Here is a 57,370-nt window from a genome sequence, read left to right as displayed (position 1 = left end):
TGCGTAGGGATGATTGTAGAGATCCTACCCTCGCTTGGGCGTCCCCGGCCACGAAGCCATGGCCGGTCGCGCTGTCGTGCTGCGCATCGAGCCGCCTGCGGAGTCTCGCCCCATGCGGGCTTTCATCGTTCCCTCACTGCGCTCGGCTGACGCCTTCGGCCCGGCTCCCGGAACCGGGCCTGCGCGCTTCGCTTGCCTCGCTGTGTCTTGCTTGGAGGTGGCTGGGCGGTCTTGCTGTTCCCTTTACCGTATCACGGCGTGCTCGCTGTCAAGGGCTGCGCGCCGACGGCGCTGGCGCCCTGGCGGTCGGCTTCGCCCCCTGACTGCTTGCGCTGCGCCGTGCTGACGACGGTTCCGGGCAATTCCGCCCGTGCAACCGGAGATCGTCATGAACGACAAATCGCACGTTTCCCTCGAACAACACGTTTGCCTTGTATGCGGTGTTCGCTTCGACACCGGCAACATCCTGCTGGATCGCCGCCTGCACGCGAGCATGGAGCATCACACGGCCACCGGCTGGGGCCTATGCGCCGAACACCAGAAGCTGTCCGACGAGGGCTTTGTCGCGCTCATCGAGTGTGACCCGCAGCGCAGCCGCTCGCCGGCGCGCGGTACGTGTGTGAAGCCCGAACAGATCTATCGCACCGGTCGCGTGGCGCACCTGAAACGCGAGGTGTTCGCCCGCGTGTTCAACGTGCCGATCGCGGCCAACCAGCCGTGCGTGTTCGTCGAACCCGGCGTCATCGAGGAGTTGCAGTCGCTGAGCGCACGGGCGGCGAACTGATTGCGCGGCACCATCCGGCGCGTCGCCCTCCGGGGCGACGCGCTTTATTCTGCTGCGTTCGCTGCCGATGTCTTCGCGTGCTTGGCGCAGCGCGCTAATACTTGCCCTCCAGGGGAAAAGCCCTGCGGTCTATCCCTGCTGTGCCGGCGGCGCCCGCGCGGCCTTCGGCCCGGCTCTGAGATCCGGGCCTGCGCGCTTCGCTTGCGTGGGTCTGCGCCAACACAGCGGCCTTTGCCTGTCGATCCGCCCTTCCTGAGTTCATCACCTTGTCCGCGACTGTAGCCCGCGGCCGTGTGCCGTCAAGGCGCGCAGGGCCGTGTCCTCGGCTGCGCCTGCGGGCCGCACCACCCCTGCGCTTGTTTCCTTGACGGCACCCGTCCGCGCGCTCCTGACCGTCGCGGGCGATGAACTCAGGAAAGACGGTGGCAACGAGGCCGGCCCAGGTCTCCGCGCCGACCCACCGGAAGTCCAAAGCGGGCTCCGAATCTAGGAATCCGGTGGGGTTTGAACAGCAAACCTTGTCAGGAGAACGATCATGCAACTTGCCTCCCGTTTCGCTTCCCGTTCCCCGGTGCTGCGCTCGGACTATCCGTTGTCCGACGATCAAATCCGCGCGGTGGCCCCGTCCATCTTCGCGGATGCCCCGCACGAAAGCCGTTCGGAACGGTATAGCTACATCCCTACCGCCAGCGTGCTGCGGAAGCTGCGCGGTAACGGGTTTGAGCCTTTCATGGTGTGTCAGACCCGTGTGCGTCACGACGACCGCCGCGACTTCACCAAGCACATGATCCGGCTGCGCCATGCCAGCCAGATCAACGGGTGCGAAGCCAACGAAATCATCCTGCTGAACTCCCACGACGGGACGAGCAGCTATCAGATGCTCGCCGGCATGTTTCGCTTCGTGTGCCAGAACGGCCTTGTTTGCGGCGACACCGTGGCGGACGTGCGGGTCCCCCACAAGGGCGATGTGGCCGGGCAGGTGATCGAAGGCGCTTACGAAGTCTTGCACGGCTTCGACCGGGCACAGGCATCCCGCGATGCCATGCAGGCCATCACGCTGGACGGCGGGGAATCGGAGGTGTTCGCCCGCGCGGCGCTGGCGTTGAAGTACGACGAGGATCAACCCGCGCCTATCACGGCATCGCAAATCCTGATGCCGCGCCGCGACGACGACGACCGCCGCGACCTGTGGAGCGTGTTCAACCGTACGCAGGAAAACCTCGTGCACGGTGGCCTGATGGGTCGCAGCGCCAGCGGTCGCCGCCAACGCACCCGCCCCGTGCAGGGCATCGACAACGACATCCGCCTGAATCGTGCCCTGTGGTTGCTGGCCGATGGCTTGCGCCAATTGAAAGCCTGAATCCCACGCGGCAGGGGCGGGCAGCAGCCCTTGCCGCTTCTCTCGCTGCTGCACCCCAACTATAGGAGTCATCCCATGAATGCCGTTATCCAACCTGAAGCTCGTACCATCGAGAGCGCCGCGCCGCTGGAAGTGGCCGACCCGACCAAGAACCTGATCTTGGTGCCGCTCTCGCAATTATTGCCACGCCGCTCCAAGCGCAACGCACGCACCACCCCGCGCCAGTCCATTCCCGAGCTGGCTGCGAGCATTGCCCGCGTCGGCCTGCTGCAAAACCTCGTGGTCGTTCTCGCCGCCAACGACGAGCAGTACGAAGTGGTGGCCGGGGATCGCCGCCTCACGGCCCTGAAGCTGCTGGCGAAGAAAAAGCGCATCGCCGCTGACCATGACGTGCCGTGTCTGCTGGTGCCCGATGCCTCGGCCCGCACCGTCAGCCTCGCCGAGAACCTGCTGCGCGAGCAGATGCACCCTGCCGACCAGTTCGCGGCGTTCGCCGCGCTGGTCAAGGAAGGCCGTCCCATCGAGGACATTGCCGCCGACTTCGGTGTGACCCCGCTGGTCGTGCAGCGCCGCCTGAAGCTCGCTAACGTCTCGCCGCGCCTGCTGGCCGACTACCGCACCGGTGGCGTGACGCTGGAACAGTTGATGGCCCTGACCATCACTGACGACCACGCCGCGCAGGAAGCCGCGTTCTACGATGCGCCAGAGTGGCAGCGCGGGGCCGCGGCGCTGCGCGAGCGCCTGACCGAGCGCGAAATTGACGCCACCGATCCACTGGTGCGCTTCGCGGGGCTTTCCAACTACCTGAAGGCGGGCGGTGGCATTCGTCGCGACCTGTTCGCGGCAGGCGATGCGGGTACCTACCTCACCGATACCGCGCTGTTGGAGACACTGGTACGTGGCAGGCTGGACGCGATGGCGGAGGACGTGCGCCGCGAGGGTTGGGCGTGGGTCGAAGCCGTGCCCCACATGAGTCCTGCCGATCGACAGGCGTTCCAGAGCGCACCGCGTCAGCGGCGTGAGCCGAACACCCGCGAAGCCCGCCGCGTCGCCTCGCTGCAAAGCCGGCTCGACAAGATCGATGCCGAACTGGAAGACGCCTACGACGCCGAGGATGAGGGTCGGGTCGAGGCGCTGGAATCGCGGCGCGAACAGGTGGCCGGTGAACTGAAAGGCATCGAGGACGCCTTGCAGGACTATGCCCCGGACGTGCGCGCGGTGGCCGGCGCCATCGTCACACTTGGCCGCGAGGGTGAAGCCGTGATTCATCGCGGCTTCCTGCGCGAAGCCGAGGCGAAGGCCCTGCGTACGTTGGAGCGGCTACGGCAAGGATTCGCCGGAAGTAAGGCCGCGAATGACGATACATACGGGGACGCGGAACCGGTCAAGGTCGCCGCCAGCCTGTCCGACCGGCTGGCGCAGCGGTTGAGCGCGCACCGCACGGCGGCGCTGCAAATCGAAGTCGCGCGGCATCCGCACGTGGCACTGGCCGCGCTGGTGCATGGCATGGTGCAGACCGTCTTGCAGCCCGATGTCTACGGCGACGGCCTGCCGCTCGGCGTGCGCCTGGGCGTGCAGGACCGGCTGGAGGGCATGGCACCGGATGTATCGGAATCGCCTGCCGCCGTGGCACTGCGCGCATTGCAGGGGAGCGCGGGCGAGGCGTTGCCGCAGGACAGCGCGGACCTGTTCGCCGTGCTGCGGGCGAAGTCGCAAGACGAACTGGTGCGACTGCTGGCCGTTTGTGTGGCATCTACCGTGGATGTGGTGACGCCCCGTGCCACACCGCACCAGCCCGGCGTGGCGTTGGCGCAAGCCGTGGGGCTGGATATGGCCGCGTGGTGGAAGCCGACCGCCGAAGGCTATTTCCAGCACGTACCGAAGGCCGCGATTCTGGAAGCCGTCGGGCAGTACGCCCCGGCGCACGCCACCCGCCTGTCGAAGCTCAAAAAGGGCGATATTGCCAGCGAAGCCGAACGGCTGGCCGAGGGCACCGGCTGGATGCCTGCGGTGTTCCAGACCGAGCATCACACGGAGCCGGTGGGCGGCCCGGCTGAGACTGAGAAAGTCCACCCATCCGACGATGTGATCGAGGAGGGGAACACCCATCCGCAGACCGCATGATGGTGCAGCAGGACCCCGGCGCGTCGCGCCGGGGTCTTTTCCCAACCGGGCGCGGCAAGTGTGCCGCGCCCGGTTTCAACGTCCCCCGCAAAAACCGCCCCGTCGCCGCCTTCGACCAGGCGGCGACGGGGCGAGCGCACAAGTGCCTTGCGCGCGGCACGGCGATTGGTGCCCGCTGGCACGGGCAAGGTGTCGATGGCGCCCCGCCGCAATGGGCGGGCTTTATGGGCTACGCCATGGCTTGCCGCGGCAGGTTGCGCCAAAGCGTGCCGTCTCCGACGCTGGCGGTTCGTCGCTTTTACGTCACGAAGGACGATTCACGGACACGCTCACCGGCCTTGCTTTATGGAACGTCCACGCCACGCCTCACGTACGAGGTCGCAAGTTGCGGCAGCGGCATTTCCGCTGTCGCCCTTCTCGTTGCGGTGGGCCTTGCCCGCGTCAGGGTACAAGCCGGCGAAGCCGTCATGCGGAGATGCGGAGTCGGCCCTGTCTCCTTTCGGGGGGCGGTCGGCCCGTACGTCCTCGCTTTGTTGTGAATCCTGGCGGGGGCGCGGCTGCGCCTTGGGCTTCATGGCCGCAACCTTCCAGCGAAAACAATTTCCCCGCCGCTGCGCGGCTTCCTCGCGCGGCAAATTCTTTTCGCTTCGAGGTGCTCCACGTTGTTGCGCCCGCTACGCGGTGCGGCCAGCCCACCCTCCGCCGGCCGGATCACAACAAGGACGCACTGGCGCGACCTTGTTCAACCCGAAAGGAGAAAGCATCATGGCCAACATCGGCACATTCACCGCTCAGAACGACAGTATTGCTGGCACGGTTCGCACCCTGACGCTCAACGTCAAGGTCAAGTTTGTTCCCAACGACAAAACCAGCGAAAACGCGCCGGATTTCCGCATCCAGGCGGCCGGCGGCTACGACATCGGCGCGGCATGGAAAAAGACCAGCGAGGCCGGACGGCCCTACGTGTCCGTGACCCTCGACGATCCTTCGTTTCCGGCCACAGTCTATGCGCGCCTGATCGAGAACGAGGACGGCACGCACGACCTGATCTGGTCGCGCAGCAAGCCACAACCGGCGGACTGATCGCCGCCGACCGCGCCCCGCCCATTGCGGCGGGGCGCCTTCGAGAACGCTCGGCAAAACAAGGTACGCAAACGGTTGTGCTTCGCGCCGCTACGGGAGTGTGGCTAGAAGGTCGTCAAAGGTCATGAATCGGACGCCATAAGTTGCCGTCAACCATGCCCGATTTGTAGGGTCAAGAATGGAGTTTGTTGCATTGCTGTTGCCGACGTCTGCCGAGCAGAAAATATCAAGACCATAAGCGATGTGTGCAGCGATGGAGTCTCCATCGGCCCATTCGCTGAAGGCGCGCTCGACAGCGCGTTCTTGATGAACGTCTTTGGCGTTTTCGAGCGCACTGAACCACAGTTCGTCCGGACCGGAGGCCATAGTCCCGCCAAGTGCTTTTACTTGTGCAATGCCCAATCCTCGGTGTTCAACAGCTCTGGCTACTTCGTGGATTTTGTTTATCCAAGTACGCATTGCGTCGCCCTCTCCATTGGCAAGATAGAACTCTCCATCTGGATCCTTGATGTCGAATGCGCCCACTCGAGGAACAGCTTTAAGTACACCGACGCCTAGCGTTTTTGCGGCGTTTATCCGAGCAATGACTTCTGGATGTAGTGGCGTGCGAGGCTGATCGACTACGTAGTTAACCTTGACGGTCTCAATATCAGCCCCTCCTACTTTTTTCCGGATCGCTTCGGGAAGGTCCGCGTTCTTTGTAACAGAAATCTGCTCCGGTTCTTGTTTGAGTGTCGTGCCAGCAAAAACTCTGGCCCGATCTTTGCGCATGATCCCTTCTATAGTCAGCATCGTGACCGAATAGAAGCCTTGAATGCTTTTGGCTAGAAGTGCGTCGCGCACCTTCTGCAATTGAGGCTGTCGAGCGTCTTTGGGGAATCGCTCTGGCCGACACGCCAAGTCTAAAACATTGGTGTCGAAGGTCACTCGCAGGGCCATAGCAAGTTCTCCTGGATCTGAGTAGAAGTGGATGAGTGACGCCAATTATCAGCTTTTTGGCTAAGGGCGACTCATTTTTCAATGTACCCAAGGATCGCCACGAGTTCTTCTCATATCTGCGCCAGAAGCTGATCGGCTTTGCACGTGCTGTCGCCGGCATGGGCCAGCGTCACAAGCGTCAACGGACGCACTTCCATGACCTCGCAAAGCTTGGCCAGTTTGTGCATGGTCTGGCTTTTCTGGTCGCGCTTCACCGACCTCATATAGGTGTGGCAGGACACGTGGGCGATGGGGCCACTGCAACTATTGTTCTCAATTATCTTACGCATGTCTTGGAACGGCAGGCGCAGGTCAATCCGTCTCTTTCCTCCAAGAGCTTGACGCTTCCTGCCATTATTGTTCTCATCAGGATGACGCACCCGCCATGTCGGTGCGGGCAATGGACAGGGGGCAACGGAATGGTTATCAGTCGAGCAGCGTTTTTCGTTTGTTGCATGCTGGCACTCGTAACGAGCGGGTTGTTACACGCGCAGCAAATTGGCACGGTTACTTACGTATATACCGACCCCCAAGGTACGCCCTTGGCGGAAGCGGATGCCAAAGGCAACATCATCGCTACGTATGACTACACGCCATACGGAACAACTGCGTTAGGTACGCCACCAAATGGGCCTGGATACACCGGACATGTGGACGATCCTGAGACGAACCTTGTTTACATGCAGCACAGATACTATGACCCTGCAACGGGTCGCTTTTTAAGCGTGGATCCCGTTACGCCGACCGTAGCGAACACCTTTAACTTCAACCGCTATGATTACGTCAACAACAATCCAATTAACCATACCGATCCGGATGGGCGCTGCATATGGGATGGCTGCATCGCTGAGATTGCCTTGGCGGGGGCATTGGTCGGGGGTGGGATTGATATAGGCGTCCAAAAATATTTCCATCCGAACCAACCTATAAACAAAACAGAAGTTGCCATTTCAGCGGTGAGTGGAGCGATAACCGGAGGCAGCGGAGCAGCACTGACGGGTGCCGCGGCAGCCGGCACTATCACGGCCACACAGGCTGTATTGCGCCAGGCGGCGGTATCCGGCGCTGTTGGGTTCGCCTCATCTGCCGCAGGTGATGTTGCAAACGGAAAAAAACCATCAGGCCAAGCGGCGCTCAACGCCGCTGGCGCCAACATTGTTGGCAGTGTCCTTGGCTCAAGCATAAGTGCGGCCGCAGGTGACTTCGCGGGAGCGGCAGCCAATGGTGCCATGAACGATATGTCAAAAGCGGCGGTCAATACAGCGCCAGGAATCGGAACAACGATCGCCGACACTACCCGGGCAGTGGGCAGCACTGCATCGAAGCCGGGAATACTACAGGCGACAGCGTCGCAATTTAGCAGAGTCGGAGATGTAGCGGGTGCCGCCGGCACGGAAAAATTGAACGAGAAGCAAAATTAGTGCGTACAGCAATATATTTGACGCTAAAGCGGATTCTCTTCCTGGAAATGCTCGCGGTTCTTTGGACGGTGGGAGCCACCGCAACCATTGTTGTGATTTATGGTGAATATGACCAAGAGAGAAAGTTATTTGTATTCTGGCTGGTCGTGTCTCAGCTATTCGTGCTGCTGCATATCAGACGCATAAAAAAGACATAGCGTGCTAGGCCACCGGGCGACTCGTCCAGCGCAGAGCGCCGACCCATCAGGTAACCACTGTCAACGTCGGCGAGGGGGCCGACGTGGGTGAATCTGTCACGCCCAGAACCATAACGTCGCCGGCACGATTCGCACCCTGACGCTCCTCGTCAAGGTCGACTTTGTTTCCAATGGCAAAGCCAGCGAAAACGCGCCGGCGTTCCGCAGGGCGGCGGCTACGACATCGGCGCGGCATGGAAAAAGACTAGCCAGGCCGTGCGGCTTTCATCTGTCTGTGACCCTCGATCGGCGCTTTTGCGTCGGCCGAGATGACGTACGCGGCGGGGCCCCTGCTGTTGTCTGAATCCGTGGGTTTGTGCTGATCCGTTTGCGTGGATCGCCGCCGATCCGGGAAGCCGCTTTGGTGGCGTTACGGATTTCCACACGACCGCCTTTGCACGTGTGCGCTTTGACGGATACGTGGCCATGCGTATCTGGGCCTTTGCGCGGAAGCACGAAGCCGGATCGGTAGAGACGCGTATCCGTGCAAAAGCGTAGGCTCGCCGGAGGCTGCGGGTGGTGCCGTATCAGCCATGACACAAATGGCGGCGATCCTTCGAGGGAGCGATCTTTGCGGGGGGTCCAGACGATGAATGCGCTCATCACCGACGAGGAGCGCGCGGCGTTGCTGGCTAATGGTCGAGCCCGCGCCGTGACGGAGGGCTTTGATCCGATGCCCATCGTGCGCCTGTTCACCCCGGACGCGCATGCGACCTGGCTGCTGGCCGCGCTCGATCCCACAGACGGGGATACCGCCTGGGGCCTATGCGATGTCGGCATCGGCATGCCCGAGCTGGGCACCGTCCGGCTGTCGGATCTCGCCACGATCGTCGGCCCATCGAATCGCCCGGTGCTGCGGGACCAGTTCTTCCGCGCTGCGCGCCGCCTGTCGGATTACGCGCGACTGGCGAAACTCAACGGGTCCATCGTCGACTGATCGATGACGGCGCCGGCCAGTCACCACTAAGCCGGGCGCATGGTGGCGTTTTCGGTCTTACCTGAGACCGGGTCGGCATCAATCAGGATTGCTGCACGATCACGCGGCGTTCCTGGCTGAAAAAGTCGCGATCGCGTGGCCGATTCTGTGCACGCTACCGAGTGCCACGCACGCAACGCGGTGCGCGCGGCCGTCGTACCCGGACGCGTCAGGCCATAAGCCGGAGCCAAACGGTCTTGATCTTCCCAAGCAAATGGCCCATCGCCATGATGCCTGGTTGACCGCACGGCGGGCCGCTTGCGGCGATGTCCCGTCACCAAGGGAAGCCCGTGCGATGACCGATGCGCCTGAACCCTGGCACCCCAGCGCTGCCTACCTTTACGTACCGCACCTTGACGGACCGGCGCTCGCCTGGGAATACCTGCGCCGTAACCCGGACTACTGCCGCGACTGGTGGCACCATCGCCGCCGTGCCAGCGCCGCCGCCGCTGCCCACCGCTGGGGCCTATGCCGACTGGAGAACCCCAGGCTGGATGCACGCGATGCATATCCGGCCTGGTGTCCCGACCCGGCCGGCGCGATACAGCTCCACCCCGACTTGGCACCAGCGGCTGGCGCGGTGCGCTTCGATTTGTGGTGCATGCCCGGCCACAAGCACTTGTTCCATGATGGCCAGCATCTGTCACTGACCGTGTGGCTGCCGGGGGGCTGGCGACGCGTCGCACTCGCCCCGACCTTGGAACACGGTATGCCCTATGTTCACGCGCTCCACCATGGCCATCCACTGCCGCGGGTGGAGAGCTCGGCGTCGTCGTGGGCGTGGAGCCGGGCGCGGCTAGGCCGCGCGGCGCTCCTTGAGCTACATACGCTGCAAACGCTGGACGGCACGCTGGCGGGCGCCACGTTGCGTGCAGTGGCCGAGGCCCTGGTTGGGCGGGCGGCCGTCGCAGCCGACTGGCACGCCGACGGCGCGCTGCGCGCGCGTGTGCGCCGGCTTGCCCAGCGCGGCGTGCTGCTGATGCGTGGTGGCTACTGGCGCCTACTCCCGTACCCACCGATCGCACAGGGACGTTTGCGCCGGTCTGCGAAACGTCCCTGAGCAATCCCTCGGCCTTTTCCGAGACTGCCCCCATACGGCCGCGCCATGGCGGTCGGCGCTCTCAACCGATGGAGGCTCACCCCATGCGACCCGCTCCCGTGCGGCCCTCTGCCGCTCATGTGGTTACCCAGCAACCCGCCGCAACAGCTGCTCAGTCGCCGCGCTACCTGACCAACGACGAAGCCGCAGCGTATCTGCGACTCTCGCCGCGCACCCTGGAGAAGCAGCGTGTCATCGGTGGCGGCCCGCGCTTTCGCAAGTTCGGCCGGCGTGTCATGTACGCCGCCGTGGACCTCGATGCCTGGGCTGACCAGCACAGTTTCGAGGCCACGTCCGATCCGGAGTACACCGAGCGCCACGCGGCGGACAGCCGTGCGCGCTGACCGGCCACCCGCGGGCGGCCATCGCCATGTCTCGCCCATCGCTGCCGCCCCTGCGGCAATCCTCCCCAGTGGACGAGCAGCTTGCGCTGTTCCGCGCGCTGCCAGGCGACATGGCGCCACGCGACAGCCAGGACCTGATGGCCTTCCCGTTCTTCTCGCTGGCGAAGTCACGACGCACGACGCCGATCGACTTCCGCGCCGGTGGCGTGACGATTCGGGTGGAGGGTACGACCGAGCACGGCATCGCCACCATTTGGGATGCGGACATCCTGATCTGGGCCGCGAGTCAGATCGTCGAAGCCCGCGATGCAGGTATTCCGACCTCGCGGTTGATGCGAGCCACGCCCTACGAGATCCTGCGCTTCATCGGGCGCGGTACGTCGCGGCGCGACTACCAGCGCCTGAAGGCTGCACTGGATCGGTTGCAATCGACTACGGTGGCCACGTCCATCCGCGAGATGACCGGCCGGCGGCTGCATCGCTTCTCGTGGATCAACGAGTGGAAGGAGCGTGCCGATGCGTGCGGCTCGCCGCTGGGCATCGAACTGATCCTGCCCGACTGGTTCTACGCGGGCGTGCTCGATGCCGCGCTCGTGCTGACCATCGACCCGGCGTACTTTCGCCTCACCGGTGGGCTCGAACGTTGGCTCTATCGGCTGGTGCGCAAGCACGGCGGGCGCCAGGCCGGCGGCTGGCGGTTCGATTTCCGGCACCTGTATCGCAAATCCGGCAGCGCCACGCGCTACTCGGATTTTGCCTACGACCTGCGCGCCCTGGTGGCGCGGCAGTCGCTTCCAGGTTACGTGCTGCACATCGAACGCCTACCGGACGATGGCACCGAATGGCTCACTTTCCGGCCCGTGCCGGTCACGGCACGGGGATAACGCGTGGACAAGCGGTGCACAGTCTCGTGCTATCAGGCGCACCGCGACTCGTGCTATCGGGAGTACGACCCTCGTGCTATCAGGCGTACGCATCTGCTGCAAATCCAAGAGCGGCGCGGGTTTGCGCGCCCTCTAACGTCTCTAACTTAGAGGCACTAACTGGTAGTAGCGCCACGACGTCGCGGTGGACAACCGCTGACAGGTCAAAGCCACTGCTTTTTGCGCAGCAGAGGAAGGTCGGCTTTGCAGCAGGGCGGCCCGCGCCATGATCGTCGCCTTGCTCAACCAGAAAGGCGGCGTCGGGAAGACCACACTTGCCACGCACGTCGCCGGCGAGCTAGCGATGCGCGGTCAATCGGTCATCCTGCTTGATGCCGACCCGCAAGGTTCATCGCTGGACTGGACGCAACGCCGAAGTCAGCAGGGACTGCCACGACTGTTCAGCGCGGTCGGGCTCGCACGCGAGACGCTGCACCAGGAGGCGCCCGAACTCGCGCGACGCAGCGATCACGTCGTCATCGACGGCCCGCCACGCATCGCCGCGCTGGCGCGCTCGGCGCTGCTGGCGACCGACCGGGTGCTGGTCCCGGTGCAGCCCAGCCCCTACGACTTGTGGGCGTCGGCCGAGATGGTGGCACTGATCCGTGAAGCGCAAGTGTTTCGGCCAGCGCTACGCGCGGCCTTCGTCATCAACCGGCGCGTCAGCACGACGATCATTGGCCGCGAGGCGCGCAGCGCGCTCGCCGAACAACCGCTACCCGCACTGCGCTCGGAAGTGCATCAGCGCATCGTGTTCGCCGACAGCGTGGCCGCCGGGCGGCTCGCACGCGAGACGGCGCCTGACAGCGCCGCCGCGCGCGAGATCGCCGCACTCACCGATGAACTGCTGCGGTGGTCACCATGAGCACGACCCACGGCAAGCGCATCGCCATCGGCGCGCGTCCGCCGGCGAACCCGCACGCCGAGGCGTGGGTTCGCCAGGGCGACGGCGACGCGCTTCAGCGAGGCGACCTCTACACCGCACGCCTGACGCTCGACATCACGCCCGCGCTGCGCGCGCGCATCAAGGTTTCAGCCTTCACGCAAGGTGTCACCGTGGCCGAACTGTTGCGCGCGCTGCTGGAGCGAGAGTTCCCGGAGCACACGCCATGAACACGCACCGCACCGCTGCGACGGAACAGCCGTCTGCACCATCTTTCATTGCGCTCGCCAGCCGGTGCGGTGGCGACGTATTGACGCGTGTCTCGCTCGCCTACGTCGCGCATCGGATCAACCTCTACCTGCGCTTCGGTGAGCCGGCCTATTACGTGCAGCGCGATCGCTGGCGGCGCGTGGCCGCGTTCTGGCCGGCGTCGATCTTCTGCCGCATCCGCTGGGAGGCCAACGATTACGGCACGACGCGATGGCAACTCATGGTGATGCAAGCCTGTACGTCGATGGGTGCGGCGCAACGCATTCCCGGCGTGCATCCCGGCGCGCAACTGCTGCTGCACGCCGAAGGCGAACGACAAGTGCAGGCAACGCTGTCGTGCATTGACGCGATTGAGGCACTGGGCATCGCACCGAGCGCGGCATCACCGGCGTACTGGCGCACGCTGAACAACCGCCTCGCGACGCGGGGACCATTGCCGCTTTACAGCGTCGCGCGGCACGCGGCGTGGCTGGCGGGGAGGGCGTTGTCATGACAATCATGTCGGCGTCCCATGGTGGACTATCGCATCGCTCGCGTCGGCACGTTCGCCTCATGCTCGCCGGCTTGTCCGCCGGCGGCGTTGCTGCGCTGGCCTGGGCGTCCTGGGTGTCGCCCGTGCCGCGCTTCATTTACAACCCGTCCGGCAGCGTGGCGATCGGTTGGTATCGGGTCGATCCGCACAGACGCAGCAGCGACGCACCACACGTCGGTAGCCTTGTGTTGGTGTCATTGCCGGGTGATGCGGCGGCGCTGGCCGCGCGACGCGGTTACCTGCCGAGGGGCATTCCGCTGCTCAAGCCAGTCGCGGCCATCGCACCCCAGTGGGTGTGTGTGTCTGACGGTACGGTGCATATCGGCGGCACACCGGTGGCCGACGTGCTGCGTGCCGACGGCATGGGCCGACGCCTGCCATCTTGGCAGCAGTGTCGACGTCTGCGAGCGGGTGAACTGTTTCTGCTGAGCACCACCAACCCGGCGTCGTTCGACAGCCGCTATTTTGGGCCGGTCAAGGCATCCGCCGTATTAGGCATCGCGCATCCGGTGTGGCTGGAGCCACGCCGATGAAGGCTGACGATGTGCTGCGTATCGCCGTGCCATCCGGCGTGTGGTTCCGCAGTTCCGCATCGTGCCGTCATGCAGACCGTGCGGATGCCTTTGTGCCCTACGACGCGTGGCATGGGGTGGCGTCTTCCCTTGTGCAGACGGCTTGCCCCGAGCGCGCCATGCCAAGGGCATGGCCGGCGCTCGCCGGCGGTCATGCAGCGCGTTGCGCTGCGCCGCCGGTGCGCCGCAGACCGGAGCGACAGCGCAGGTCCAAGGCGCAGGGCAAGATAAAAGGTCGCGGCACTGCGTGGCGCGAAAAGTCAGTCTGCACATGGGGGTGGCGCGGCACGCGCCTGATGCCGCGGCGTGCCGCGAGCGCACGCTATGCCGCGTCGGCATGGGTGAAAGCGCGTGCTTCGCACGCCGGACTGCGCCCGTCTTCGATGGAGCGGCCTCATGCGTAGCGGCGACGACGATCGCTTCCGCGTCCGGCCAGGGGTTCCCCGGCATCGCGGCGACGCTTTCATCAACCGGGTGTTGCGCCAGAGCGGCAAGGCGGGCGTGGGGGCCGGCAACACGATCCGCAAGGCCGGCCAGCGGCCCGGCGCCCGGCTCGGGCGTGGCCATGTGGCGGCGCGCTTTGCCGGGCGCTCGCTCATACCGAACGCCCGGCGTGTCACGATCAAGGCGCGGCTGGTCAACCTGAAACAAGCCGGGCGACGCTCGACCGACGCGCACCTGCGCTACATCGAGCGTGAAGGCGTCGATCGCCATGGCGGGGCAGGGCACGCCTACGGACCTGCGACCGACACCGCTGACCTCGCTACGTTCAGGGAACGCGGCGCCGACGACCGTCACCAGTTTCGCTTCATCGTCTCACCCGAGGACGCCGAACAGCTCGACGACCTGCGCACCTATACCCGGCACCTGATGGCGCGCATGGAAGCAGATCTCGGCACACGGCTGGAATGGGTCGCAGTCGATCACTGGAACACCGATAACCCGCACACGCACGTCGTCCTGCGTGGCAAGGACGACACCGGCAAAGACCTCATCATCGCCCGCGATTACATCGCTCAGGGGATGCGCCTCCGGGCATCGGAACTGGCGACTGAGTGGCTGGGGCCGCGCACTGAGCTGGAGATGCAGCGCACTATGCAGCGCGAGGTTGATCAGGAGCGCTGGACGGGTCTGGATCGCACCTTGCAGCACGAGGCCGTGGACGGTCGGGTGCGACCGGAGACGTTGGCCGACCCCCGGTTGCAGCGCCGCCGGCAGATGCTGATCGGTCGCCTGCAACGCTTGCAGCAGATGGGCCTGGCGACCGAGCAACAGCCTGGCACGTGGGCTATCCATGCCGACGCGGAATCGACCTTGCGGGCGATGGGTGAACGCGGCGACATCATCCGCACCATGCAACGGGCTATGAGTGGCCGACAGCGCGAACTGGCCGTGTTCCAGGCCGGCGAGAATGACCGCGCCATCGTGGGCCGCGTCGTTGGCAAAGGGCTGGCCGACGAGCTGTACGACAAGGGCTACCTGATCGTCGATGGCACGGACGGTAAGGCACACTACGTCGCGCTGCCGTCACGGTCGGAACTGGAGCAGTATCCGACCGGCGCCGTGGTGGAAGTGAAGGGGTCGGCCGACGTGCGCGCCGCTGATCGGGCCATCGCCGCACTGGCCGTCGAAGGTGTGTACCGCACTGATCATCACCTGGCCGTGGCGCAGGGCCAGGCCACGCCCGATCGCGACCCGCGCGAGGTGGTGGCCGCCCACGTGCGTCGGTTGGAAGCCCTGCGCCGAGCCGGCATCGTGGAGCGTGTGGCCGAAGGCGTCTGGCAGGTGCCAGGCGACCTGGCCGAACGGGGCCGTCAGTACGACGCGCAGCGTCTGGGCGGCGGCGTGGCGGTGGCGCTGAAATCGCACCTACCTATTGAGCGGCAAACCCGTGTGATCGGCGCCACCTGGCTCGATCAGCAGTTGATCGGTGGCGGCAAGGGGTTGGGCGACCTGGGGTTTGGCGCGGAGGCCAAGCAGGCGATGCAGCAGCGCGCCGACTTCCTGGCCGAACAGGGATTGGCCGAGCGGCGTGGTCAGCGCATCGTCCTCGCGCGCAACCTGCTGGCAACGCTGCGCGGGCGCGAGCTGGAGAAGGCGGCGCAGGACATCACCGCCGAAACCGGCCTGGTGCATCGACCCGTGGCCGACGGACAACGCGTGTCAGGCATCTACCGACGCTCCGTCATGCTCGCCAGCGGGCGCTACGCGATGCTTGACGACGGCATGGGTTTCTCGCTGGTGCCGTGGAAGCCGGTGATCGAACAGCGGCTGGGACAGCCGCTCGCCGCGACGCTACGCGGCGGCGCGGTGTCTTGGGAGATGGGGCGGCAGCGTGTTCCCGGCGTTGGCTAGGTTGTCGCGCACGCAGTGCACATCGCGCAAGCACCTGCGCTGAAGCCTACTCAGCCAAGAGCGCGGGGGCGCAGCCGGCGTGTCGACGGTGTTCAGCGTCGCGCGCGGGAGGCCACCCGGCCGCGCAGACCATCGACCATCAACGCGAGTCCGAACTCGAAAGCAGCCTCGGGATCGACCCGCTCGCTCGCCGTGTTGCGGCCGGTAGGCGGCGGTGTAGCCGATGCGCGCGTGGCAAGCGAGCCGAACTTTTCGTCGCCATGAGCTTGCTCCTGCAGCACGCATCCGATCGTGAACTGACTGGCGGCAAATAAAGCCATACTGGCCTCGTCGTGTGTCAGGCCGGCCCCTACCAGATAGGCGATTTGGGGTCGGTTGCGCGTGAGGTCGTCGGAGCCTACCGGTGTGCTGGCATGCAGGCGTGCGCCGTCCCGATGCGCCAGCAACACGCGGCGGAAGTTGCGCGCGTTGTCGGTAAACCAGGTCGACCACTGCGACGGATCCGCGGGAACGCCGAGCGTCTGACGCGCTGCCAGCGCGGCGGCGGCCATCTCCGCCAGCAGCGTCGACTTGTCTCGGAAATACCAGTAGAGCGAGGCCGACTCGACCCCCAGTTTTTGTGCCAGGCGTCGGGTCGACAGCGCGTCCAGCCCCAACTCGTCAAGTAGCTCAAGGGCCGCGCTGACCACTTGGTCGCGTCGTATCTTCGTCATAATTGATTTTCTATCGGCGATAGATAAAACTAGCAGTGATAGAGTTGCCCGGATAGTGACTCCAATGCTTGTGTCTCACGTTGCCCCCCCAGGCGGGATCGCGGAGAGAAAGAGGGTCGGACTGCCCGCAGGTCGGTATTGCCAGCACGGAGGTGTTCCCGTCCTTTTTGTCGAAAAGCCAGGGGCGTCTCGCCACGGCCGCGCGCCCGCGGCATCCCCATGAGAACAACGAGGCTGGGCTCGGCAGGGGAGGGATCTGCGCCGTCGGAGCAGGGGCGACATTGTCTCCAAGCAGCGTGCGTTCGGCGGCGCCGACTGCAACACACACCGCCGGACGCGTTGCGATCGTCGATACAGCCGCCAGGCTTGCGAAGATGACGGCCGCCCATGCCTCGCCGTCGGCCTACCGCTATCGCGTGGTTCGATGGTTGGGGCAACACACTTCGGATTTCGCGAAACACTCGGTGCGAGGAAGCTGATGCTATGGGCTTCTTCTACCGAGTCACCGCCGAGGGACGTGCAGACGTAAGGGATTGAACGCTCGGCCATCGCGCCGGACGGGCGACCGCCCTGCGCCAAAACGCCGTGTGATACGGGGATCAAACGCCTGCAAATCAAGTCGGCTGCTCCTTTTGGATTCACGGGTAAGTGCGCCGTCTGAGAGGACGATGATGGACATCCGCCACCTACGATGCTTCCTCGCCGTTGCCGAAGAGTTACATTTCGCGCGTGCCGCCGAACGGCTGCATATCGAGCAATCGCCCCTCTCGCGGGCGATCAAGGAACTGGAAGAGAGCCTCGGCGTGCGGCTGTTCGAACGCACCACCCGCAGCACCCGGTTGACCTGGGCCGGGCAAGTCTTTCTCGAAGACACGCGACGCATTTTCGCCGCGCTCGATCAGGCCAAAGTCAATGTCAAGGCGGCGGCAAACGGTTATCGCGGGACGCTGCGCATTGCCGTTTCTGACGGCATCGTGCCGTCGCGTCTAGCGGCATTGCTGGCGCAGAGCCGTGCCGAGGAACCGGAGGTGGACATCCGTTTGTTCCAGATTCCCTTCGCACAACAGGTCAAGGGATTGCGCGGCGATCTGTACGACGTGGGCTTTGCTCAGTCGGCGAACGTCGGGAATGGCCTTCTTACCGAGCCTGTATGGCACGATCCCCTGGTGGCGGCGATACCCGCGCGTCATCCGTTACTGACCTACAAGCGTGTTCCGCTGGCGGATGTGCTGCGCTACCCGCTGGTGCTCTGCCACCCGGAAGTCTGCGAAGGGTGTGCGCGCCAGATCGAAAGCGTGTTGCGGAAGGTGGACGCGGAGCCGATCGTCGCCGACCATGTCAGCACGACCGACATGTTGCTGGCGCTGGTGGCAGCCGGCTACGGCATCGGCCTGATCAACGCGACACGCATTGAGGATTTTCGCCACCCCGATGTCGTGGCCCGCCCGCTCGCAGGGCGTGCGGTGATGTTGACCACGTATTTGCTGCGGCTCGACAGTGAGCCATCGGAGCCGTTGCGGCATTTCATCGAGCGAGTCAAGCCTGAACTGGAAACGAGTTCAGGCGACAAGCCTTGAGATTGTGCCCGTTGCTGGGCGCGTTGTGGCAGGAGGGTAGGTCATGAAAAAGTCTGCTTCCGTTGTGATGGCGTGCATGCTGTTGGTGGCGTGCGGCAAGGCGGCGCCGATCGATACGGTGGAGTCGCTGGCAGCACACCCTGATCACTTGCGCGAGGTCGAAAAGCAGTGCGCCGACGATTACGCCAAGATAGGGGCCGCGGAATGCAATAACGCGGCGGACGCGCGGCGGCGCCTCTTCTACGGCAACGGCCCTAAGTACACGCCACCGAAAAAGCCGCCGACGTTCTGAATCGTCGGTCGAACAACACGCCACGACATTGATTGCTTGCTACGTCCAGATGCGCGTGAATGCGACGTCACGCGCGGCGCTCTTTTCCTGCTTGAAATCTTGCGTTTTCAATCTTCATCCTCGCCATAACGGTCTTTGACCGGCACGGATTGCGGCCCTGATTCTCACGGCCATGCAGCGCGTAAAGGCTGCATGACGGACGTGAAAATCGGAGTCTGGCATGAACGGGACGAGTGTGCTGTTCGGCCAGGTGCTGGCGGTGTTCGGCATCGTGGTCGCGGGAACGTGGGCTGCCACCCAATGGACCGCCGCACACTTGGGCTACCAGCTACGCCTTGGCTTGCCCTGGTTCGATTGCCTTGGCCTTCCGGTTTATCGCCCGTGGCAACTGTTCCCCTGGTGGTACTGGTACGACGCCTACGCGCCGCGCCTGTTCCTCAAAGGCGGCGCCATCGCTGCAACCAGTGGCGTCATGGCCGCGGCCGTGGCCATCGGCATGTCGGTGTGGCGTGCGCGGCAATCGCGCCTGGTGACCACGTATGGGTCGGCGCGCTGGGCCGAGGCACGCGACATCCGCAAGGCCGGCCTGGACAAACCCGCCGGCATTTTCATCGGCCTGCATGATCGCCAGTACCTGCGCCATGACGGTCCGGAACACGTCCTGACCTTTGCGCCCACGCGCTCGGGCAAGGGCGTGGGCTTGGTGATTCCCACCTTGCTGACGTGGCCGGGTTCGGCGGTCATTCACGACATCAAGGGCGAGAACTGGCAGATCACCGCCGGTTGGCGCGCGCGCTTCTCGCACTGCCTGCTGTTCAACCCCACCGATCCGAAATCGGCCGCGTACAACCCGCTGCTCGAAGTTCGGCGCGGCGCGCAGGAAGTGCGCGACGTGCAGAACATCGCCGACATCCTGGTCGATCCCGAAGGCGCGCTGGAGCGACGTAATCATTGGGAGAAGACCAGTCACGCGCTGCTGGTCGGCGCCATCCTGCATGTGCTCTATGCGGGCGAGGACAAGACGCTGCGCGGCGTCGCCAATTTTCTTTCCGATCCGGCGTGCCCGTTCGAGCTGACGTTGCACCGGATGATGACGACGAAGCACCTGCGCGATGCACCGCATCCCGTGGTTGCCTCGGCTGCGCGTGAAGTGCTCAACAAGAGCGACAACGAGCGGTCGGGCGTGTTGTCCACCGCGATGAGTTTCCTGGGTTTGTATCGCGACCCCACGGTGGCCGACATTACGTCGCGCTGTGACTGGCGCATCGCCGACCTGATCGCCTCCAAACATCCCGTCTCGCTGTATCTGGTCGTGCCGCCCTCGGACATCAGCAGGACGAAACCGTTGATCCGGTTGATTCTCAACCAGATCGGCCGGCGCCTGACCGAATCGCTCGACGGCAGCGATGGCATTGCGCGTCGCCACACGCTGCTGTTGATGCTCGATGAGTTTCCCGCGCTGGGCCGTCTCGATTTCTTCGAGTCGGCGCTGGCGTTCATGGCCGGCTACGGCATCCGCAGCTTCCTGATCGCGCAGTCGCTCAACCAGATCGACAAAGCCTACGGGCAGAACCATTCGATCCTCGACAACTGCCACGTGCGCGTGACGTTCGCCACCAACGACGAGCGCACGGCCAAACGCATTTCCGAAACGCTGGGCACCACCACCGAACTGCGCGCCATGCGCAACTATGCCGGCCACCGTCTCGCACCATGGCTGGGGCACCTGATGGTGTCGCGCCAGGAGACAGCGCGTCCGCTGCTCACGCCCGGCGAAGTGATGCAGCTTCCACCCGACGAGGCGGTGGTGATGGTGTCCGGTATGCCGCCGATCAAGGCGACGAAGCTGCGCTATTACGCCGACGCCAATTTCCGACGGCGCGTGCTGCCGCCGCCCGCGCTGTCCGTCGGGCGTTATGCCGACGTACCGCCCTCGCGTCCCGACGATTGGAGCGGCCTGGCAATGCCTGCCGTACCGGCAACGTCAGTGCGGATGTCGCCTGGCGGCTACGACAGCGCGGTCGATGACGGCGGCCCGCGACGCCAGCCCGAACTGGCCGACGTCTCGCACCAGGCCGCCGAACGCGAACCGCCGGCCAGCGACCTGGCGCTGCTGGATGACGACGACTTGCCGTTGCCGATGCCCGCGCACGTCGATCCGCGCTTGCAACGCAGCGCGCGGCTGGCCGCCCTCGACCCCGGCGACGGGATGGCGCTATGAGCCAGTACCGCCTCAATCTGTTCATTGCGCCCGAGCACGCGCGGCGGCTCGATGAGCTGGCCGTGAAGAAAGGCGTGTCCAAGTCGTCGATCGTCGCGGCGGCGCTCGCCTCCTGGCTGTCACCCGACGCGGGCGATCAGCGTGAAGCGGCCATCGCCAAGCGGCTGGACCGGCTGTCGCGCCATTACGAACGGCTGGAGCGCGACCAGGCCATCCTGATCGAAACCGTCGCACTCTACGTGCGCTACTACCTGACGGTCACGACGCCCGTTCCCGAAGTGCATCAGGACGCGGCACGCGCCCAGGGCAAGGCGCGCTTCACGCAGTTCGTTGAGCAACTGGGTCGCCATCTGCTGCGCGGCCATAGCCTGCTGCACGACCTGGTGGAGGAGCTCCAGCCCGACACCGTGCGGCGCGAAGCCGATGCCGCCGCCTCGGTGGTGCCGGCCGACGGGGACGTGCCGTGAGCACGCAGCCGCATGACCTGAGCCCGGCGGCCTGCGCGCAGGACCGGCGTGTGCGCATGCTGCGCACGGCGATGGGACCGTTGATCGCTGCCGCGTTGGACGACCCCGACGTGGTGGAGGTGCTGTTGAATCCCGACGGCACGCTTTGGATCGATCGGCTCTCGTCGGGTCGTGCGCCGATGGGCGCGGCACTCTCGGCCGCCGACGGCGAGCGCATCATCCGACTCATCGCCGCGCACGTGCGTGCCGAAGTCCACGCGGGCAAGCCGCTGCTCTCGGCGGAACTGCCCGAGACCGGTGAGCGGTTCGAGGGCGTGTTGCCGCCCGCGGTGCCAGGGCCGGCGTTCGCGCTGCGCAAGCGCGCGGCCGGCGTGATTCCGCTCGACCGCTACATCACCGACGGCATGATGACCGCCGAACAAGCCGCGTTCCTGCGTGAGGCGGTCCATGCGCGTCAGAACGTGGTGATTGCCGGCGGCACCAGCAGCGGCAAGACCACGCTCGCCAATGCCTTGCTCGCGGAGATCGCCGCCACCGGCGACCGCGTGTTGGTCCTCGAAGACACGGTAGAGCTGCAATGCGCGGCGCGCGATCACGTGCCGTTGCGCACGTTGCCTGGCGCGGTGTCGATGACAGAACTGGTGCGCGCCACGATGCGCTTGCGTCCCGACCGCGTGATTGTCGGCGAAGTGCGTGGGGGCGAGGCGCTGGATCTGATCAAGGTCTGGGGCACCGGGCATCCCGGCGGCATCGCCACCGTCCATGCCGGCTCCGCGCACGGCGCACTGCTGCGCCTGGAGCAACTGATCCTCGAAGTGGCCGTGACCCCGCCGCGCGCGCTGATCGCCGAGGCGGTCAACGTCGTCGTCTTCATCGCCGGGCGCGGGCGCGGCCGGCGTATCCAGGACATCACCCGCGTCATCGGCTTCGACGCGCGCGGTTACCAGCTCAGTGACGCCGTGGCTTCGCCACGGCCATCCCGTCCGGTCCCCCATTCGTCCCTGTCTGGAGAACTGCCATGAGCCATGTCCCTGCGTTGCGCTTTTCTGTAAAGCCGCTTGCACGTCTTCGCTGCCTGGTTCTGTCGGCCCGGCAAGGCATCGTGCTGGCTGCGGTCATGGCGGCGCTGACCGGTACGGCCAAGGCGGCCGGCTCGAACATGCCGTGGGAGGCGCCACTGCAATCGATCCTCGACTCCATCCAGGGACCGGTCGCCAAGATCATCGCCGTCATCATCATCATCGTGACGGGCCTCACGCTCGCCTTTGGCGACACCAGCGGTGGGTTCCGGCGGTTGATCCAGATCGTGTTCGGACTGTCGATCGCCTTCGCCGCATCGAGCTTCTTCCTGTCGTTCTTCAGCTTCTCCGGCGGGGCGGTGGTCGCATGAACGAATCCGCCTTCATCGCCGGTTTCGAGGTGCCGCTGCACCGCTCGCTCACCGAGCCGATCCTGATGGGCGGCGCACCGCGCACCGTGGCGATCGCCAACGGCACGCTCGCCGCTGCCGTGGGACTGGGTCTGCAACTGTGGATTCCCGGCCTCGCGCTGTGGCTGATCGGCCATGCGCTCGCCGTGTGGGGCGCGAAGGTCGATCCGCAATTCATGCCGGTCTTCGCGCGGCACCTGAAGCACCGGCCGCTGCTGGACGTGTGAGGCGGCCATGCTGAACCTCGCCGAATACCGCCCGCATCCCGCACGACTGGCTGACTGGCTGCCGTGGGCAGGACTGGTCGCGCCCGGCGTAGTGCTCAACAAGGACGGCAGCTTCCAGCGCACGGCGCGGTTTCGCGGACCGGATTTGGACAGCGCGACGCCGAGCGAGCTGGTCGCCACCACCGCGCGCCTGAACAACGCGCTGCGTCGGCTGGGATCGGGCTGGGCCCTGTTCAGCGAGGCTGAGCGCCGGCCGGCGGCGGACTATCCGTACTCGGCCTTTCCCGAGCCGCTGTCCTGGCTGGTGGACGAGGAACGGCGTGCCGCGTTCGAGGCGGCGGGAAGCCACTACGAGAGCGGCTACCACCTGACGCTGGCGTACCTGCCGCCGGAGGAAGCGCGCGCCCGCGCCGCGAAGCTGTTGTACGAGAACACGCCCACGACGGGTGTGGACTGGCGCGAACGGCTCACCGCTTTCGTCACGGAAACCGATCGGGTCGCCGATCTGCTCGATGGCGTGATGCCGGAGATCGCCTGGCTGGACGACAGCGAAACGCTGACCTACCTGCACGGCTGCATTGGCACGCGGCGCTACCGCATCGCGGTACCCGAAGTCCCGTTCTACCTGGACGCACTGCTGGCGGATGCGCCGCTGGTCGGGGGCCTGGCGCCGATGCTGGGCGACCAGCACCTGCGCGTGGCGACGGTGCGCGGTTTTCCGACCTCGACCTGGCCGGGGATGCTGGACGACCTTAACCGGCTGGGCTTCGCTTACCGCTGGAGCACGCGCTTCCTCTGCCTGGACAAGGCCGAGGCGGAAAAGGAACTGACGCGCCTGCGCCGGCAGTGGTTCGCCAAGCGCAAGAACGTCGTGGCCCTCCTGCGCGAGACGATCTTCCAACAGGAATCGCCACTGGTGGATACGGATGCCAGCAACAAGGCGAGCGACGCGGACGCCGCCTTGCAGGAGCTCGGCAGCGACCAGGTGGCGTTTGGTTACCTGACGGCGACCGTCACGGTGATGGATGCCGATGCCGCGCAGGCGGACGAGAAGTTGCGTCAGATGGAGCGGGTCATCCAGGGCCGCGGCTTCGTCACGATCCCCGAAACGCTCAATGCGGTGGAGGCATGGTTGTCGTCGGTGCCGGGCCACGCCTATGCCAATGTGCGCCAACCCCTCATCTCCACGCTGAACCTCGCGCACCTGATGCCGGTGTCGGCGGTATGGGCCGGTCAGGAGCGCAACGCGCATCTGGACGGTCCACCGCTGATCGTTACGCGCACCGACGGTGCCACGCCGTTCCGGCTGGTGACGCACATCGGCGATGTGGGCCACACCCTCGTCGTGGGACCGACCGGCATGGGCAAGTCGGTCTTGCTGGCGATCCTGGCGATGCAGTTCCGACGCTATCGCGGCGCGCGCATTTTCGCCTTCGACATGGGTCGCTCCATGCGCGCCACGATCTTAGGTCTAGGCGGCGAGCACTATGACCTCGGCATCGATGGCGCCATCGCGTTCCAGCCGCTTGCCCGTATTGATCAGCCTGGCTATCGCACGTGGGCCGCCGAGTGGATAGAAGGGCGCCTCGCGCACGAAGGCGTCGCGGTCGGCCCGGATGAGAAGGCGGCCATCTGGTCGGCGCTCGGCAGCCTTGCCGGTGCGCCCGTCGAACAACGCACGCTGACGGGCCTGTCGGTACTGCTTCAGTCCAATGCGTTGCGCCAGGCGCTTGCCCCCTACGTGCTCGGTGGTGCGCATGGTCGGCTGCTTGACGCCGATCGCGACCGGCTCGGCAGCGCCGACGTGCAGGGCTTCGAGATGGAAGAGCTGATGGCGAGCCATGCCGCCGTGCAGGCCGTGCTGGGGTATCTCTTTGCGCGTTTTCGCGAACGCTTCGACGGCGCCCCGACGCTGCTGATCCTCGATGAATCCTGGCTGTTCCTCGACGACCCGGTGTTCGCCGCGCGCATCCGCCAGTGGCTCAAGACGCTGCGCAAGAAGAACGTCAGCGTGATTTTTGCCACGCAGTCGCTCGCCGACATCAAGGACTCCACCATTGCGCCGGCGATCATCGAGAGCTGCGCGAGCCGCATCTTCCTGCCCAACCCGCAAGCCACCGAGCCGCAGATTCGCACGATCTACGAAGGCTTCGGCCTCAACAGCCGGCAGATCGAGATCGTCGCCACCGCGCAGCCCAAGCGCGATTACTACTACCAGTCACGGCTCGGCAACCGCCTGTTCGACCTCGATCTGGGGTCCGTCGCGCTCGCCTTCGCCGGCGCCGCCACGCCGCAGGACCAGCGCGACATCGACCGCCTGTGGCGCGACGCCGGCTCGTCCGGTTTCGCCGGTGGGTGGCTGCGCCACAGCGGCCTCGACTGGGCCGCCGAGCTCATCCCCTCGTTTCCCTCGCACTCGGAGATTCGGCCATGAAGAAGACCTGGCTGGCCGCTGCGGTGGCCGTGCTGTTCACGTGTTCGTCGGCGAGCCATGCGCAATGGGCGGTGTTCGATGCGGCGAACTTTTCACAGAACCTGCTGACCGCCGCGCGCGAGCTGCAACAGATCGACAACCAGATCCAGCAATTGCAGAACCAGGCCACGATGCTGGTCAACCAGGGCCGAAATCTTACCAGCCTCAACTACAACAGCCTGTCGCAGCTGTTGACCACGCTGGCGACCACCAACCAGTTGATCACCCAGGCCCAAGGGCTGACCTTCAACGTCGCGCAGTCGCAGGCGACGTTCGACCGGCTGTACCCGTCATCCTACGGCGCTGGCACCACCCACGCGCAGATGGTGCAGGACGCGCAAACGCGCTGGCAAACGTCCGTGCAGGCGTTGCAGACCGCCACGCAGATGCAGTCGCAGGCCGCGCAAAACCTGCTGTCGGACCAGAGCGTGTTGAGCACGCTGGTCACGCAGAGTCAAGGCGCGGTCGGTGCCTTGCAAGCGAGCCAGGCCACGAACCAGCTGCTCGCGCTGATCGCGCGCCAGGCCATTCAGGCGCAGCAGCTCACCGTGGCGCAGAGTCGCGCGACCGCGCTGGACGAAGCGCGCGCCGCGGCGAACGAAGCGCAGGCCGAGCAGGTGCGTTCGCGCTTCATCGGCAACGGCCCGCAATACACGCCGCAGCCGGTGAGCTTCTACGGGAACTGACGGCGATGGGCCGCGCACTCATCCTGTCCGTCGTGGCGATGCTGGTGGCGTGCAGCCGCCCTATACCGCCGTTGACCGTGGACGGCCTGGCGCACGATCCCCAACGACTCTATGCGCTGCGGCATCGCTGCATGACCGCGCGCGCGCACGTGCGCCTCCCCGCGTGCCGCATTGCGCAGGACGCCTATCGCCGGCGCTTTTTCCTCGGGCTGGGCGGTCCGGGTGAATACCAGACGCTGGATGTGTTGCCACCGATCCCGGCGAGTTTCGATGCGCCCGATGACGGGGCACAGCCATGAACGATCTCTCCGTCATCGACCAGTTCCTCGCCGTCTTTTCGCGGTACATCGATTCCGGTTTCGGACTGCTGCACGGCGAGGTCGCGTATCTCTCCGCCACGCTGATCGTCATCGACATGACGCTTGCGGGTCTGTTCTGGGCGATGGGCGGCGAGGACGTGCTGGCCAAGCTGATCCGCAAAACGCTCTACGTCGGCGCGTTCGCCTACATCATCGGCAACTTCAACACGCTTGCCGGCATCGTGTTCCGCTCGTTCGCGGGACTCGGGCTGCTCGCGGCCGGTTCGTCCGTCAGCATCGGCGATTTCCTGCAGCCAGGACGCCTGGCGGCGATTGGCGTTCAAGCTGGCCAGCCGATCCTGCAACAGGTCGGCACGATGTGTCACGGCTTCACGGCGGTCTTCAGCAACCTCGAGATGATTGTAGTGCTGCTGCTCGCCTGGATCGTCGTGGTCATCAGCTTCTTCATCCTGGCCGTGCAGCTTTTCGTGACGCTGGTGGAGTTCAAGCTGACCACGCTCGCCGGCTTTGTGCTGGTGCCCTTCGCGCTGTGGAACAAGACCGCGTTTCTCGCCGAGAAGGTGCTGGGCAACGTGGTGTCCGCGGGCGTCAAGGTGCTGGTGCTGGCCGTCATCGTCGGCATCGGTTCGACGATCTTCGGGCAGTTCCAGACGCCGGCCGGCGCCGATCCGTCGCTGAATCACGCACTGGCCATCATGCTGGCCTCGCTCACCATGCTCGGGCTCGGCATCTTCGGGCCGGGCATCGCCACGGGCCTCGTGTCCGGGGCGCCGCAGCTCGGCGCGGGCGCGGCGGCCGGCACGGCGCTGGGTGCAGCGGGCCTGGCCGTTGCTGGCGGCGCTGCCGTGGTGGGCGGCGGCGCTGCCGTCGCGGCCGGCACACGCCTCGCCGCGCGTGGCGCGGTGGGGACCGCACGTGCGGCCAGTGGCGCCGCCACAGCCTATCGCGCCGGGGCGGCGGCTTCTGGCGCAACCGGTGCACGGGCTTTTGGTGCGGGCATGGCCAACGTCGCACGCAGCGGCGCGCAGGCGGCCGGCGCGCGGGTCGCTGCTGGCGCGCGGAGCGTGCGTGATCGCGTGACGTCGGCCGTCGGTGCAGCGGCCTCCAGCGTCACGTCGCGCGAAGCCGCCGCCGAAGCACCCACCTCCTCGGCGGCAGCTGCCAACACGTCTGCACCCCATGACAAGACGCCTGACTGGGCGCAGCGCCTGCAACGCCGTCAGCGCGTTACGCATGGCGCTTCGACCGCCGCGCATGTCGTGCGCTCGGCCGATCACGGCGGCAGCGGGGCTGCGCCTGAACTTCGCGATTCGTCGGACGAATGACGGAGGCGATCCATGCGCTTCAAGCGACCCGGCGTGCGTTACAGCGACACTCCCGTGCCGGCGACGCCTTATCAGGCTGCCGCGCAGGTGTGGGATGAACGCCTCGGCAGCGCGCGCGTGCAGGCGAAGAACTGGCGGCGGATGGCCTTCGGTTGCCTCGGGCTTGCGCTGCTGATGGCCGCTGGCCTGGTGTGGCAGTCCGGCCAGTCGCGTGTCACGCCCTACGTGGTCGAGGTCGATCACGCTGGCGAGGTGCGGGCGGTCGGCGCGGCCGTCACGCCCTACCGCCCGACCGACGCACAGATCGCCGACCACCTGGCGCGCTTCATCACCGATGTGCGTGCGTTGTCGATCGACCCGGTCGTGGTGCGGCAGAACTGGCTCGAAGCCTACGGCTATACCACCGACCGGGGCGCGGCGATCTTGAACGATTACGCCCGCGCGCACGATCCGTTCGCCCACGTCGGTCAGGACTCGGTCTCGGTGGAGGTGATCAGCGTGGTGCGCGTCAGCGATGCCTCGTTCCAAGTGCGCTGGACCGAACAGCACTACCACGAAGGCACTCCGACCGACGTCGAACACTGGACCGCGATCCTCACGCTGATCACGCAGACGCCGCGCACCGAACAGCAAGTGCGCCGCAATCCCCTCGGCATCTACATCAACGGCCTGTCGTGGAGCCGTGACCTCAACGCATCGGAAGGAACGAAACCATGAACGCATCACCGTTTCCCGTTTCGTCGCGGCAGCGGGGCCGCGATCGCCGCACGCGTGACGAGATTGTGTGGCAGGCGTATCCGCGCCGTCTCCACGAAGGGCTGTGGCAGGCATGGCCGCTCTTCTCGCCATGCCTAGCGCTGGAGGCTCGCACGCTCCGCGCTGTCTGCCTGCTGACGCTTCTGGCCGCCCTGAGCGGCTGCGCGTCCACCGGCAAGCCGCCGCCGACCATCTCGCTGTACGAGTCCGTGAGGGCCAAACCGCTGCCCGAGCCGCCCAAGCCGGTCGCGGTGGTGGCCGTGCCCAAGCTCTTGCCGCTGCCCGATCAGATGAAGCCGTTGCCGCCCGCCCAGATGCCGCCGGCCCCGGAGCCGGCCGACGCCAAAGCGCGTGTCGAGCAGGCCAATGCGGCGGCGAGCGTGGCGCCCACCCGCGAGGGCTACATCAACGCGATCCAGGTCTGGCCCTTCTCCGAGGGCGCGCTCTATCAGGTCTATACGAGCCCCGGCCGCGTCACGGTCATCACCTTGCAGGCGGGCGAGGCACTGGTGACGGTCGCCGCCGGCGACACCGTGCAGTGGATCGTGGGTGACACGGCGAGTGGTAGCGGCGCGAGCCGGCGCGTGGACGTGATGGTCAAGCCGGTGCGCGTGGGCATCAAGACGAATCTGGTCATCACCACGAACCGGCGCACCTACCTGCTGGAACTCACGTCCACCCCGCAAGCCTGGATGGCGTTGGTGTCGTGGGAGTACCCGAAAGACCAGATGCTGGCCTTGCAGGCTCAGGCCCAGGCCGCCGAGGCACAGGCACCCGTCGCCGAAGGGCTGTCGCTGGACCAGTTGCATTTCCGCTATGCGATCACGGGCGACAACCCGCCGTGGAAGCCGGTGCGGGCGTTCGACGACGGCGAGCACGTCTATATCCAGTTCCCCGCACGCATCGCGCAAGGCGAGTTGCCGCCGCTGTTCGTGGTCGGACCGGATGGCAAGGGCGAGCTGGTGAACTACCGGTTCCACGCACCCTACGACATCGTGGACCGTCTGTTCGGCGCGGCCGAATTGCGTTTGGGCGGAAAGCAGGCGGCCGTGGTCCGCATCGAGCGCACCGACGGCATCGCCGTGGGGGCCAGTCATGGACGCGACTGACCACGAAGCGAACCCTGCACCGAAGATGTCGCCCGAGGGGATCGCGCTACGGGCCGCGCCGCGTCCGGTCACCCGGCTCAACCGCCGCACGTTAGCCGTGTCCGCCACGCTTCTGGCCGTGGCCATCGCCGGAGCCTCCCTGTGGGCACTGCAATCGAAGGGCCGGCGGGGGTTAGGCGATCGGACGAATCTGTACAACGTCGATCGGATCGCCACGGCCGATGATCTGGCGCAGTTGCCGTCCGGCTATGCGAAGTTGCCGCAGAAGCCCGCGCCGGCGCCAGCGCCCAGCGTGCCGACGCTCGGGCCGCCACTGCCGGGCGATTGGGGCGCGGCGTCGGCCAGGACGCCGCTGTCGAGCGGCGCGGCAAATCCGGGGCCGTCGGCCGAGAGCATCGACCGGCAGCGGCTCGCCGAGGAGGTCGCGCGCTCCGCGGTGTTCTTCCGTACCAGCAACCGTACGGGGAAGCCCGACGCCGCTTCGACAGGGGCGAATACCGTGCCGGTGTCCAACGCCGCCGCCGGCGCATTCAACCCGATGGGCGCCGGACCCGCATCCACGGCGGCGCCACCCAACGATGCGACCGCCATTCAGAACCGGCAGGACCAGAAGGAAGCGTTCTTGGCCCGGGGCGGCGATGCCGCCACGAGCAACAGGGGCACGTTGCAGGCGCCAGCCTCGCCGTACACGGTGATGGCGGGCACGATCATTCCGGCCGCACTGGTGACGGGCATCAATTCCGATTTGCCGGGGCAGATCATCGCCGAGGTGACACAGCCGGTGTACGACACCGCGACCGGCCATTACCTGCTGATCCCGCAGGGCTCACGCCTGATCGGCCGCTACGATAGCCAGGTAGCGTTCGGGCAGCGGCGCGTCTTGCTGGTCTGGCTGCGCTTGGTGCTGCCGGATACCTCGTCGATCACGCTGGATAAGTTGCCCGGCATCGACCCGGCCGGCTATGCCGGCCTGGAGGACGGGGTGAATTGGCATTGGGGTCGCATCTTGTCCGGGGCTGCGCTGTCCACGCTGCTCGGTGTCAGCTCCGAGCTGGCCGTCTCGAACGAAGGCGACCTCAACGGCAACACCGTGCTCGCCCTGCGCGACAGCGCGCAGGACACCGCCAACCAGGTCGGCCAGGACATCACCCGGCGCAACCTCAGCATCCAGCCGACGCTGACCGTGCGGCCGGGGTTCCTGGTGGACGTGATGGTGAACAAGGACCTGGTGCTGCGGCCGTACCAGCCGCTTTTTATCGAGCGAGGACCGATGCCATGAGTGCGTCTCCGAAAAAGCTGCGGCTCGGGCCGCTGCCCGATACGCAGATCGTCAAGCTGACCTTTGCGTGTCCGGCGCGGCTCAAGACGGATCTCGACCGTTATGCGGCGCTGCACGCGCAGACCTACGGCGCGACGGTCGATGCCGCGACGCTGATTCCTCTCATGCTGGAGGCGTTCCTGAGCGCTGATCGCGGATTCCGGCGGTCGAAGCGCCAGAGCTCGCGGCCTTCCGATGGCGCGTTGGGGGCGCCGCGTTGAGGGCAGGGCATTGGCCGTCGCAAGCAGGATTAAGTGGGTCTAACCGGCGCTATGTCCAGCAACACGTCGCGCATTGACCGAGTCGTGTTCCGCTTCGTACTGCCTACGCAATTCACGCCAGCGCTCATACTGTGCGGCCTTGGCCGGATCAGGATCAATCTCGTTCTTCAGCCAAAAGGCAAACCAGTCGACGTTGCCCTGCTCAGACATGTATTGATCAGCGGGCCGTGCCACTTGGTGGCTCGCAAGAGGGAGACTGATCATTTCTACCGGCCGGTGATGCCGCTTCAGTAACGCATACATGTCCCAGAATTCAGGCACATGGGTTCCCAGATGCTCGAGGCGTAACGGCGTGCGAATCTTGTCCAAATGAAATGCAGGGGAGCGCTTTATCCATTTCTGGATTCCATCGCCCCAAAATCCGGCACCGATCATCTGGTATTTATTCTCGAAATCCGCCATACCCGCAGGGTAGGGGAGTCCAAAGTCAACGACATAGGCAAAAGGCGTCGCCTGGACTGAATCTGCAATCGTTGCGGCAGCGATGGGGTACTTTGAAAAGGTGAGTGCATACTGTACGTGCATGCCCGCCCTGCTGAATCCAATGAGACCCACGCGGGTTCGGTCAATGAGGCCGCGCTTACTTAGCGCGTCAATTGCCCCCTCCATCTTGGCGACGAACCGAGGATTCTCCGAGTCTCGGTCGTAACGCCAAGGCAAGCCTTTTGAGTCGCTTGGAGGCGGCGACAACGCATTCGAGGGCATTTGAAGAACAACAATGCCCCTGTTTGCCAGAGCACGCGCAGCGTAGGCCGTAGGCATGTCCTGTGGACCATCCACCAGGAATTCCTTCGGAAAGAATCCGTAGGTCTGCAGCACCACTGGGTAACGATGGCCCGAGCGGAAGCCCGGCGGCAAGATCAGGCCGCCGCGATAGCGCCTGCCCATTCGGTCCTGCCACTCGAAGATCTCGCCGTGGCCCAGCGTCAGTGCTCGAAGCTGCGGGTTGAGATCGGTAATGACGCCCGTCATTCGCGTCTCTCGGTCCAGCGCCACGATTTGGGGTGGTGTGTTCAGATCCTCTTCAATTCGCAGTTCCAACCGGCGCGGCGCCCAGTGCGCTAACAAAGGGGATATCTCTACCCACTGGTGCCCGCGTTTTCGATAGCACTGGACTTGCGGCGGAGCATTGCCCTTGTCACGCCACTTGATGCGTATGTCTCCTCCTGGCAACCAACGGACGCTGCTGATCGACGACACGCGATCGCTTATACGTGCGTACTTGCCAGACGGCACGTCGACCTCGACCACGGCCGGCGCCGCCCCGCGTCGCGTCCGCTCTTGTCCCTGCGATATGTCCAGCGGCAAATACGTGGTCGCCAGTACAACCCGTTTGCTGTCCGGCGACCACGTTACGTGATCAGTTCCGAAGCCCGCATCACTAGGCCCAGGCGCATCAAGAAATGGCCTTACTGTGGCATGGGTAATGTCAACTAGGAAATATTGCTTGGCTCCGAACGCACGTGGCACTGAGGCCGTCGTCGGAACCAACGCATCGAGGGCTGCCTTGAGCTGCCACGAATGCGGCGTCGTTTGGGGATAACATAAATCATCATCACTGCACAGAATGTCTCGAATAAAGGTGTATCCAGCCCACGACGATGGAATGGACCGAGCCGTCGCGAGGACGATCGCCCAGAGGCCGTCTGGCGAGATCGAAATCTCATCGGGGAGAGGGGAGTCGCCATATGGGTGCGCCACCCAGTTGAGGCCAGTGTCGAGGCGCACGGGTCTACTGAAGCCGGGCTTTTCCAAGAAGAATGCCAAATCATATATAAGAGCATTCCGAGGGTCGGTGATCGTCAGATTGGAAATAATCGTCGGGCCGACGACGTAGCCCTGACGGTTTCTCTTCCGCCAGTCGGGAAAGACAGGGGCGGAGTAGACCAACGTTCGCTTCCATGTGTCATAGGCAAATATACCGCCTGGCGCGTTGGTGAGTTTTTTTAACGCGTGTGTACGTAGATCAAACGCATAGACCTGCCCAGCCGCTTTCCCGCCGGTTCTTCCGATGAATGTGAGTGTGTCGTTGTCCCGCCATCGGACGCCGTCGATGGGACTCCTTCCAGACGACGTACGAAAGTCGGCGAGCACTTCACGCAAGGGTCGTTTCCTGGGCGGGCTGGCATTCACAAAGGCGAGGACATCCGCCGTCTTGAAGAGCACCAGTTGATCTTCTACTTGATCGGTGGCGAGGTGACCCCGTCGCAGGACCACCACGAACTTTTCGCCATCGGGAGATCGCCTGAATTCCCGCGATGCGTAGCTGTAGAACGGCGCCGGATCCACAATCTTCGTCATCTCGATGGCATCGATGACGGTAAATGGCCGTTCGTGAGCGGATGCCGCCGCTAGAGGACAATTTATCACGCGCATCAAGACAAGGAGGCACGCACCGATTCTCCCGCTCATCCGACCGATGCTTCCTTCGCCTGTGGTCTCGGCGACCCACTTGAAGCTTGCCGCGCTCAAGGCGGCGAGCACAACCGTCACGATGGTCGCAACAAACCCGAACAGCTCCTGCATCACAGAAACTGCTTTGTGACGGCGACCCCCAAAAAGCGCCCAACGGAGGAATAGTTCAGAGAGTCATACGGTGGAAGGTATGGGACGGAATTGCGGATGCCGGCGGGCTGCTTATTCAAGAAATTCAGCGCCGACAGTCGGACCTCGAAGTCTCGAAAGAATCCGCTGCTCGCGGGTGATCGAATCTGCGCGACGGCATCGAATGTCGTGAAAGAACCCACCCACTCCACGGGCGGGTAGCGATTGTCCCACTCACCACCAACGTAGTTCACGGTACCCGTCAGCGTCAGATTGGCTCGCTGCCATGTCGTGCTCGCTCGTGCGTGCCAGTGCGGCGGGTAGAAGATAAACCCAGCCTCTTGGAGTATGGGCTGTCCGGCGCTGAGCTGATGTTCGCTCTCCAAATAGCTCGCCGAGCCCGCAATGTCTAACTGGCTCCTCGCACCCACGTCCATGTAGTAGTTTCCGGTGAGATCGACTCCTTGAGCGTGGTCACGGGCTACGTTGCGCAGCGTGTCATCGATAATGGCGGAAACGTTGGCTGGATCGAAGGCAACCGTCGTCCCAGTTTCATTGTCAAGGCCGCCCGGAACTTCCGCGATAGCGTCGAGTACTTGCTGAGCGGTGGGGTTGTAGGTAATGAATTGATTGAAGATCGGATTGCCGAGCCCCGAGTTGGCACTGGCGGACAGAGGGTCGGCTACTCGACCAACGTACCGAACCTCGAAATACGTAGCCTCCAGATCTAGCCCCTCGATGATGCTTGGGTGAAAGTCGATGGAGGTTGTCCATGTCGTTGCGCGCTCCGGCTGAAGCGGGGTTAAGCTGCGGCCGCTGATGACGAGTACCGGTCCACTCCCAGGCGGCGGAGGGTCATAGTCTGCTGCTGGGGAGAGCGTGGCAAGCGGTGCCTGATTGTTTTGGTAGAGCGTAGGGGCTTTGAATGACTTGCCCCAGGTTGCCCGCAAAGTGACATCCGTGGTCGGCTCGAAGATCAGCCCGAGCTTCGGTGTGGTGACGTTCCATAGCCCGGTGTACTTCTCGTAACGAGCCGCCGCATTGAAGGTGAGAGAGCGGAGCAGGCGGAGATTTTCCCCCGGGCTCACGAATGGGACTGACAACTCTGCGTAACCGAAATAGACGTCTTCGCCATCCGCGGCGTCCAGGGGCGTGGTAGTAGTGCCACTGATCGTCTCGACTTCATACTCATTGAGCCCGGGTGAACGATAGCCACCGCCCACAGCGAGGCGCGTCTCGCCTCCGGATGTGGAGAACAGAGGTCCCTCCGCATCGAGTTCGGTAGAGTTCAATGTGTTGTCGTAGGTGAGGAGCGCTCGAAAATACTGGGCGCCTTGCACAAAAAACTGGGCGTTGTACGTCATATGGTTGCGCGCGTATGTCCCACTCAGTGACGTCTGCCATCCACTAGGAAGCTGATAGTGCAAACTCGGCGTCACCTCGTAGGACTCAACCCGTGGATGACTGTATAGACCATAGAAAAATACGTTGGCGGTTGTGCTGAAGGCATTTTGCTGTACCGAAGTGCGATCATTGATGTAAGCGTCCAAATCCAGTTCGAGTCCATCAGTGAGGCGTTGATGGCCCGCGAGGACCGCGCTGTGCTGTTCCTGTCCCGGCACCAGGGAATCCGTACCATTCAACGACTGAGTGTAGGGCCGCTCGCTTGCATTGATCGCCGTATACCGGCTGTAATCCAGCGCGATGATCATTCCCCCTGATGCCCATTTATCGCCGGTCGTTACGCCGTATTGCTGTTGCTGATTACCGCCATCGGTCGATCCGCCGTACTTGGCTGTCGCCTCGACACCTTGAAAGTCTCGCCGGAGAATGACGTTCGCCACACCGGCCACGGCGTCGGATCCATATACCGCTGAGGCGCCGTCGGTCACCACCTCAACACGCTCGATGGCGGCTATTGGGATCGCCGAGATATCGACTCCTGAGTCGATCGCGTCGTAAGCGACGCGATGGCCGTTGATTAGCGTCAGGGTTGCGTCCGGCCCGAGACCTCTCAAATTCAGAGCCGAAGAGTTATCCAAATTGTTCCATCCGCCTTGATCACCGCCACCCGCAACGCCAGGATTGTCACCGCCGCTGAAGTTTTGGGGGAGGCTTCGGATCGCATCGCCGAGATCGGCGTAGCCGCTACGCGCCATGTCCTCCCGAGTCAGGGTAGTCACCGGTGACGCCGGCGGCGCGCCACGGATTCGTGATCCCGTGACACTTACTTCTTCGAGTTCGACAGCTTTCGCGCTTTGGTCTTCGGGTTTCTCCGGCCCCTGCTGCGCCTCCTCTGCAGGAGCGTCTTGTGTCTGCGTATCGCCACTCGAACCGCGAGCATTGGACATCGGTGATCCGGAATGCCGAGCCGGATTGGCTCCCGTCCTACTGATGACTACGCGTGATCCGGTTACTGTGAATTCAAGGCCCGATCCACGCAGAAGCGCTCTCAGTCCCTCGTCGATCGTGAAGGTGCCCTTGAGGGCAGGACTGGTCTTGCCAGCCACCAAATCAGGCGAAAAAAGCAGATCGACGCCACTGGCCAGCGAGAAATCGCGCAGAGCCTGATCCAATGGCTCCGAGGCGATTCGATACTCGTGCGTCGCCGATTGGGCTGTCGCGACATCAATAAGCAATACGCCGCTGCATGCCAGGGCCGCAGCAAAGCGAATCATGAGCGAAATCGTGCGCTTCATCTGTTCTCCCCCACCGGCTCCATCGAGCCCGTGCTTGTGGTTCTGTCGAGAAGGAAGAACGCACGCGATGCAAAACACCCCCAGAGGAAATCGAAAATAGTCTTGTCGTCGCTACCGCGTTCCGTCGTCCGCCCGGCGCACCAGTCCCAAGCTCCCGTCGGCATGCGTGACCGCCCGTACCGGAAAAGACGATTCCAGCGTCGCAACGAAGCTCGCCACGTTGCCGGCTCGAACGACGCCGCTCACGCGGATGTTCCGCACAGAGGGATCATCGATGGCGATCGGTGCGGGCAGGTATCGATTCGCCTCGTCGACCGCAACCGCGAGCGGCGTGGCATCGAAAATGAGCTGTCGATTGATCCAGGCGCTGGCGCGAGCGAGATTCACCGTCTCGATACGATGCTCGCCGCCGACGGTATCCAGGGAAAATCGTTCCCCCGCGGTGAGTAGCGTTGGCGCAGGCACTGCGCCGAGTAAGGGTGCGGAGGTGATCTGGACTTTTCCCTCGACGAGGGTGACAGCGATGTGCTGCGGTGAGACCCGGACGTCGAATACGGTGCCCACTGCACGTACTTGAGCAGAGTCCGCATCGACGATGAAGGGGCGCGTGGCATCTTTGGCGACCTGAAAGCGGGCCTCGCCGCGGGTCAAGCGGACCAAGCGCAGATGCGAGGCCAGCTTCACCGTTACTTCTGAACGCGTATTCAAGGTGATGACTGATCCGTCGGCCAGTCTCAGCGTCCTCAGCTGCCCCGACGATGTCGTGAATGTGCCAGCACGGATGCCGCCAATATCGCTGACCAGGTAGGCACTCATGGTCAAGAGCACGAGCGCGGCGGCCAGGCTCGTGCGCCATCGCGTCCAGAGCCGCTTGTTTTTGCCCTCTTGTCGCTCGCTGACCAAGGGGCGTGCGGTGATGTCCGGGCCGGCCGCACGCCACGCTTTTTCAACGCGGGCGTACGCCTCGGCATGACGCACATCTTGCTTCAGCCACTGCGCGAAACGATCTTCGTCACCGAGTGTGCGCTGATCCGAGTGGGTACGCACAAACCAGGCAATGGCCTCTTCGTTGACCGTATCGGTCGGTTCCTGACGCATGGCCGTCATCCTTCGATCTCATCAAGGTGTTGCACGAGGAATCGCAGCGCGGCGGCCATGTGCTTTTCCACCGTGCTCATCGTGATGCCGAGGGCTTGGGCAATCTCCGTATAGGTCAGTCCATCGATCCGCTGCATGGTGAATACCTGTCTCGCACGTGGCGTCAGCCGTTCCATGAGTTGCGAGACCCGCTGTACCCGTTCCCGAGCGTCGCAAACCCGCTCGGCGGACGGTGCTTCCCTCAACGCCTCGTCCTCCTGGGGCTGATCGCCTCGCATGCGTATGCGGTCCCGGCGCAGCTGATCGAGCAGCACGCTCCGTGCGGTCAGGAAGATGTAGGCTGGACGGGTTTGGGGAATGAGCTGGCGCTGGCGGGCCAACCGCACCAGCACGTCCTGGGCCAGATCCTCCGCGTCTGCACGGCTGCGCAAGCGACGTTCAAAGAAACGTCTGAGCGGCTCGCGGTAGCGCCCCACGAGCGCGTCCGCCTCCGACTGGCCCGCTACCTCGATGACGGCCGAAACGTCCGCCACCCCGTGCTTATTTCCCACCGCGCCCTCTCGAACTGCCTGTGCGCCCGCCGCTCGCCCATCGGCGAGGGGCGGAGCAACCGCTTATCGTTATAAACGACCGACGCCGGAATTTCCCCCAGAGAGAATCGGGGTTAAGGGCGACGACGGGGCTTCGCTCCCCCCCCTTTGGCGTGCCGAATCCGCCGCTACCGGTCTCGCTTAGGCTTGCGCTGCGGCTAATGCCGCGCGAGTGGCGCGCGTGAGAGCACGATTTCGCCGTTCTGGCGCGTGGCGCGCACCGGCCAGCCGTGTTCGAGAACCAAGATCAGTCCGTCCTGGTCGCCGGTGCGAAAGGTGCCGCTGATCCGGATGCCCGCCAGCGCCGGGTCTGCTAAACGCACCGGCGTGGTCGAATAGCGATTCATTTCCGCAACCAGCCGCGCCAGCGGCCAGTCGCTCACCTGAAGGCTGCCCTGGGTCCACGCGCTCGCCGCCGCGAGGTCCACCGGACTGAGCGACCATTCGCGCCCGGTGCGGTCAAAGCGCAGCCGCTGCCCGGGTGACAGGATGGGCTGCGTGGCGCCGGTGGCCCCCTGGACGACGACAGAGCCTTTCAGCAGCGTCACGGTGGCCATGGCCCCCTCCACCTGCACATCGAACTCCGTCCCCGTGGCGGTCACCGTACCGCCGGCAGCGCGCACGACGAACGGCCATTGCCGATCGTGCGCCACTTGGAATTGAGCCCTGCCCCGCGACAGGTCGATGAGCCGCCGACTTCCGGTGAAGCGGGCCACCAGATCGGTGTGGGTGTCGAGCACGATCGCCGTCCCGTCCGGCAGCGCGATACGCCGCCGCTCCCCCACCTGGGTCTGGTAATGCATCGCAGGTGCAGCGGGACCCGGCAGCATGCGGAACGTCAGGAACACCAAGGCCGCGGCGCCGCCCACGAGGGGTATGGCCCAGCGCCAGAGATGCCCCCACCGTGGTACCCACCATGGTGCCTTGTCGCGCACGGCTACGCGCAGCGCAGCGGCGATGAATGGATCGTCTCCCAGCTCCGCGCTGAGCTGCCAGATGCTCTGCGCCTCCCGGAACGCGGCCTCGTGCGTCGGATCGGCCGCACGCCAGCGTGCGCAGGCTGCCCGTTCTTCGTCCGTGCAGTCCGGCTCCCGGAGCCGCACGAACCAGCGCTCGGCTTGGATTTCCATCTCGGGGACCTCGGGGTGACTCATGCCTCATCTTCCTGATACGTGCCCGGCGAGGCCGCCCCGAACCTTCGGCGAATGTGTGCGAGCGCATTGGCCAGGTGCTTCTCAACCATCCGCACCGAAATCCCGCAATGCGTGGCCACTTGACTGCTGGTCATACCGCGCAGACGCGTCAGCAGATAGACCTGCCGGCACTTGGGTGGCAGCGCCAAGATCGCCTCTCGCAACAACACGCGCTGCTGTGCGGCGGCGGCGGCCTCTTCGGCGCTCGGCTGATCGGATTCAATGTTTACATCATCCAGCGAAATGTGCTGTTGCACGCAGTGCGTGCGCGCCCTGCGCGACTGATCGTTCACCACGTTGATAGCGATGCGATACAGCATGGCTTTCCATGCTGACGGCGGATAAGTGTCGCGATAGCGCGTTAAGCGTGTGAAGCTCTCCTGCGCGGCATCCTCGGCATCCTCGTTCGTGCGGCTGCGCCGCCGCAGAAAGCCCACTAGAGCATCGTACTGCGCACGAAAGAAAGCATCGTACGCATCGAGGCGACTGCCCTCCTCGACTGCGGCGGCAACCGCCGGTTTTGGGGGCGCATCATGCAAAGCAACGTCACGCCGATTATCCATGAACTGTTAGCCGCCCGAAGAAAATAAGCACCGCCTGTATTCGCGTGTATCGCTTCAGTCATATTACATGTTATCCGCCAATATCGATGTTATCTCACCCTAAACATGCCGTTTCTCGGCACTTAATAGCCATCGACGAAAAAACGTTCGGTATTGGGCACGTGCGCGCGTATCAGGACAGTTTGGCGATGATTTACGCGCCGCAGAAATTAATGTCGCTTTTTTAAAACGGCAGGTTCGGGTTTCATCCCTCCATTGCGTAACACGGAGTGACAACCGCGCTTATCCAACGAACAAAGAAGATTGCGCGGTCTCATGCCACGGGAGGGGAGCCCATGCACACCAACGAAACCGTACACCACGCCTGTCAGACCGGAACTCAGAAGATTACTCGCCGCGAACGAACCTATCCGAAAACGCTCCTGGCGAGCGCCGTGTTCGGTGCCCTGTTCGCTCTTACCCAACCAACCATCACCTCAGCACAGACCAGCACACAGATGCTGAGTTTGAACCTGCCAGCAGGCCCTTTGGATCAGGCCCTCAATCATCTGGCCGTGCAAAGCAAACTGACGATTTCCTATTCGCCGGGCCTCGTAAAAGGCAAGACGACGCACAGCCTGTCCGGCACGCACACACCCGCCGACGCGCTACGCATTCTGCTTACAGGCACAGGACTGACTTTTGACGAACTGAATACAACGACTTTCGTGCTGCGAGCGGCGCCCGTGCCGTCGCCACCCAACAATAAAGGTCCGACTTCTCGGGTGAAATCCGCACCGCAAAAGGAGCCCATTAACTTGACGAGCGTTGTTGTCACAGGCACGCGAATCAGGGGCGAACAGCCATCCTCACCGGTGCGGACGATCACTCAGGACGATATGCGATTGGCAGGTGACAACAATCTCGGCGACGTAATCCGATCGATACCACAGAACTTCAGCGGTGGGCAGAACCCCGGCGTACTCACGGGCGCCGGCGGAGATATCGCCAACCAGAACATCACAGGCGGCTCCAGCTTAAACCTCAGGGGACTCGGGCCAGATGCGACCTTGACTTTGCTCGACGGCGCACGACTACCCTACGACGGTTTTACCCAAGCCACCGATGTCGCGGTGATCCCTATCGCTGCGATCGATCGCATGGACGTGCTGCTGGACGGAGCCAGCGCCATCTACGGTTCGGACGCGGTAGGCGGCGTAGCCAACATTATTTTAAAGCGCGATTACAACGGCGCGGAAATTACGGCACGAACCGGCGGCGCGACCGACGGCGGCTATGACCAGACGCAAGTCTCGCTAGTCGCAGGCAACACTTGGGCGACAGGCGGACTCCTGGTCGCCGCAGAGACCACGGACAACGGCAACGTACTCGCAAGCCAACGCGACTATCTAGGCTACATCGCGCATTCGGATCTGTTGACAATCTATCCCAAAACGTCGCAGAACGGCGTACTCATAAGTGGGCATCAAGACCTCAGCCCCTGGTCTGAGCTGACGCTGGATGCCTTCTTGACGAAGCGATCGACGGATACTGCCGCCCTGAGTTCGTCATCAGCACTATCCGACTACGATGTGGACGGCAGAATCTATGGAATCTCCCCATCGCTGCGGATTACGTTGCCGCATGACTGGTCGGCACGAGTGGACGCATTCAGTGGGGAAGATGACGCGGACGCACAAAGTCTCAACTATTCACTCACCACGGGGGATCAGACATCCGTAGCACGTACAAGGTACGGCAATCGAACGCAATCCGCCGACGTCGAATTTGAGGGCCCTCTATTTGCGCTCCCCGGTGGCGACGCGCGGATGTCGCTTGGCGGAGGCTGGCGCAAATCCGATTACGATCAGTTCGACCTTATCGAGCAGACTCCCTCGATCGAAGGATCGCAGGCCGTCCGCTATGCCTACGATGAGCTCTATTTCCCGCTCATCGGCGAAAGCCAAGACATACCTTTCGTCCATAGCCTCTCTCTTAACGGCGCACTTCGCTACGACGACTACAACAGCTTCGGAGGCACTACCACGCCAAAACTCGGGATACTCTGGACCGTTACGCCTAGTGTCGATATCAGGGCAAGTTGGGGAAAAAGCTTCAAGGCGCCGACACTCACTCAACTATATCAGGCTCAAAGCGCGACGCTCTTTACTGCCTCCGCGGTCGGAGTCTCCGGTGTTCCGAGTAGCGCCACCGTATTGATGACTTCCGGCGGAAACCCGAACCTCGGCCCCGAGCGCGCGAACGTTGCAACTGCAGGTCTGGTAATTCGACCCTCATTCCTCCCGGGCGCCACCATCGATCTAGGGGCGTTCGATATCGACTACCGCGAGCGCGTAGTTAATCCATTCAACACGTTCGTCCAGCTCGTTCAAGCGCTAAACGATCCCGCCTACGCCAACTTTGTTGCACACAACCCCACTACAAGTCAGCAGGCCACCATTCTAAAGTCAGCCATCTTCACCAACACTACAGGTGCCGCGTATGACCCGAAAAGCGTTATCGCGGTCATCGACGACCGGTACTTAAATGCTCAATCGCAGCACGTTCGTGGCATCGACCTTGACATAGAATATTCCACGCCGGGGCTTGGGGGCATGTGGAACGTCAACACCCGAGCAAGTTTAATCACCAAAGGCGAACGGCAACTTGTTGGGGTGTCCGATATCGAAGATACCACGGGAGTGGTGTCGTTCCCGCCGAAGTTCAAAGGTCAATTCGGAGCGAGTTGGTCGCGATCAAATTTCAGCGTCTCCTCGATCGTCAACTATCTAGGCGGCGTGCGTAATACGCTGCTGACGCCCAGCCCACTCGGCGCCTCCATGACGACGGTTGATTTGGTATTCGACTATGCGGCAACGCCGAATCTCCTCGATGGCTTCGGCTTTAACCTGTCCTTGACGAATATGTTCAATCGGCGCCCGCCGTTCCTCGCGCCCATCCAACCCTTTTACGTCAACTACGACTCGACAAACTACTCCGCTCTGGGTCGTGTCGTAAGTTTCTCAATCACGAAGCACTTCTGAGTACCGAGGATATCTCATGGGAACAACATTCCCCAGCGAGCGCGGAGCGCTTCGCCTTGCACGTCCGCACTTCAGACATCATTACGTATACATGCTAATCATCATGGCATTTCTCGCCTGTGGTATCACGAGTGTCGCAATGGCGGCGGACAAGCGCCTACTCACCGTGCGTGACGCCATTCAAACAACCCGATTCATGGTTTCAGACCAACATGCCACCAGTATCGCCCTGTCTCCCGATGGTCGGCACTACGCGGCAATGCTGATACGAGGCGACATTGCGCGCGATGGCGTCGAAGCTGAGATTATTGCAGGCGGCCTGGATTCGCTGAAGGCAGCTAGGCCGTACACCGTGGCTCGGCTATTTACGCGCGGGCTGGGCGCTACGATTCTCGGAAATGGGGCAGGGCCCGATCTTCTGCTCCCTATGAGAAACTTCCCGGTATGGATCGATAACCAGCGCGTCGCCTTTCTTTGGGAAGATAACAGAGGCGTGCATCAAGTGGCTTGCGCGAACATCAATACCAAGAAATGGGGATTTCTGACGGCATCGAACAATGATGTGACGTGGTTTGCTGCAGGCCCACGAAACACGCTGATCTACGAGACGAAGCGCAAATACTCGCTGGCTAAATCCAATCAAATGTGGCGCACTGGGTTCGCCGTCACCAACCAAGACGCTTACTCGGTATTGATCGGCGCGGTAGACGGCGAGACTGCACAGGAAATCGCATGGGGAGCTCGTGAGTGGTTCGTGCAGCGCGGCGCCTCGACACCCCCCCACGCCAGAAAAGTCAGTGCAACAGATCGAGGCATCAACTACTACTCGCGCCCTTGGCTTGCGCGACCAGTCGTATCACCTGATGGCAGCATGGCAGTCGTCTCTGGGGCAGTGCGGACGATCCCACAGACATGGAGCCGTTATGAGGGAGATCTGTTGAGACGGTATGTCCAGAGTTCAGAGCATAAGAGTAGCGCTAATGCACCGTCACCGATCCAAGAGTTCTTTCTTGTTTCGATCGACAAAGCAGCCGCGCGTCCACTGTTTGATGCGCCTCTGCCGTTCAGCACGGCGGTCAGTTGGTCCCCAGACAGTCGTTCGATCATCGCGTGGCCCGTGTATCTGCCACTCGGCTCGCGAGACAAGAATGGGCTGGCGGGTAATGCCGTCGCACAGATCAATGTTTCGACAGGTAAGTACCTGAAACTACCAATTCCTGGCGCAGACGCGAAAAGGATCGAGCGGGTGTTGTGGACCGACGCCAACACCATCGAGATTGACCTCGACGATGAACATATCAAGCGCCTGACGCTTCAGAAGCACGCGGGACAATGGGTGCAGATAGCCGGGAAACGCCTGGTTCGCCTTGATGCACGCATTCGAGTGGACCTTCGCCAAGATGCGAACACCCCTCCTGCGCTTTATGCGACAGACACTCTCACCGGTCAGAAAGAGATGGTGTTCGATCCCAACCCTGATCTCAAAACGAAGTTCTCTTTAGGGAAAGTAAAGTTCATCCAGTGGAAGGATGATCTGGGGTATACCCGAGAGGGACGGCTCTTTCTGCCCGTGGACTATCAACCCAATCATCGGTATCCCCTGGTCATTCAAACTGCCAGTGGGGATCGACACGAAGACTTTTCGCTGTACGGACGAGGCACGCCAGGCGCTACTCTCGGTCCCGGTGGGCCTGTATATTTAGCACAGCCACTGGCAAACCAGGGCATTGTCGTCCTGGAGATCGGAACTCCGCCCGCGGAGTACCCCTCATCAGAGGCGGACGCGCGGATGCGAGGATACACGTCTGCCATTGAGTATCTTTACTCTATTGGGCTAATCGATCGCGACGACGTCGGTATCGTGGGCTATAGCCGTAACGGCTGGCACGTCGAATACGCCTTAGCCTTTTCGGGATTCCCGTTCGCAGCCGCGATCGCGGATGACAACATTGATTCGGGGTACTTCGAGGCCGCCATGATGGGCTGGGCAAATGCAGAGCACCGTAATGGCAAGGAACCCTTCGGGGCAGGCTTAAAGGACTGGCTTGAGCACGCACCGACCTTCAACGTCGAGCACATTCGTACTCCGTTACTCCTGATGGTGACGGACTCGTTTGCAGGAAAGGAGGCACCGCTGGCGATGCAATGGGAGATGTTTAGCCGTCTGAGACACTTGAAGAAGCCTGTCGAACTTTACGTTATCCCGAATATCGAGCGCGGTAGTCATAATCCACAAAATCCCGCTCAGCTATTGGCGCTGCAGGGGCGTACGATGGATTGGTGGCTCTACTGGCTGAAGGACGAGCGCGATCCGAGCCCATTGAAGCGGCAGCAATATGCTGCATGGGACAGGTTACGCGTTTTGAGAGAGGAGGATGCAAAGCGCCCTGCACCGCCGTACCTTCAGTGGACCGCAGAGCCGAAGCATTGCGCGGGTGTCAAGTCCTGCTGATACGCTGGTCATGCCGCCGCGCTTGATGCGCAGTTAGCCCATTTGTGAGCCCATAATTCGATGTCTAGGTAGTGCAGAATCACCGGCAAATCCGCGGCGGCTTTTGTCGGCGTATTGGAGAGCGCGCGTTCGATCGCAGGGCGATCCAGAATGCCCTCCCGGACGAGTGTGCCATCTAACAGCAAAGTGCGGAGGAAAGGTAGGTTCCGTGCCACGAGTTCCTCATTCACATTCGCGCCACGGTCCTTCCATTGGCGCTGCAGGATTTCCTTCGGAACTTCCGCCGTGAACGCGTCACGCGCCAGCCCGCGATCGCGTCCACCCAGAAAGTGCACATAAAGGGGAATGCGTAGACAAAGCTCCACTGCGGGTTGTGAATACAGCGGATGCACGAGATTGACTTGGCATTCGTCCGACGCGGAAAATGGGTCATAGAACTCGGGTTCAGTCAGCAGCATCCCCAGCCTATATATAAGCCCCCAGGGCACACCGACTTCGTCCTGAAACCAAGGATGAGGATAGTGGTCATAAGCAAGGGCTGTTCGTCGGGCTTTACGGGACGCCATTTGACCAAGCTTTTCGAACAATCGCGCGTTGTCCCGGAGATGGGTCCCGAAGACGTGTCTTCGCAGGGCGTCAACGAATACGCGCAGGGTTGTCTTATCTCGGATAGCGGCAATTTGTGCGGCCAGTTTAATCGTGCGGGCATCGATTCCATGGCTTTGGATCAATTCATCTATGGCTCTGCCAATCGATAAGCTCCCGAAGCCCGAGTCACCCCCCTCGCCAGTGAATATTGCGGCGACTGCGCGACTACGCACCACTTCGCGTTCAATTCTGGACGACAGATAGTACGAGATGAGCGCCGCTGGTGCAGGCGTCGGCGCGGCGTCGAGCAACGGTTCCAGCCCGACATGCCCAGCGTCCACCGCAACCTCGACGAGTTCCGCTCTGGCGTGGCGCGCCGCCAATCGTGCCCAGCGACGGGGGTCGGCGCTCGCGTTGCTCCCGTAGTAGGTCAAACAGGTCACCCCGCCATTCCTGATGGACCGCTCCCCACCGAGGCAGCCTACGACAATGGACGAGTCCAGGCCGCCCGATAATCGCACTAGGATGCTCTGGTAACAGGCAGCCCACGAGCGGACACAATGCCACACGGTACGTCGGAGAAATTTTGCAGCAAGTTGCGTGTCCTCTAGGAGTTGAGGTGTTCGCGCAAATGCGGACGGCTTCCAATAGAGCTGCCGACGGGCCACCCTGTTCGATATCGAATCGATTCCAATGCATTCGCCGCGCGCGATCCGGTCAAGCTCGTTTAACGATCGGCTCTCGCCATTTGTCCAGCCACCAATAACGTAGTCGGTAACGTAAAGCCAGTTGACCGTGAAACGCACGAGGTTGAAGGCTAGGCAATCCTCGATGCATGAGAAGATGACATGTACGCCGCGATGTTCTATGCGCATGCAAGGTAGCGACCCCGTTGGGTCCTTGACAATCCATATTCGGCTGCGTGCTCTATCCATCAGGAAGGCGACGTAATTTCCCCAATAAGCCTCTATCAGTCGCCGGCCTTGCGTTTCCACGATGCATCGAGACTCAGCTTCATCGAAACTCGCTTGAGGCGCGGGTGTATCTCCGTCGGCGTCGATGCACCGTTTAAACACAGTGCCAAGGACAACACCACTTTCGCGTCCGAGTGAATACACATCCAGTGAGCCGTGGCACGCATCAGCACAAAATACAGCGACTCCATCAGATTCATGTACCGGCTGCCAACCTTTAGACGTCGTGGCGATTCGACCGGATAGCGCCCGGACAGTGGCGATCTGCGCCTGGTTCCGGGCCTCCCAAACGAGTGCGAGATAGCGAAACATGCCCTTCACACCGCCAGAATCGGGGTAAAGTCGCAAACCTTTTCGGGCGTTGAATCGAGTACACGCTCTTGCATCTGTACCCAACTATGCGCCCTCCAGGGACGAAGTCTCACGCCAATGATCCAGGTGGGAAACACGCCGTAGCGAGCCAAGAATTTGAGTAGCGCGAGCGAATGAGTCAGGCATTCTCCATTCGCTGTCATTGCAAGCGGCCGAAGGATTCGGAACGTGGAGACTAAAGGCACCAAGTCACTATCTCTTGGCATGGGAGCAGGACGTTCGCGTGAAGGGCGCATCATCGTTACTTCGCGGGATATCTCGTCCAACGAACAACGACGCACGTGGCTTCGTGCCCACCAATAGGCCCGAAAAAAGGTGGCGACCTGTGCCATGCTCGTGCGGTCTCTGCGGAAGGTCTCTTCGCCTATCGAAGACAATGGTGTGGCGACCTGGACTTCAGGCAAACGCCGCAAGGGTTCAGTCGCACAAAGTAGCCCAGACTTTAAGAGCGCAGCGATATACCTGCTGATAGCCTCGCCTGCCGTTCGATGATCATGGAACATCGGCCTGTCAGCGGTAACTGGCCAATTGGCAACGAATGTAGACAGCGCTATCGACTCTACATGACCCAGCCCGTAATAGCGGTTCTTCTTCAAGTCCAGCAGAACGGCTCCCTCAAGCCTGGTGCAGGCAACCACATGCTCCGGGAGCCAGTATCTATGAGAGTGGTTCTCTGGATTGATCAACGCACTACTTCTTTGTGCGGTTATGACTTCGGACCGGAACGATTCGACCACGAGTGCTGCTTTTCGCACTACCTGGTATATGGTTAGCGACTCCGTAACCTTATTGCCGCCGAGATGCGCGGCTTCCGCCGCGCATCTCGGACAGCTCACCGGGCCTTCTTAGAGTGCTTCCAGCCCGCGCTCGATTGGATTGTCGTCGCCTCCGGTACCGACATCTCTCGTTTCGATGGCGGCATCGCCGAGGTCAACGAGCTTCAGGTCTTCGTCGCGTTCCATAATGAACTCCTTCTGCTGTGGATTTAACGGATACTCTCACCGGTGAGGGTTGATACCGTGCGGCGGCACATGTGCGTCGTCAAGGGTGCGGATGCTGGGAAAATGCGCGAAACATGTGCTTCCGAGCACACGTCTGTGTCATCTCAGTTCGATTTATGTCACGCAAGCCGAGCGTGTGCGTAGACGTGGCAGGAGAGCGCGAACGGTCTGGCGAGCATTATGGTCAACGCACCGCGTTATTATCGCTTTTGGCTGATGGGAACAGCGATGTGCGGGTGACAGACTTGAGACATTCGCATGATGCGCATCAAAGATGCGAAGCTGCCGTTGGTTCGGCGTTACGACTCGCGTATTGTGTACTTGCATAGGGGTTGCGGCGTGTCGGGCAAAGCATTCAGGATCGTGCCGGACACATCGTCAACGATCAAAACAAGGGCTCGCGCTACAGTGGAGTGACGTGGGAAAGTTGGAGGGAAAGGAGATCTGAGATGTCGCGAATGGGTCGCGTACATATTCCTCAGAGCATCAATTTTGTCGTTCTTCAGGCCGAGACGGGACAGGCCATCTTCGCCAACGATGCCGAGTTCCGGCATTTGCTTCATCTCATCGGAAGAAGCGCACAGCGCTGTCGTTCGTATGTCCACGCGTTCTGCTGTTGCCCGCAGCAAGTCAGGCTAGCGATCGCCATCACGGATGTGCCCTTGGCCCGATGCATCCAGCGGATCGCGACCGGGCAGTCCCGATATGTGCATCGTCAGCGGGGCGAGTCGGGCCATCTTTTTCGAGAGCGCTATCGTGCCGTGGTTCTGCGGCGGCGCGAATGGCTGCCTGCGCTCGTACGCAGCATCCATCGCTGTCCTCGCGAGTGGGGACTGACGCAAGACTGGGCGACGTATCCCTGGAGCAGTCATCGCGCTTATGCGAGCGGTCGCCGGATGAACGGATTGCGCACCGGAATGGTGCTTCGGATGCTGACGAGCATGCGCTCCGAGCAGCGCGAGATGTACCGCCGTTTCACCGAAGCCGACGACGGCGACGCGATCGTGCCAGAGAGACTGCGCTCGCCGTTCGGCAGCAATGCCACGGCCAGGCAGTGGCTCGCCGGCTGCGCTTCGTGGTCGGTACCACTTCAGTGTGTGACCTTGGACGATACGATCGAGGCTGTCACACAGGTGGTGGGCATCAGTCGCACAGCGCTGCTCTCGCGCGCTCGGGCGCCGCTTCTGACGGTCGCTCGTGCCCTGGTCACGCGCTACGCGATACGCGCAGGCATCGCGCCGCTTGCCGAAGTGGAGCGTGCGCTCGGACGCCGACGATCCGTGCTGTACCACGCGATCGCGCGCTATGAACCCGCCCGCCCGGAGTTATTCAGACGCATGTTGGAGCAGTTGAATACGGCGACCATTGAGGGCGCGCGTCATCGCAACGAATCACGGTTGAAGAACAACTACTGCGTCCCGCCGCCTCGGGGACGGCCTTCCGCCGGCCCGACGACAGTCGAACACCGTCGTCCGACCACCAGCGTGAAATCTTTGGTTCGGAGCGCTTCCCGTGGTCGAGCCACGCGGTGACCCTATTGGCGGGGGAGGAGATGCTACCGCCGGGCAGGCATTGCGCGAAACAGTGCGGCTGCTATGGGAGATGGACCCATACGCCAAGCGCCGGCTGGGTCTCGCCCTTGTTCTGGTGGGTGTGGCCGCCGTACTCAATGGCTTGGCACCAGTCGTACTGAGGGGCGTCGTCGACGGCCTCACCCCCTCCGCCCACGATGTACGGCTGCCACTATTCGCACTGGTGGGGATCTACGCCCTCGCTACATGGCTGACGCGGATCGCTTCTCAGTTGCGCGAATTCGTGTTCGGCAGCGCCCAGCGGCGCATGTATCGCAGCCTGAGCGAGCGGCTGTTCGCCCACGTCATCCGCCTGCCGATGCGGTTTCATCTGCAAACGAAGGTCGGTGCGGTAAGCGAAGCGCTCACGACAGGGCTGCAGGGCATTGAGTACATCTTGCAATACACGCTCTACACGATCCTGCCGGTGCTGTTGGAACTGGCTACCGTCGTGACGGTGCTACTGCATTTGGGCCAACCGGTGTTTACGGGTCTGTTCGTGCTGGCGTTGATCGGTTATGCGGCGGTGTTCGCCTGGGGCGTCGTACGCATCGCCGGTCCTGCGCGCGCCGCCGCAGCGGCGCAGACGGATGCCCGCGGCGTGATGCTCGACTACGTGGCCAACCTCGAATTGGTCAAGTATTTCGGCGCCGAGTCGATGGCCGGGAAACAGCTCGATGCTGTGCTCGCGCATGGCGAATCGCACTGGCGCATCTATTACGCCCGCCGCTTGTACAACGGCTTGCTGGTCGGGACGATCTTCGCAGGATTTCTTGGGCTCACCGTCGCATACGCGTGCCGGCAAGTACGGTCCGGGGCGATGACGCTGGGGGATTTCGTGATGGTCAGCGCCTACCTGCTGCAACTCGTGCGGCCGGTGGAGATGTTGGGCGTGGCCTTGCAGCAGCTTGCGCGTGGACTGGCCTTTGTCGAGCGCATGCTGGATTTGGGGCGGCAGACGCCGGAATCGCAGGAAGGCAAGGCCACACCGGTGGCCGATCGGTGTGGCGAACTCGTGTTCGAGCGCGTGTGTCTCAGTTACTGCGTGGGACAGCCGGTGCTCAAGGACATCAGCTTCCGCGTGCGCGCCGGTCAGACCCTGGGAATCGTGGGCGCCAGTGGTACCGGGAAGTCCACCTTGCTGCGCCTCGCGGTCCGGTTGGTCGAGCCCGATGCCGGCAAGATCCTGCTCGATGGCTGTCCCGTTTGCGACTTGGCGCTGCCGGCGCTGCGTGGTGCGATCGCGGTGGTCCCGCAGGAAACCGTGTTGCTCAACGACACGATCGCCAACAACATCCGCCTGGGCAAGCCCGACTGCACGCGCGCGGAAATGGAACGGGCGGCCCACCTAGCGCAGTTGCACGCCTTCATCATGCGCCAGCCGGAAGGCTATGAGACACGCGTGGGCGAGCGCGGCGTCCGGCTATCCGGTGGCGAACGCCAGCGCGTGTCGATCGCCCGCGCGATTCTGCGGCGGCCCCGACTGTTCTGGTTCGACGAGGCGACGTCCTCCCTGGATGTGATGACCGAGCAGCACATCGTGCGCAATCTGCGCCAGATCGCGCAGCAGCATACGACCGTGGTGGTCTCGCACCGACTGTCGTCCGTGGCCCACGCCGAGGAGATCATCGTGCTGCAGCAGGGAAGCATCGCCGAGCGCGGCACACATGCGGCGCTCCTGGCATCCGGTGGCCTCTACGCCCGCCTATGGCGCCGACAGCACCATGCGGACATCGCTCTATTTGAGCGTGTGCCCCCACGATAGGCCCTCGCCGCTGCAGTGACGCAGATGCGACATTCCCATGTGAAGGGGAGTATCTACGGTGTAATGCTGACGACGAACGTGCGGCGTCCGTTGTTTCCGGAGCCGTCCGATCGGCCGCTCTTCGAGGCGATTCTCACCCGGGCACTCGAACGCTATCGCGCCCGGTTACATGCTTACGCCTGGCTGGAGCAGCAGGCGCATCTGGTGGTTCAGGTGCACGAGACACCGATCGGACGGATTGTGCAACAGACGGTCGGTCCCTACTCGCGCGCCGTTAGCCGTCGTTACGGCCGGCCAGGACATCACTTCGGCCGAGCCTACCGGGCCATCCTGCTCAAACGAACCGAATATCTGCCAGAACTGGTCCGGTACATCCATCTGGCGCCGGTGATGGCCGGGAAGGTCGCGGATCCATGCGAGTACGCGGGGAGCAGCCATCGCGCCTACCTCGGCTTATGCGAGACACGCTGGCTGACCACCCTGCTCGTCTATACGCAATTGGCACAGCGGGGATTCGCCGGAACGGAGGGTTACCGCCGCTTCATCGCGCAGGGTGTGACTCTGGGTATTGCCGAAGCGCGTTCGGGCGGTTACGGGACGCCCCAGGCCGCGTTCTGCCGCTGGCTGCGGCAGGTGGAGTCGGGACGCCCCACGCTTGAGCAGATCATTGACGCCGTGTGCCGGCGCCTGGGTCTGGTGCCACGGGATCTGCAATCGTCCGGCCGACCAGCCCTGCCTTTGGCCCGAGCCCTGATTACCTGGCATGCCACGCAGGGCGGTGGTTTTTCGCTGGCGGCCGTGGCCCGGCGGCTGGACCGCAGCCCCTCGACGCTGCATGCGGCGATGCGCCGCCATCGTGCCCTGCGACCGCGCCTTTTCCAAATACCATTAGCGCAACTGATCGACGATCCCCAGCGCGAGAGCGCGGAGCGCGAAGAGTGATCATAGCCTGCCGGTTAGCAACCGCCATGACCCCGCTTTAAGTCTAGTTCCACCGCGAGAGCCAAGCTTCGGTGCACAAATACCAATAGAGAAGTCCCACAGGGGTGCGAATCCGTGTGGGTTCACCTGACAGCACCTCTTCGAGGGCGGAGCGATCCAACAGACCACGCGAAGTAAGCTGTCCATCGAGGAGATAGGCGCGCGCGAAAGCAGCGTTACGCATAAAGGTTGCTTTTTGGTACTCCTCGACGCCCCCTTTCGTGCGTCGGGTCGCGATCTGCAGGGGAAGGTCCTTTAGGAAAGCGCGGCGCGCAATAGCTCGATCCCAGCCGCCCTCAATAAGAATGAAGGTGGGGATTCGCAGGCACAACTCGACGATCGGTTGTGAGTTCAAGGGCGCGAACTGTTCCGGATCGTCCTCTTGCCCCAGTGGGTCGTAAAAGGGCTGAAGATCAACAAGCGTGGAGGAGTAGATGTGCCACGCCTTGCCAGGTGGGGTGCCCATATCTACCCGGAACCAGGGATGTACGAATCGGTCGTCGTCAGCTGTCTCCAGCGCGGCGTCCCTGGGTAGACACCCGTATCCGATAGCCAGCTGTTGCCGTGGATCGACTCCCGCAGGTGCCCGCGACTTGTGAGCGATGGCATGCCTGAGTACACGCCAGACCGAGAGACCCTCGATACGTGCCGTGTCCAGTGACGCGCGGAACAGCGGGCCCCCTATGCCGTTTTGCTGGGCACAATCGATCGCGGCGAGCATGTGGGTGGGCTCGGAGTGAAATAGCGTATCCCCCCATTCCCCAGACCATATTGCCGCAGTCTGCTGCTGTCGCGCGAAGCACGACTCATAACGACCGTAGTCGCTCGAATATCGTAAGTGAAGCGGGTGGGGATGAGGGACAAGCTCTCTGATTCGCTCAAGATTCGTCTCTACGTCACGGGCATGCTCGGCGAGTTCGTACCCCGCTTGCTTAGCAACAAGGCGAGCATACTCGCGTTCGTCCGAATCGGGGCCGGGGGAAAAGTGGGTGAGGCACATTACGCGCGGATGTGTCGGTGCGCTTGCCAGACACATCGCTACGATCGAAGAATCAATCCCACCGGAGAGACGGTGCGCGATCCCGTCATAACACGACGCCCAAGCGTGGATACACCTCTGTACGGTTTGGCGAAGGTCAGCGGCTGCCTGCGCGGGGTCGTCGTATATTTCCCTTTGCGCAACCTCAAAAGGGTTCCAGTAAAACTGGCGCGTGAGTCCGAGAGGTCCTCGGGCCACGCACTCGCCTCCGTGTACGGGGACCACTTCATTAAGTCCGGTCCCATTCAGCCTCTCATTTACATTTGCTGCTAACTGTACGCGGACATAGTCCCAATTCACGGTGAATCTGGCACCGAGGTGCATGCAGTCACGGATATAGGAGAAATACACATCAACCCCGGCGATGATCGTGAGGAAGCACGGCAGCGAGCTTGTCGGATCCCGGATCACGCGCACCGAACGATGGTCTCTCAGGAATGCGACGTAACGACCCCAGTAATTGGTGATGATGCCGCGTCCGCCGTTAGCGAGGATGCCCTGACTTGCCTCTGAATCGAGTCTGCGCGCCGGCGCGCGGTACTGTTCGTCTGCATGTCTCTTAAAGAGCTTTCCGAGAATGACACCTTGATCGTTGTCAAGCAGGTAGTGCTCGCTGGATCTCTCTCGAGTATCCGTCCAATGAACGGCAAGCCCGTCACATGTCAGCGCGTGACTCTGGGGGCCGTATTGATAGAACATCTGACGAGATAGTCGGCGAGCCGTCGCCGCCTGCTCCTGATCAGTGCCATCCCAGGCGAATGCGATAAATCGGAACATCGATCATGCCACCATGATTGGCGTGAACTGGCCAACGTGCTCTGGTGTGTCGTTCAGCACGAGGTTGCCGTGCTGAACCCAGGAATGAGCTGCGAACGGACGTGCTGTGACGCCGAAGACCCACAAGGGGTAGATGTCATAGCACGCGAGGTATTCGACCAGCACCAATGAGTCAAAAAGGCAACGATTCGAAGAGGTATAGACGAACGGGCGGATTAATCGGAATCTATGAACGTGCTTTCGAAGGAGGTCTACCTTCGGCTCCTCGATCGTAAGCGCGTGACGTTTGCGCACGTGTTCTATGAACTGAGGTAGTCGCCTGTGAGTTAAGAAATGGGAAGCACGCCCATACGCCAACAGAAATGCCGCCAGATCCACAATTCGAACTTGCGGTGGTCGAACGGCGGGCCCATCCAGAAGGGTATGAAGCAGCGAGGTGCCAAGTAGTGCCGTCTGCGGGCGAGCAACTCGAACAGGCGCGGCACTCTTGCCGGACGATGGCTGGGTGGCAAGTAACCCTTTTCTGCGGAGCGCTTGCAGCGCCGATTCGCTAACATCTTGCTCATCTGCGGTGGCCGCGGAATGGGATCCGGGTAGTCGAGGCCACCCCTCGATGAGTCCTACCAACGCTCGCGTCTGCGTCTTTGAAACGGCAAAATAGCTGTCGCGGCGGAGGTCAAGGATGACAGCGTGGCCGTCCGTTACGCAGACGTAGGCGTGCTCGACTAGAAAATTGCGCGCCACGGGAAGCACCTCGATCGCAGGGGGTGTGCGGCTGGGCCGCACACCCGTTCTGGCTTCAAACGGATCAATTAGGCGGCCGTTACGCCCTGGGCCTTAAAAAGGGTACCTCCATCGCTGGGGTTCGATGTCACGCTGCCCTGGGTGTCCTCGGACACGGTGCCCAACACCAGCAGTTCTTCACAGTTCGCGTTCATAGCGTTACCTCCAGTCTTGCAACGTGTTACTTGGTGGGTTGGATGCCAGCGTCGCGATCGCTTGGCGAGCGCATCTACTAACGCAAGTGACCGCGTGTCAATACATGCCATTCGTTGGAGTTTCTCGTCATCACCGGAATCGCCCGCAGAGCACGCCACGCCTGCCTTTCCGGCGTCCACGAGCGTGTGGTGTCTTACCCTGTAGTATTGGAAAGAAGCCAGGACTTTAGCGCTCGACGCTTGGTGTCCGAGCATGGAAAGCATGGAATCATGCATCGACCATCAGATGCGCTGTGGAATCCGATCACCACAGAGTAATCGCACAAGAGCTTTTTCTTCCGCGATCGTTGGCCTTCATCGGAATCGCGGTGATCGCACGCAGCGGAGTAGCGATCACAAAGACAACTGCCGTCGGAGTCTGTCAGTTGATGCCCCCTAGAACTCGCTCATCCGCGTATGCACTGTTCGCTTTGGCCTGTTGCATGGCATCGACTGAAGCTCGATAGAAGCCAGCGACACCAGCCTGATTGGTCGAAGTGAAGCCGGTAATGTGCAAGCGGATCACTTGGGAGTCGGCGGCGGTCTGATAAGGAAGACCGTATTGGCCAGCTGTTTTCGCGTATCCGCACAGATCAGGGAGAAACCTCGTCGGTGTCCGCTGTCGCGCTGCGCGGTCACGGATGCAGGGAGGTTGATTGTCATGGTAGGCCAGGGCGAGTCGGGATTGCTCATGTTCACCATCCAGCCACCAAGAATGAGTCTTAGGCTTGGTCTGCGTTCGATACGGCCGAGCTAAGGAGACGGTCAGGTGCCAAAAAAGAGACGTAGGCATCAGAAACGGAGCGGAGGAGGGGGTATAGCCGCCACAGGATGTAAGGAAACAAGGGGGAACAAGGGCGATGGCGCGTCCAGCAAGGGTGCATGTTCCACACGGACTCTACTACATCGAGTTGAAGGGCAATGGCGGGGACGCGATCTTCAACGATGTTGACGATTACGACGAGTTCGGCTCCTGTGTGGCGACGTCTTTACGGCGCAATCGCTGTCGCTTGCACGCGTTCTGTTGGTTAGAAAACAGAGCCCTCATGGCCGTAGAGATCACAGACGTGCGCATCGGCCGTTTCGTGCAGCACATGACCGGCCAGTATGCGAGGTATCTGCACGGCAAACAGCAACGAACCGGCCACCTGTTCGAACACCATCACCGCGCGTTGCTCGTGCAGCGTTCGCACTATCTGTTGCATCTAGTTCGCTACATCCACCGAGCACCCGTTCGCGCCGGCCTCGTTGCGTCATCCGGCGACTACATGTGGAGCGGAGACCGGGGCTATCTGCGCGAGGAGAGAATTCCATGGCTCACCACCCACGTCGCCATGGAAATGCTCGCCCACGTGCGCGGCTCGCGGACAGGCACGTATCGCGATTGGACTTCGCGGGAAGATGATCCAGAAATAGCGTGCCTATTCGAACATGGCCGCAAGGACGAACCACGCGCGGTCGGAGATGATGGCTTCATCACGGAAGTGGTCGGACATACTCTGACGGCACAACCGCGGGTGGTGCTGGACGACATCATCGCGTGTGTCGTCCGAAAGCAGGGAGTATCGCTTCGGTTTGTACTTTCCCGCTCGCGGCGGCGGGAGGATGTCTTGGCAAGAGCACTCATCACCTGGAAAGCGACGCAAAACGGCATCGCCACGTTGACCGAGGTCGCCGCGCGCCTGAATCGTGATCCTTCGACACTCTGGACAGCTATGGAGCGATACCGACTTTCGTGTCCAGAACTGTTTATCGATTGGAAGATTGGACCCACGTCTACTGGTCCGGGCGAGCCGTCGTCATGACGGATCGTCGGCGAACGACTTTGTCGCGAGCGAGCTTCAAGATCTGTAGCGTGGCCCCTCGGCCTGACACCGAGCGTATATGGCGTCGAAGTCTCCGAGGCGTGCAGTAATTCGAAGAATGCTCGGGCGAGCGGCGCGGATTCAAGCGTTATCAAAAGGGTGCTCCTTCGCCCCTGGTCTCCGGCCACACCAGGCGTTGCCCGGTCGGCTGGCTAACGATCACC

At 62.9% G+C, this 57,370-nt stretch carries 51 protein-coding genes; 37 read left to right on the top strand and 14 right to left on the bottom strand.

Annotated elements, in window-relative coordinates; translation table 11 throughout:
* Positions 1–388 precede the first annotated feature (388 nt).
* The 4 genes from AC4HNJ_RS10390 (at position 389) to AC4HNJ_RS10375 (ending at position 5,351) form a co-directional block, all read left to right on the top strand.
* Complete coding sequence (locus AC4HNJ_RS10390) at positions 389–784, top strand: ATPase (protein WP_490479495.1); 396 nt, start codon at positions 389–391, stop codon at positions 782–784.
* A gap of 535 nt (positions 785–1,319) precedes the next feature.
* Positions 1,320–2,144, top strand: a complete 825-nt coding sequence (locus tag AC4HNJ_RS10385; protein ID WP_490479494.1) for a DUF932 domain-containing protein — start codon at positions 1,320–1,322, stop codon at positions 2,142–2,144.
* A gap of 75 nt (positions 2,145–2,219) precedes the next feature.
* Positions 2,220–4,268: a ParB/RepB/Spo0J family partition protein gene (locus AC4HNJ_RS10380; RefSeq protein WP_490479493.1), complete on the top strand. Its 2,049-nt coding sequence runs from the start codon at positions 2,220–2,222 to the stop codon at positions 4,266–4,268.
* A 765-nt stretch (positions 4,269–5,033) separates the two neighbouring features.
* Positions 5,034–5,351 carry a DUF736 domain-containing protein gene (locus tag AC4HNJ_RS10375; RefSeq protein WP_490479492.1) on the top strand — a complete coding sequence of 106 codons (318 nt, stop codon included), beginning with the start codon at positions 5,034–5,036 and terminating at the stop codon, positions 5,349–5,351.
* 90 nt (positions 5,352–5,441) lie between these two features.
* Here AC4HNJ_RS10375 and AC4HNJ_RS10370 read toward each other — a convergent pair whose 3' ends face one another.
* Both AC4HNJ_RS10370 and AC4HNJ_RS10365 read right to left on the bottom strand, forming a co-directional pair.
* Positions 5,442–6,290 (bottom strand): hypothetical protein, encoded by an 849-nt coding sequence (locus AC4HNJ_RS10370; protein WP_490479491.1) that lies wholly within the window; start codon positions 6,288–6,290, stop codon positions 5,442–5,444.
* Between the two features lie 110 nt (positions 6,291–6,400).
* Entirely contained in the window at positions 6,401–6,619 is a 219-nt protein-coding gene (locus tag AC4HNJ_RS10365; RefSeq protein ID WP_490479490.1) for an XRE family transcriptional regulator, read from the bottom strand.
* Between the two features lie 81 nt (positions 6,620–6,700).
* On the opposite strand from AC4HNJ_RS10365, the gene AC4HNJ_RS10360 reads away from it, so the two are divergent.
* The 12 genes from AC4HNJ_RS10360 (at position 6,701) to AC4HNJ_RS10305 (ending at position 15,940) form a co-directional block, all read left to right on the top strand.
* Positions 6,701–7,750, top strand: a complete 1,050-nt coding sequence (locus AC4HNJ_RS10360) for an RHS repeat-associated core domain-containing protein (RefSeq protein ID WP_490479699.1) — start codon at positions 6,701–6,703, stop codon at positions 7,748–7,750.
* 288 nt (positions 7,751–8,038) lie between these two features.
* Positions 8,039–8,290: a DUF736 family protein gene (locus AC4HNJ_RS10355; protein ID WP_490479698.1), complete on the top strand. Its 252-nt coding sequence runs from the start codon at positions 8,039–8,041 to the stop codon at positions 8,288–8,290.
* Positions 8,291–8,575: 285 nt separating this feature from the next.
* On the top strand, positions 8,576–8,923 hold the full coding sequence (locus tag AC4HNJ_RS10350; protein ID WP_490479489.1) for a DUF2958 domain-containing protein: 348 nt from the start codon (positions 8,576–8,578) through the stop codon (positions 8,921–8,923).
* A 334-nt stretch (positions 8,924–9,257) separates the two neighbouring features.
* Positions 9,258–10,022 carry a DUF2285 domain-containing protein gene (locus AC4HNJ_RS10345; protein ID WP_490479488.1) on the top strand — a complete coding sequence of 255 codons (765 nt, stop codon included), beginning with the start codon at positions 9,258–9,260 and terminating at the stop codon, positions 10,020–10,022.
* 83 nt (positions 10,023–10,105) lie between these two features.
* Positions 10,106–10,405 carry a helix-turn-helix domain-containing protein gene (locus tag AC4HNJ_RS10340; protein ID WP_490479487.1) on the top strand — a complete coding sequence of 100 codons (300 nt, stop codon included), beginning with the start codon at positions 10,106–10,108 and terminating at the stop codon, positions 10,403–10,405.
* Between the two features lie 26 nt (positions 10,406–10,431).
* Positions 10,432–11,289, top strand: coding sequence for a replication initiator protein A (locus AC4HNJ_RS10335; RefSeq protein WP_490479486.1), 858 nt, complete (start codon positions 10,432–10,434; stop codon positions 11,287–11,289).
* Between the two features lie 265 nt (positions 11,290–11,554).
* Positions 11,555–12,193 carry a ParA family partition ATPase gene (gene parA, locus AC4HNJ_RS10330; RefSeq protein WP_490479485.1) on the top strand — a complete coding sequence of 213 codons (639 nt, stop codon included), beginning with the start codon at positions 11,555–11,557 and terminating at the stop codon, positions 12,191–12,193.
* Positions 12,190–12,441 (top strand): chromosome partitioning protein ParB, encoded by a 252-nt coding sequence (locus tag AC4HNJ_RS10325; RefSeq protein WP_490479484.1) that lies wholly within the window; start codon positions 12,190–12,192, stop codon positions 12,439–12,441. Before parA ends, AC4HNJ_RS10325 begins: the two co-directional genes overlap by 4 nt.
* Complete coding sequence (locus tag AC4HNJ_RS10320) at positions 12,438–12,974, top strand: DUF2840 domain-containing protein (RefSeq protein WP_490479483.1); 537 nt, start codon at positions 12,438–12,440, stop codon at positions 12,972–12,974. The genes AC4HNJ_RS10325 and AC4HNJ_RS10320 overlap by 4 nt, the downstream gene beginning before the upstream one ends.
* Positions 12,971–13,546 carry a S26 family signal peptidase gene (locus AC4HNJ_RS10315; RefSeq protein WP_490479482.1) on the top strand — a complete coding sequence of 192 codons (576 nt, stop codon included), beginning with the start codon at positions 12,971–12,973 and terminating at the stop codon, positions 13,544–13,546. The genes AC4HNJ_RS10320 and AC4HNJ_RS10315 overlap by 4 nt, the downstream gene beginning before the upstream one ends.
* The gene (locus tag AC4HNJ_RS10310) at positions 13,543–13,989 is read left to right on the top strand and encodes a hypothetical protein (RefSeq protein ID WP_490479481.1); all 447 of its coding nucleotides are present in this window, start codon (positions 13,543–13,545) and stop codon (positions 13,987–13,989) included. Before AC4HNJ_RS10315 ends, AC4HNJ_RS10310 begins: the two co-directional genes overlap by 4 nt.
* Positions 13,982–15,940: a relaxase/mobilization nuclease domain-containing protein gene (locus AC4HNJ_RS10305; protein WP_490479480.1), complete on the top strand. Its 1,959-nt coding sequence runs from the start codon at positions 13,982–13,984 to the stop codon at positions 15,938–15,940. Before AC4HNJ_RS10310 ends, AC4HNJ_RS10305 begins: the two co-directional genes overlap by 8 nt.
* Before the next feature lie 92 nt (positions 15,941–16,032).
* Here AC4HNJ_RS10305 and AC4HNJ_RS10300 read toward each other — a convergent pair whose 3' ends face one another.
* Complete coding sequence (locus AC4HNJ_RS10300) at positions 16,033–16,653, bottom strand: TetR/AcrR family transcriptional regulator C-terminal domain-containing protein (protein WP_490479479.1); 621 nt, start codon at positions 16,651–16,653, stop codon at positions 16,033–16,035.
* Positions 16,654–17,324: 671 nt separating this feature from the next.
* Here AC4HNJ_RS10300 and AC4HNJ_RS10295 point away from each other — a divergent pair.
* The 15 genes from AC4HNJ_RS10295 (at position 17,325) to AC4HNJ_RS10225 (ending at position 31,074) form a co-directional block, all read left to right on the top strand.
* A complete protein-coding gene (locus AC4HNJ_RS10295; RefSeq protein ID WP_490479697.1) occupies positions 17,325–18,230 on the top strand; it encodes a LysR family transcriptional regulator in 906 nt (301 codons plus the stop codon).
* Positions 18,231–18,273: 43 nt separating this feature from the next.
* Positions 18,274–18,522, top strand: coding sequence for an EexN family lipoprotein (locus AC4HNJ_RS10290; protein WP_490479478.1), 249 nt, complete (start codon positions 18,274–18,276; stop codon positions 18,520–18,522).
* 220 nt (positions 18,523–18,742) lie between these two features.
* Positions 18,743–20,743 (top strand): conjugal transfer protein TraG, encoded by a 2,001-nt coding sequence (locus AC4HNJ_RS10285; RefSeq protein WP_490479477.1) that lies wholly within the window; start codon positions 18,743–18,745, stop codon positions 20,741–20,743.
* Positions 20,740–21,210: a CopG family transcriptional regulator gene (locus AC4HNJ_RS10280; RefSeq protein WP_490479476.1), complete on the top strand. Its 471-nt coding sequence runs from the start codon at positions 20,740–20,742 to the stop codon at positions 21,208–21,210. The genes AC4HNJ_RS10285 and AC4HNJ_RS10280 overlap by 4 nt, the downstream gene beginning before the upstream one ends.
* A 56-nt stretch (positions 21,211–21,266) precedes the next feature.
* Positions 21,267–22,232: a P-type conjugative transfer ATPase TrbB gene (gene trbB, locus AC4HNJ_RS10275; protein WP_490479696.1), complete on the top strand. Its 966-nt coding sequence runs from the start codon at positions 21,267–21,269 to the stop codon at positions 22,230–22,232.
* Positions 22,229–22,600 (top strand): TrbC/VirB2 family type IV secretion system protein, encoded by a 372-nt coding sequence (locus AC4HNJ_RS10270; RefSeq protein WP_490479475.1) that lies wholly within the window; start codon positions 22,229–22,231, stop codon positions 22,598–22,600. Before trbB ends, AC4HNJ_RS10270 begins: the two co-directional genes overlap by 4 nt.
* Positions 22,597–22,866, top strand: a complete 270-nt coding sequence (locus AC4HNJ_RS10265) for a VirB3 family type IV secretion system protein (RefSeq protein WP_490479474.1) — start codon at positions 22,597–22,599, stop codon at positions 22,864–22,866. The genes AC4HNJ_RS10270 and AC4HNJ_RS10265 overlap by 4 nt, the downstream gene beginning before the upstream one ends.
* A gap of 7 nt (positions 22,867–22,873) precedes the next feature.
* Positions 22,874–25,300 carry a conjugal transfer protein TrbE gene (gene trbE, locus AC4HNJ_RS10260; RefSeq protein ID WP_490479473.1) on the top strand — a complete coding sequence of 809 codons (2,427 nt, stop codon included), beginning with the start codon at positions 22,874–22,876 and terminating at the stop codon, positions 25,298–25,300.
* Positions 25,297–26,025, top strand: a complete 729-nt coding sequence (trbJ, locus tag AC4HNJ_RS10255) for a P-type conjugative transfer protein TrbJ (RefSeq protein WP_490479472.1) — start codon at positions 25,297–25,299, stop codon at positions 26,023–26,025. The genes trbE and trbJ overlap by 4 nt, the downstream gene beginning before the upstream one ends.
* Positions 26,026–26,030: 5 nt before the next feature.
* On the top strand, positions 26,031–26,324 hold the full coding sequence (locus tag AC4HNJ_RS10250) for a hypothetical protein (RefSeq protein ID WP_490479471.1): 294 nt from the start codon (positions 26,031–26,033) through the stop codon (positions 26,322–26,324).
* Positions 26,321–27,670 carry a P-type conjugative transfer protein TrbL gene (gene trbL, locus AC4HNJ_RS10245; RefSeq protein ID WP_490479470.1) on the top strand — a complete coding sequence of 450 codons (1,350 nt, stop codon included), beginning with the start codon at positions 26,321–26,323 and terminating at the stop codon, positions 27,668–27,670. The genes AC4HNJ_RS10250 and trbL overlap by 4 nt, the downstream gene beginning before the upstream one ends.
* A gap of 12 nt (positions 27,671–27,682) precedes the next feature.
* On the top strand, positions 27,683–28,387 hold the full coding sequence (gene trbF / locus AC4HNJ_RS10240) for a conjugal transfer protein TrbF (protein WP_490479469.1): 705 nt from the start codon (positions 27,683–27,685) through the stop codon (positions 28,385–28,387).
* The gene (gene trbG, locus AC4HNJ_RS10235) at positions 28,384–29,535 is read left to right on the top strand and encodes a P-type conjugative transfer protein TrbG (protein WP_490479468.1); all 1,152 of its coding nucleotides are present in this window, start codon (positions 28,384–28,386) and stop codon (positions 29,533–29,535) included. The genes trbF and trbG overlap by 4 nt, the downstream gene beginning before the upstream one ends.
* The gene (locus AC4HNJ_RS10230) at positions 29,522–30,814 is read left to right on the top strand and encodes a TraB/TrbI/VirB10 family type IV secretion system protein (RefSeq protein ID WP_490479467.1); all 1,293 of its coding nucleotides are present in this window, start codon (positions 29,522–29,524) and stop codon (positions 30,812–30,814) included. The genes trbG and AC4HNJ_RS10230 overlap by 14 nt, the downstream gene beginning before the upstream one ends.
* Positions 30,811–31,074, top strand: coding sequence for a DUF2274 domain-containing protein (locus AC4HNJ_RS10225; RefSeq protein ID WP_490479466.1), 264 nt, complete (start codon positions 30,811–30,813; stop codon positions 31,072–31,074). The genes AC4HNJ_RS10230 and AC4HNJ_RS10225 overlap by 4 nt, the downstream gene beginning before the upstream one ends.
* A gap of 39 nt (positions 31,075–31,113) precedes the next feature.
* Here AC4HNJ_RS10225 and AC4HNJ_RS10220 read toward each other — a convergent pair whose 3' ends face one another.
* The 6 genes from AC4HNJ_RS10220 to AC4HNJ_RS10195 all read right to left on the bottom strand — a co-directional run bounded on the left by AC4HNJ_RS10220 (position 31,114) and on the right by AC4HNJ_RS10195 (position 39,821).
* Complete coding sequence (locus tag AC4HNJ_RS10220; RefSeq protein ID WP_490479465.1) at positions 31,114–33,660, bottom strand: hypothetical protein; 2,547 nt, start codon at positions 33,658–33,660, stop codon at positions 31,114–31,116.
* Positions 33,660–36,377: a TonB-dependent receptor domain-containing protein gene (locus AC4HNJ_RS10215; protein WP_490479464.1), complete on the bottom strand. Its 2,718-nt coding sequence runs from the start codon at positions 36,375–36,377 to the stop codon at positions 33,660–33,662. Before AC4HNJ_RS10215 ends, AC4HNJ_RS10220 begins: the two co-directional genes overlap by 1 nt.
* A 111-nt stretch (positions 36,378–36,488) precedes the next feature.
* Positions 36,489–37,475, bottom strand: a complete 987-nt coding sequence (locus AC4HNJ_RS10210) for a FecR family protein (protein ID WP_490479463.1) — start codon at positions 37,473–37,475, stop codon at positions 36,489–36,491.
* 5 nt (positions 37,476–37,480) lie between these two features.
* Positions 37,481–38,026, bottom strand: coding sequence for an RNA polymerase sigma factor (locus AC4HNJ_RS10205; protein ID WP_490479462.1), 546 nt, complete (start codon positions 38,024–38,026; stop codon positions 37,481–37,483).
* A gap of 197 nt (positions 38,027–38,223) precedes the next feature.
* Positions 38,224–39,219 carry a FecR family protein gene (locus AC4HNJ_RS10200; protein ID WP_490479461.1) on the bottom strand — a complete coding sequence of 332 codons (996 nt, stop codon included), beginning with the start codon at positions 39,217–39,219 and terminating at the stop codon, positions 38,224–38,226.
* Positions 39,216–39,821 carry an RNA polymerase sigma factor gene (locus AC4HNJ_RS10195; RefSeq protein ID WP_490479460.1) on the bottom strand — a complete coding sequence of 202 codons (606 nt, stop codon included), beginning with the start codon at positions 39,819–39,821 and terminating at the stop codon, positions 39,216–39,218. Before AC4HNJ_RS10195 ends, AC4HNJ_RS10200 begins: the two co-directional genes overlap by 4 nt.
* A 335-nt stretch (positions 39,822–40,156) precedes the next feature.
* Between AC4HNJ_RS10195 and AC4HNJ_RS10190 the strand changes: the two genes are divergently transcribed.
* Together AC4HNJ_RS10190 and AC4HNJ_RS10185 are read left to right on the top strand one after the other, a co-directional pair.
* Positions 40,157–42,844 (top strand): TonB-dependent receptor domain-containing protein, encoded by a 2,688-nt coding sequence (locus AC4HNJ_RS10190; RefSeq protein ID WP_490479459.1) that lies wholly within the window; start codon positions 40,157–40,159, stop codon positions 42,842–42,844.
* Positions 42,845–42,860: 16 nt separating this feature from the next.
* The gene (locus AC4HNJ_RS10185) at positions 42,861–45,296 is read left to right on the top strand and encodes an alpha/beta hydrolase family protein (RefSeq protein WP_490479458.1); all 2,436 of its coding nucleotides are present in this window, start codon (positions 42,861–42,863) and stop codon (positions 45,294–45,296) included.
* An 8-nt stretch (positions 45,297–45,304) separates the two neighbouring features.
* Here the strand turns inward: AC4HNJ_RS10185 and AC4HNJ_RS10180 are convergent, their stop codons facing one another.
* Together AC4HNJ_RS10180 and AC4HNJ_RS10175 are read right to left on the bottom strand one after the other, a co-directional pair.
* Positions 45,305–47,170, bottom strand: a complete 1,866-nt coding sequence (locus tag AC4HNJ_RS10180) for an asparagine synthase-related protein (protein WP_490479457.1) — start codon at positions 47,168–47,170, stop codon at positions 45,305–45,307.
* Positions 47,171–47,175: 5 nt separating this feature from the next.
* Positions 47,176–47,562 carry a lasso peptide biosynthesis B2 protein gene (locus AC4HNJ_RS10175; protein WP_490479695.1) on the bottom strand — a complete coding sequence of 129 codons (387 nt, stop codon included), beginning with the start codon at positions 47,560–47,562 and terminating at the stop codon, positions 47,176–47,178.
* Positions 47,563–48,680: 1,118 nt separating this feature from the next.
* Between AC4HNJ_RS10175 and AC4HNJ_RS10170 the strand changes: the two genes are divergently transcribed.
* Genes AC4HNJ_RS10170 through AC4HNJ_RS10160 form a run of 3 tightly spaced genes read left to right on the top strand, consistent with a single transcriptional unit; the run spans position 48,681 to position 52,509 of the window.
* A complete protein-coding gene (locus tag AC4HNJ_RS10170) occupies positions 48,681–49,763 on the top strand; it encodes a transposase (protein WP_490479456.1) in 1,083 nt (360 codons plus the stop codon).
* A complete protein-coding gene (locus AC4HNJ_RS10165) occupies positions 49,744–51,567 on the top strand; it encodes an ATP-binding cassette domain-containing protein (protein ID WP_490479455.1) in 1,824 nt (607 codons plus the stop codon). Before AC4HNJ_RS10170 ends, AC4HNJ_RS10165 begins: the two co-directional genes overlap by 20 nt.
* A gap of 24 nt (positions 51,568–51,591) precedes the next feature.
* Complete coding sequence (locus tag AC4HNJ_RS10160) at positions 51,592–52,509, top strand: transposase (protein WP_490479454.1); 918 nt, start codon at positions 51,592–51,594, stop codon at positions 52,507–52,509.
* 43 nt (positions 52,510–52,552) lie between these two features.
* Here the strand turns inward: AC4HNJ_RS10160 and AC4HNJ_RS10155 are convergent, their stop codons facing one another.
* From AC4HNJ_RS10155 to AC4HNJ_RS10145, 3 genes are all read right to left on the bottom strand, one after another.
* Positions 52,553–54,364 carry an asparagine synthase-related protein gene (locus AC4HNJ_RS10155; RefSeq protein WP_490479453.1) on the bottom strand — a complete coding sequence of 604 codons (1,812 nt, stop codon included), beginning with the start codon at positions 54,362–54,364 and terminating at the stop codon, positions 52,553–52,555.
* Positions 54,365–54,367: 3 nt separating this feature from the next.
* Positions 54,368–55,108, bottom strand: a complete 741-nt coding sequence (locus AC4HNJ_RS10150) for a lasso peptide biosynthesis B2 protein (protein ID WP_490479452.1) — start codon at positions 55,106–55,108, stop codon at positions 54,368–54,370.
* 68 nt (positions 55,109–55,176) lie between these two features.
* Complete coding sequence (locus AC4HNJ_RS10145; protein ID WP_490479451.1) at positions 55,177–55,302, bottom strand: hypothetical protein; 126 nt, start codon at positions 55,300–55,302, stop codon at positions 55,177–55,179.
* Positions 55,303–56,201: 899 nt separating this feature from the next.
* On the opposite strand from AC4HNJ_RS10145, the gene AC4HNJ_RS10140 reads away from it, so the two are divergent.
* On the top strand, positions 56,202–57,146 hold the full coding sequence (locus AC4HNJ_RS10140) for a transposase (protein ID WP_490479450.1): 945 nt from the start codon (positions 56,202–56,204) through the stop codon (positions 57,144–57,146).
* The last annotated feature ends 224 nt before the right edge of the window (positions 57,147–57,370 follow it).

This window comes from Dyella sp. SYSU CM1112, from assembly GCF_058216415.1.
This window is presented reverse-complemented; position numbering and strand designations above follow the sequence as displayed.

Coding starts and splice junctions, on each gene's coding strand:
- AC4HNJ_RS10390 (WP_490479495.1), top strand. CDS start 389: ATGAACGACAAATCGCACGTTTCCCTCGAACAACACGTTTGCCTTGTA.
- AC4HNJ_RS10385 (WP_490479494.1), top strand. CDS start 1,320: ATGCAACTTGCCTCCCGTTTCGCTTCCCGTTCCCCGGTGCTGCGCTCG.
- AC4HNJ_RS10380 (WP_490479493.1), top strand. CDS start 2,220: ATGAATGCCGTTATCCAACCTGAAGCTCGTACCATCGAGAGCGCCGCG.
- AC4HNJ_RS10375 (WP_490479492.1), top strand. CDS start 5,034: ATGGCCAACATCGGCACATTCACCGCTCAGAACGACAGTATTGCTGGC.
- AC4HNJ_RS10370 (WP_490479491.1), bottom strand. CDS start 6,290: ATGGCCCTGCGAGTGACCTTCGACACCAATGTTTTAGACTTGGCGTGT.
- AC4HNJ_RS10365 (WP_490479490.1), bottom strand. CDS start 6,619: ATGCGTAAGATAATTGAGAACAATAGTTGCAGTGGCCCCATCGCCCAC.
- AC4HNJ_RS10360 (WP_490479699.1), top strand. CDS start 6,701: ATGACGCACCCGCCATGTCGGTGCGGGCAATGGACAGGGGGCAACGGA.
- AC4HNJ_RS10350 (WP_490479489.1), top strand. CDS start 8,576: ATGAATGCGCTCATCACCGACGAGGAGCGCGCGGCGTTGCTGGCTAAT.
- AC4HNJ_RS10345 (WP_490479488.1), top strand. CDS start 9,258: ATGACCGATGCGCCTGAACCCTGGCACCCCAGCGCTGCCTACCTTTAC.
- AC4HNJ_RS10340 (WP_490479487.1), top strand. CDS start 10,106: ATGCGACCCGCTCCCGTGCGGCCCTCTGCCGCTCATGTGGTTACCCAG.
- AC4HNJ_RS10335 (WP_490479486.1), top strand. CDS start 10,432: ATGTCTCGCCCATCGCTGCCGCCCCTGCGGCAATCCTCCCCAGTGGAC.
- parA (WP_490479485.1), top strand. CDS start 11,555: ATGATCGTCGCCTTGCTCAACCAGAAAGGCGGCGTCGGGAAGACCACA.
- AC4HNJ_RS10325 (WP_490479484.1), top strand. CDS start 12,190: ATGAGCACGACCCACGGCAAGCGCATCGCCATCGGCGCGCGTCCGCCG.
- AC4HNJ_RS10320 (WP_490479483.1), top strand. CDS start 12,438: ATGAACACGCACCGCACCGCTGCGACGGAACAGCCGTCTGCACCATCT.
- AC4HNJ_RS10315 (WP_490479482.1), top strand. CDS start 12,971: ATGACAATCATGTCGGCGTCCCATGGTGGACTATCGCATCGCTCGCGT.
- AC4HNJ_RS10310 (WP_490479481.1), top strand. CDS start 13,543: ATGAAGGCTGACGATGTGCTGCGTATCGCCGTGCCATCCGGCGTGTGG.
- AC4HNJ_RS10305 (WP_490479480.1), top strand. CDS start 13,982: ATGCGTAGCGGCGACGACGATCGCTTCCGCGTCCGGCCAGGGGTTCCC.
- AC4HNJ_RS10300 (WP_490479479.1), bottom strand. CDS start 16,653: ATGACGAAGATACGACGCGACCAAGTGGTCAGCGCGGCCCTTGAGCTA.
- AC4HNJ_RS10295 (WP_490479697.1), top strand. CDS start 17,325: ATGGACATCCGCCACCTACGATGCTTCCTCGCCGTTGCCGAAGAGTTA.
- AC4HNJ_RS10290 (WP_490479478.1), top strand. CDS start 18,274: ATGAAAAAGTCTGCTTCCGTTGTGATGGCGTGCATGCTGTTGGTGGCG.
- AC4HNJ_RS10285 (WP_490479477.1), top strand. CDS start 18,743: ATGAACGGGACGAGTGTGCTGTTCGGCCAGGTGCTGGCGGTGTTCGGC.
- AC4HNJ_RS10280 (WP_490479476.1), top strand. CDS start 20,740: ATGAGCCAGTACCGCCTCAATCTGTTCATTGCGCCCGAGCACGCGCGG.
- trbB (WP_490479696.1), top strand. CDS start 21,267: ATGCTGCGCACGGCGATGGGACCGTTGATCGCTGCCGCGTTGGACGAC.
- AC4HNJ_RS10270 (WP_490479475.1), top strand. CDS start 22,229: ATGAGCCATGTCCCTGCGTTGCGCTTTTCTGTAAAGCCGCTTGCACGT.
- AC4HNJ_RS10265 (WP_490479474.1), top strand. CDS start 22,597: ATGAACGAATCCGCCTTCATCGCCGGTTTCGAGGTGCCGCTGCACCGC.
- trbE (WP_490479473.1), top strand. CDS start 22,874: ATGCTGAACCTCGCCGAATACCGCCCGCATCCCGCACGACTGGCTGAC.
- trbJ (WP_490479472.1), top strand. CDS start 25,297: ATGAAGAAGACCTGGCTGGCCGCTGCGGTGGCCGTGCTGTTCACGTGT.
- AC4HNJ_RS10250 (WP_490479471.1), top strand. CDS start 26,031: ATGGGCCGCGCACTCATCCTGTCCGTCGTGGCGATGCTGGTGGCGTGC.
- trbL (WP_490479470.1), top strand. CDS start 26,321: ATGAACGATCTCTCCGTCATCGACCAGTTCCTCGCCGTCTTTTCGCGG.
- trbF (WP_490479469.1), top strand. CDS start 27,683: ATGCGCTTCAAGCGACCCGGCGTGCGTTACAGCGACACTCCCGTGCCG.
- trbG (WP_490479468.1), top strand. CDS start 28,384: ATGAACGCATCACCGTTTCCCGTTTCGTCGCGGCAGCGGGGCCGCGAT.
- AC4HNJ_RS10230 (WP_490479467.1), top strand. CDS start 29,522: ATGGACGCGACTGACCACGAAGCGAACCCTGCACCGAAGATGTCGCCC.
- AC4HNJ_RS10225 (WP_490479466.1), top strand. CDS start 30,811: ATGAGTGCGTCTCCGAAAAAGCTGCGGCTCGGGCCGCTGCCCGATACG.
- AC4HNJ_RS10220 (WP_490479465.1), bottom strand. CDS start 33,660: ATGCAGGAGCTGTTCGGGTTTGTTGCGACCATCGTGACGGTTGTGCTC.
- AC4HNJ_RS10215 (WP_490479464.1), bottom strand. CDS start 36,377: ATGAAGCGCACGATTTCGCTCATGATTCGCTTTGCTGCGGCCCTGGCA.
- AC4HNJ_RS10210 (WP_490479463.1), bottom strand. CDS start 37,475: ATGCGTCAGGAACCGACCGATACGGTCAACGAAGAGGCCATTGCCTGG.
- AC4HNJ_RS10200 (WP_490479461.1), bottom strand. CDS start 39,219: ATGAGTCACCCCGAGGTCCCCGAGATGGAAATCCAAGCCGAGCGCTGG.
- AC4HNJ_RS10195 (WP_490479460.1), bottom strand. CDS start 39,821: ATGGATAATCGGCGTGACGTTGCTTTGCATGATGCGCCCCCAAAACCG.
- AC4HNJ_RS10190 (WP_490479459.1), top strand. CDS start 40,157: ATGCACACCAACGAAACCGTACACCACGCCTGTCAGACCGGAACTCAG.
- AC4HNJ_RS10185 (WP_490479458.1), top strand. CDS start 42,861: ATGGGAACAACATTCCCCAGCGAGCGCGGAGCGCTTCGCCTTGCACGT.
- AC4HNJ_RS10180 (WP_490479457.1), bottom strand. CDS start 47,170: ATGTTTCGCTATCTCGCACTCGTTTGGGAGGCCCGGAACCAGGCGCAG.
- AC4HNJ_RS10175 (WP_490479695.1), bottom strand. CDS start 47,562: ATGGCACAGGTCGCCACCTTTTTTCGGGCCTATTGGTGGGCACGAAGC.
- AC4HNJ_RS10170 (WP_490479456.1), top strand. CDS start 48,681: ATGTCGCGAATGGGTCGCGTACATATTCCTCAGAGCATCAATTTTGTC.
- AC4HNJ_RS10160 (WP_490479454.1), top strand. CDS start 51,592: ATGCGACATTCCCATGTGAAGGGGAGTATCTACGGTGTAATGCTGACG.
- AC4HNJ_RS10155 (WP_490479453.1), bottom strand. CDS start 54,364: ATGTTCCGATTTATCGCATTCGCCTGGGATGGCACTGATCAGGAGCAG.
- AC4HNJ_RS10145 (WP_490479451.1), bottom strand. CDS start 55,302: ATGAACGCGAACTGTGAAGAACTGCTGGTGTTGGGCACCGTGTCCGAG.
- AC4HNJ_RS10140 (WP_490479450.1), top strand. CDS start 56,202: ATGGCGCGTCCAGCAAGGGTGCATGTTCCACACGGACTCTACTACATC.